This is a genomic window from Pseudomonas soli, assembly GCF_900110655.1.
Classification (GTDB): Bacteria; Pseudomonadota; Gammaproteobacteria; order Pseudomonadales; family Pseudomonadaceae; genus Aquipseudomonas; species Aquipseudomonas soli.
In genome coordinates, this window is the sequence record NZ_FOEQ01000005.1 from 1 (window position 1) to 54,254 (window position 54,254).

Consider the following 54,254-nt stretch of genomic DNA (forward strand, 5'->3'; position numbering starts at 1 on the left):
GACGTACTGGCAACCGAATTTCTTGACGACCATAGAGCATTGGAACCACCTGATCCCATCCCGAACTCAGCAGTGAAACGATGCATCGCCGATGGTAGTGTGGGGTTTCCCCATGTGAGAGTAGGTCATCGTCAAGATTCATTTCGCAAAACCCCTATCTGCGCGAGCAGGTAGGGGTTTTGTCTTTGCGCGTTTGGCAAGTCAACCTCCTCCGTTGTGGGAACGAGCTTGTTGGAACGCCGCTCCCACGAATATTCAGGCCGGGCTTCATCGCCTTGTCAGTGACGATCTCCAAGCAGCGCCACCAACTCATTGAAGGCAGGACGGGCCAATACGTCGGTCTGCTGGCAGCGTTCAGCCAGTCGCTTCAGTGTTGTGTCCTGCTCGTCGCAGCACGCCAGCAATTCCTCCACAAGAATGCCAAATGCCCTCGCTTCCAGTCGTTCGAGGGCCGATGCCGCAAGACTTTGCTCCTGAGGGTGGAACGAGGCGGCACCGAAGTCGCCCAGCAGGCACTGGCCATCTTCGTCGAACAGGATGTTGTGGGCGTACAGATCACCATGGCTCAAGCCACGCCCATGCAGGTGGGCACAGACCGAGGCAATACCTCTTATAAGGCGACTTAGGGCCGACTTGGTCAACTGCCGGTCCGCCGGGTAGCGGTCGCGGGTGCAACTGTCGAGGCTAGGCGGGCCGCCCAGGTTCGACCAATGCGCGTCGATCAGTTGCATCACCAAGGCGGGTAGCTGATCTGGATGATCGTCAATGCGCCCAGCCAGGCGCACCAGCTGTGGATGGTGGCCGGCAGCGATACAGGCGCTCATCTCCGCCAACGGCGAACCATCGCTGGTGATCGCACCCTTGTACAGCTTGACCGCAACCGGCGCTTCCTGACCACGCCAGTGGGCACGGTGAATCACCCCTGAGGCGCCACGGCCGAGTTCTTCTTCTAGGTGGATATCCTGCCAGTGAAGGGTAGGGCAATGGTCGTCCGTGGCAGGTGCGACAAAGCCATGGGGTAATGGATTGTCCGCATAGGCCAGCCAGGCTAGGCGTGGCATGAGCAGCAACCAATCAGGTAGGGCGCCCAGGCGGTTGCTGGCGATGCGCAGCAGTTCCAGGCGGTGGCAGCGCGCCAGGCTTGCGGGCAGGTCGGTGAGGCGATTGCCGGCAAGCATGAGCTTTTGCAGGTGTGCGCAGTCCCCCAGTGCCTCGGGCAGTTGCTCCAATACGTTGTCGGTGAGCACCAGTGAGCGTAGCGAAGGTGGCAGGGCCTGGGCATCGACCCGGCTGATGCGGTTGCTTCTGAAGCCTACGGTTTCCAGGGCCTGGCAGCTGCCGATGGCGTGGGGCAGGTGGGTGAACTGATTGTTGGAGCAGAACAGCACCTTGAGCCGGTTCAGGCGGTGCAGGTCCTCGGGCAGTTCGCTCAGCCTGTTGCCGCTCAGGTCCAGCACTTCGAGGCTGTCGCCAAGTGTGAAGATCTCCTGGGGAAAATGGGTCAGGTTCTGGCAGAGATTCAGTCGCGTGATGCCGTGCAGGCGACCGGTGCGCAGGTCTTCGAGGGTATGCATGGGATTGTTCGCTTAACGTGACCGGCCATTGTAGGTGCTTGGGTGCGGCAAATCTGCATATGGGTTGCGACTTAAGTCCGATGGCGGCTGGCCGGCCCCGGTCCATACTCAAGATTCGCCCTTCTATAACAACAAGTACCGGGTTGCGAACCAATGACCTATGAGCACAGCTACGCCCATTCCATTTCCGAACCCGTCAGCTTCTGGCAGGCCCAGGCCGAACAGCTCGCCTGGCAGCGCAAGCCGACCGTCACCTTGCAGCAGAATGCCGATGGTACCCACCGTTGGTTCGCCGATGGCCGTCTCAACAGTTGCTACCTGGCCCTTGACCATCAGATCGAGCAGGGGCGTGGTGAACAACTGGCGCTGATCTACGACTCGCCAGTGACTGGCGTGCAACAGACGTTCACCTATCACCAACTGCGAGATGAAGTGGCCCGTTTGGCGGGGCTGTTGCGTTCGTTGGGTGTGCGCAAGGGTGACGGCGTGATCATCTACATGCCGATGGTGCCCCAGGCCGCCATGGCCATGCTCGCCTGTGCCCGCATTGGTGCGGTGCATTCCGTAGTGTTCGGTGGCTTCGCCGCGAACGAGCTGGCCTTGCGCATCGACGATGCGCGGCCGACCTTGCTGCTGACGGCTTCCTGCGGCCTGGAGTTCGACCGCGTGATCGAGTACAAGCCGTTGGTCGATCGCGCCCTGCAACTGGCCCGCCACCAGCCGCGGCATGTGCTGGTGTTGCAGCGCCCGCTGGTTAGCGCCGAACTGCAGCCCGGGCGTGATCTGGACTGGCAGCAGGCCTTGCTCGGGGCGGCGCCGGTCGCCCCCGTTGAACTGGATGCGGGCGATCCGCTGTACATCATGTACACCTCCGGCACCACCGGCAAACCCAAGGGTATCGTCCGCGAAAACGGCGGCAACGCAGTGGCGTTGTGTTATGCCATGCGTCATGTCTATGGCATGCGGGCAGGGGATGTGTGGTGGGGGATCTCGGACGTCGGCTGGGTGGTGGGCCACTCGCTGATCGTGTACGGGCCACTGATGAACGGGTGCACCACGGTGTTCTACGAGGGCAAGCCGATCCGCACGCCGGACGCCTCGGCCTACTGGCGGGTGGTGGAACAATACCAGGTCAATGGCTTGTTCTGCGCGCCCACCGCCATGCGCGCCATCCGCAAGGAAGACCCGGAAGGCGCGCTGATCCGCCGTCACAATCTCGATTCGTTGCGCCAGCTGTTCCTGGCCGGGGAGAAACTCGACTCCAGTACCCATGAATGGCTTGAGCGGGTCAGCGGCAAGCCGGTGCACGACCATTGGTGGCAGACCGAAACCGGCTGGCCGGTGACTGCGCCCTGTGTCGGGCTCGAAGGCAGCGCGGCGCGGCCGGGCTCGAGCAACCGGGCGGTGCCGGGGTACCACGTGCAGGTGCTGGATGACGAAGGCAAGCCGTTGGGGCCCAATCAGCAGGGTGCCATCGTGATCGCCCTGCCATTGCCACCGGGTTGCAGCCAGACGCTCTGGGGCGATCACCAACGTTACCTGCAGGCCTACCTGCAGAGCTACCCCGGTTACTACCACACCGGCGACGGCGGCTACCTGGATGAAGACGGCTTCGTCTACATCATGGGGCGCACCGATGACGTGATCAATGTCTCCGGGCATCGCTTGTCGACCGGTGAAATGGAGGACCTGGTGGCGCGTCATCCGGCGGTGGCCGAGTGCGCGGTGATCGGTGTGCACGACGAGATCAAGGGTCAGGTGCCATTGGCGCTGGTGGTGCTCAAGGACGGGCAGGGCATTGGCGAGGCGCAACTGCAGGGCGAATTGGTGGCGGATGTGCGCGAACGAATCGGCGCACTGGCCTGCTTCAACCGCGTGCGCCTGGTCAAGCGCCTGCCCAAGACCCGCTCTGGCAAGATCCTGCGGGCGGTGCTGCGCAAGATCGCCGATGGCCAGGACTACACGGCGCCATCGACGCTGGATGATCCGGCGGTGCTAGGGGAGATCGAAGGGGTGTTGGCCGATTTGCCCAGAGCGGGCTGACGTCATCGCGAGCAGCATTGCCTGTGGGAATCGGCTTGTCGTGCCGACGAGCCGAGGCAAAAGGGCCGCCTGGCGGCCCTAGGCTGGATGCCTTACGACTTGAAGCGTCCCACCAACCCGTTCAGCTCATCCGACAGCTGTGCCAGCCTGCCAGAGTCGGCCTGTGCAGAGCTGGCCAGCCCCTCCACCAGTCTTGCCTCGTCGTAGATCTGCTGGATATGCCGATTGATCTCCTCGGCCACGCTGTGCTGCTCCTCGGCGGCCGCTGAAATCTGCAGGTTCTGGTCGCGGATCTCGTTCACCGAGAGCTGGATGCCTTCGAAGCTGTCGCGGGCATTCTCGATCGACGACACGCTGGCCCGCGACAGGTCCAGGCAGCTTTCCATCTTCTGCGAAACTTCATGGGTCTTGCCACCAAGGGTATTGAGCAACTGGTCGATCTCGCCGGTGGAGTCGGCGGTGCGTTTGGCCAGCGCCCGTACCTCGTCGGCCACCACGGCAAAACCACGGCCCTGGTCGCCGGCCCGGGCGGCCTCGATGGCGGCGTTGAGCGCCAGCAGGTTGGTCTGCTCGGCGATGGCGCGGATGGTGCCGAGGATCTGGTTGATGCTGCGGCTGCCTTCCTCCAGTTCGACCATGGCCTGGGATGACTCGCTCAGGCGTCGGCCCAGGCGATTGACGTTGTCGGTGGTCGCTTCGATCTGCTGCTTGCCCTCGGCCACGCGACGGTGGCCCTGTTCGGCGGCGTCGGCGGCGCTGCTGCACGAACGCGCCACTTCGTTGGCGGTGGCGACCATCTCGTTGAAGGCGGTGGACACCAGCTCCACCGCCTCGCGCTGGCGCCCGGCGGCCTCGTTCATGTTGCCGGCCATCTCGCTGTTGCTACGCGAGGCTTCGTGCAGGTTGGTCGAGGCCGCGCCGATGCGCTGGATCAGTTGGCGGATGGCGGCGAGGAACTTGTTGAACCAGCCGGCCAGCTCGGCGGTCTCGTCCTTGCCCTGGACCTGCAGGTCGCGGCGCAGGTCGCCTTCACCCTCGGCGATCGACTGCAGGCCGGTGCTCACCTGGCCGATGGGTTTGACGATCACCCGCGAGAACGCTGCCGCCATCCCGGCGAAGATCAGCGCCAGCAGCACCACGATCACTGCCGTGACATAGGTCATGCGCGTGGCTGCGGCCATGACCTCGTCGTACTCGATAAGCCCGACGAAGCGCCAGCCCAGGCCTGGAGAGGTCCATACATTGGCCATGTAGCGCACGCCATCGATCACCACCTCGGTGGCGCCTTGCTCGGTGGCGGCCAACGCCGCGTACGGCGCGCCGAGGTCCTTGAGCTGCTTGAAGCTGTGCCCGGCGTTGCGCGGGTCGACCAGCACGGTGCCGTCCTCGATCAGCATCACGTAGCCGCTGTCGCCCAACCTGATGCTCTTGACCAGCTCGGTGAGGTTCTTCAGCGACACGCTGACCACGAACACGCCCTTGGCCTTGCCGGCCGCGTCGAGCAGCGCGCGGGCGGTGCCGACCAGGGCCACGTCGTCCTTGTCGTAGTAGTACGCGGCGGTGCGCACCGTCTTGTCCGGGCTGGCCATGGCGGCCTTGTACCAGGGGCGGGTGCGCGGGTCGTACTTGGCCAGCTGTGGGTCATCCGGCCATTTCGCGTAGCTGCCGTCTTCCAGGCCGATTGAAAGGATCGCCGCTGCCGGGTGCGTGGTGCCGTAGCGTGCGAAGGCGTCGATGACCCGCTGCGCAGCCTCGGGCATCGGCTGGCTGGCGGCATCGGCGCCGGTGTAGTCCTTGAGCGAGGTGACCGAGGTGTATACAGGATCCTTGGCCATCTGATCGACGTTCTGCAGCGTGCCATCAAAGAACTGGCGCATGTTGCCGTCGATCTGGCGAATTTCCCGGGTGCTGCCGTCGAGGAACTGATCGACCGCCTCGCTGCGGATGTTCAGCACCGAGATGCCGCCAACCAGGGCGACCGGGATAAAGGCCACCAGTACAAAGGCCAGGATCAGTTTGTTTTTTATTTTCATCGTGACGCCCATCCGTGAGTGTGAAGGGTGTACATGGCCGCTTCGCTAGGGTGGTGGCCACTTGCTACCTTTTCTGTTTCGGCGGGCGGAATATAAACCTTTAGTGGATATTTCGTGTACAGGAAATTCAGAAATTGTCCTGACTTGCGGGCAAAGTGCAACTGAGGCGTGGGAGCGGGCTTGCCCCGCGATGAGGTGAGAACTGTTGTTTCAAGCGGATTACTAAGACTTTCTCTATTTCATGTAGGACGTTTCCCAATCATGCTTTCACGGCCTTTCAGCTGTTGTTCTGGCCAGCCGCATTCCTTAGTCTGGACCTGTCGTTGCCAATTCAACGACCGGGTGTGCAAGCCCGAGGATGTGGTCCAGGTCGCTCAATGGCGGCTATACGTGGGAGGCCTTCGGGCCAGCCGGGTTCCTACTCCACGGTCTTGCACACCCGCGTATAGCTGCCTCCCTCGCGCTGAGCGAAAGCGGATATCGAAAGCTCCCATGGCTAGCTTCAGCGATCGAGCACCTTGTGATAGGTCACGAATTCCTGCTCGGCCTCATACCCCAGCGATTCATACAGCGCCTGGGCGGCAAGGTTGCTCCTGGCGGTGTCCAGGCTCAACCGCTGCGCGCCCTCGGCCTGGAAGATCCCGATCAGTTGCTGCATCAGGTAACGGGCATGACCGCCCCTGCGGGCGTGGGGGACGACGAACAGGTCATACAGCCAGTAGAAGCGCTTCATTGCCAGCGAGCAGGTGGCCGGGTACAGCTGGGCAAAGGCGATGGCCTGACCCTCGTCGTCCAGCAGCAGGTAGATCCGCGAGTTGCCGGTTTCGAGGTTGGCCTTGAGGAATGCACGGGAAGCGGGGAGGTCATCCGCCTCCTGGTAGAACATTCGGTACTGGTTGAAGAGGTCCGCGGCGGCGTCCAGGTAGTGCAGGTCACAGGCGATGACGTTCATGTCGTGGGCTCGCTATCAGGCTGTCCAGCGCCCTTGCTATGGGGGCAGTCCTGCAGGATTTCATGAAACACATCCGCTCGTACAGATGCCATATGCAGCGGCGTACGTGCGGCTTCCGAAGGTGTGCGGCGGCCTTGTTTCCTGTGTGCCGCAAAGCCGGAAAATCAGGCCTTTGTCACGAGTGTTTGCCGACCAATGGGGCTGCGGCTTGCTGGCGTCTATTCAGGGCATTAGCATCCGCTTTCCTCACTCACGGCCATGCGCAACCTTTGGCCGACTCCAGGATCAAGGACGAATGTTGCCGCTGCTTTCCCGCTTCCTGCTGCACGCACTGGTGTGTGTGGCTTTTCCCTTTATCTTGAGCCTTGGCTTCGATCTCTACCGGCAGCATGTCGGCCAGCCGATGGCGCGAGGTGTCAGCGTCGGCTTGGCGACGATGCTGGTGTTCTACGCCTTCGTGCTCTTCAACCTGTTGATGGTGGCCATTCCAAGGGCGGCAGTTCGCTACTGGCTGGCGCTGGTGCTGGTGCTGCTGGTACTGGCGTTCTTCAATACCTTGCACCCGTTGCGGGCGCTGGGCTTTGCGCTGTTGTGCGGTGGCTTGTGCGCGGTGGCCATCGCGATGACGCCACTGGTAACGTCGCTGTTGCACCAGTGCCGTCGGTGAAGGAGTTCAGCAGGCCAGCACCCGTCGTTTTTCGAGCCACCTCTCGAAGCAGGTGAAGGTGTCGACAGCGGCTTCTACCGTCCGGGCCTGGGCGGCAGGCTCCGGAGCGGCGGCAGCCAGCCGTTCGAGGAAACTGCGCCAGCGTGCGCCGGTCAGCGGGCCGTAGACGTCGAGGAACGCGCCACCGTTGTCGGCGTCGATACCCAGACGTTCGGCCATGGCCCGCTTGAGCACCTGGCCACCGAGCGTGGAGCCTTCCAGTACATACATCACCCCAAGCGCGCTGGCTTCGTCATCGATGCGAGGCAGGGCGTGGCACCGGGGCAGCGCTTCGATGTCGATGGCCAGGGCGCCCAGGTCGCGTGACAGGGTGGGTGTCTTGTGGCGTTCGGCGCTCTGGTAGGCGCCCAGCAGTAAATCCAGCGGGGCATGAAAGCCATGGTAGGCCCCGAGCAGATCGGCGTAGGCCGCGCGGTCGAAGCCCTCGCTGAAGAAAGGCAGCCGCGCTTCCAGCCTCTGGTGGCAGGCGCGGGTACCTTCGCGCAGGGCAAGCAGCAACGGGCTGACGGTAGCGGACATGATGGCGGCTCTGGCGTTAGGGCATTCGATACTGCCAGATCAGGCGGCGCAATCACCACTGCCGATTTTGCGCACCTGGCCCGTGAACTGTGGAATCATTGCGCCGCCTCTGGAACGAGGCTTTCACAGCCAAGACAGGAATGCAGCACGATGCGCGCAACAACATGGAACTGGCTGGCCCTGGGGCTGGCGTTGCTGCCGGGCCTGGCCACCGCGGCGGAACCAGAGCCGGTACCGGTATACCGGGAGATCAAGGACTGGATTGTAGGCTGCGACAACACGCGTTTCTGCACCGCGGTCCTGGCCGATCACCCGGAGCGGATGCGAGTGGGCATGCTGGTGCAGCGTGAGGCGGGCGCCTGGGGCAACCTGCACCTGACCCTGGTGGGGAGCACCGACTGGTCGGGCGAGCCCATGCTCGACGGCCAACTGCTGGTCGCCCCCTGGCGCATGACCCGCGGTGTCGAGACCACCCTGGAACTGGAGGGCGCCGATGCCTATGCCGTGTTGCGGCAATTGCGCAATGGCCAGCGCCTGGTGGACGACACCCGGCCAGGGGAGCGGGTGAGTTCGCTGCAGGGGCTGAGCGCCGCCTTGCTGCTGATGGATGCGGTGCAGGGCCGGGTCGGCCACTACAGTGCTCTGGTGCGCCCTGGCGACAGCGTTGCCGATGCGCAGTTGCCGACTCCGGCCAAGCCACAGGTGCCGGCCTTTGTGGCAGCTACGGCCCTTGGCGCGCAGGAGCAAGCGGGCATCACCCAGGTGGTGATGGCCAAGGCGGCCGCCGAGAACCAGTTGATCAACGAATACGATGTCGCTCCCAAGCTAGAGCTGCATGCCCTGGACGACCAGCATGCGCTGGCATTGCTCAGCTACAACTGCAACGACTTCCATTGCCTCTACGCACTGTACAAGGTGTCGCGTGAAGCGCCTTACACCCTTGGGCCCCTGGAGTTCGAGGCGCCATCGAGCCCGGTGGTGATCAGCCGGATGCGCGACGCCATCGAGTTCTACCCTGGCAAAGGCGAGCTCCACAGCTATGCCAAGGACGACTATCCCGGCAGTTGCGGGGTGGAGGAAAGCTGGCGCTACGATGGCATGCGCATGCGCTTGCTCAAGCTGTCACGGATGGACCGCTGTGCCGAAGTGGGCACCGACAGTTGGCCGGTACTCTGGCGCAGTCAAGGCTGAACGCATGAAACGGACTTCAGGGATAACGCCATGCAATGGATGAAACACCCGCGTGCGGCATTGCTGCTGGCGCTCATGACGCCATCTGTCGTGCAGGCCGAGAACGCCCAGGCACCGCTCGAAGCAGTGCCGATGTACCGGCAGATCAAGGACTGGGCGGTTGGCTGCGACAACACCCGTGCCTGCACGGCGGTAATGGCGATCGACGACGACCTGATGGCCGGGCTACAGACCATCATCAGGCGCGAGGCGGGGCCACAGGGCGCGCTTGAGCTGACCCTGCGCGTGGGCCCGGCGTTTGCGGAACAGGTGCTGCTCGATGGGCAGGTACTGTCGGCCAACTGGCAGCGCATCCAGCTTGAATACGACTTCGACCTGCTGTTGGAAGACGATGAGGCGCTGGCGCTCATACGTCGGTTGCGCAACGGTGCACGCCTGAGTTCATTGACCGAGGATGGCGAGCTGGTCGCGTCCTTGCAGGGGCTCAGTGGCGCGCTGTTGGCCATCGATGCCGTGCAGGGCCGGGTCGGGCATGCCGATGCCCTGGTCAGAGTGGGAGATGCGCCCGCTGCCGATGTGCCTGGCGCTCCCGATACCGTGGTGCTGCCACAGTTCGTCGCCGCGTCGCGCATGAACGACGAGCAGGCCCATGAAATCGGCAGGATGGTAAAACGCCAGGCGAATGTCGAAGGCGATGTGCCGGGGATGAGCAACAGCCATTACGAGGTGCACCCGCTGGACGCTGCCAATGTCCTGGTCATTCTCAACGTGGGGTGCAGTGGCGAGTTCTGCGCCAATTTCCTGTATCGGGTGTCCCGCGCCGCGCCCTACCAGATCAGCGAAATGGCCTTCGAGGCGCCGACGCCGCTGCTGGCGCCGCGTCTGAGTGGCTATGTAGCGTTCGATGCGCAGAGCGGTCAATTGTTTGCCGCTGACAAAAGCCAGGTAGAGCGTGGTTGCGGGGTGATCCAGCAGTGGCGTTACGACGGTGAGCGCATGCGCCTTGAGCGCGTGGCGCGGCTTGATCGCTGCGGGTATGTGAAACCGCAGTTCTGGCCGGTGCTATGGCGTGTGCGGGAGTAGGTCGAGGCGAGCCGAGTGCCCATAGGCGCCGCTGACGCGCCGCATCGCCGGCTTGCCGGCGATGGGCGCGTAGCGCCCTCTGTCAGTGAGGTGTGGCTCAGAACGCCAGCTTGTAGCCGATCAATAGCAGCATGGTCGCCAGGCAAGGCCGCAGCACGCGGTCGGAGATGCGCCCGGTCAGGTGGCTGCCCAGGTAGATCCCCGGCAGTGAGCCCAGCAGCAGGTAGCCCAGCAGCGACCAGTCCATGTTGCCCATGCCGGCATGACCCAGGCCGGCCACCAGGGTCAGCGGCACGGCGTGGGCGATCTCGGTACCGACCAGGCGGCGGGTGACCAGGAACGGGTAGAGCAGGAACAGCGCCACGGTGCCCAGCGCACCAGCGCCGATAGAGGTGAGGGTGACCATCACGCCCAGCACCACGCCGGTGATCACGGTTAGGATGTTCAGGGTACGGTCGCTGAGGTGGTAGTGATCGCCCGCATGCTTGCTGGCGAAGGCCTGCAGGCGCGACTTGAACAGGATCGCCAGGGCGGTGAGGATCAGCACCACCGCCAGGCCCTGCTTGATGATGGCGTTGAGCGCCGAGGTGTCGGTGTGCAGTGTGCTGAGGAACCACAGGGTCAGCGCGGCGGCCGGGACGCTGCCCAGGCTCAGCCAGCCGGTGATCTTCCAGTCGATGTTCTTGTTGCGGCCATGCACCCAGACGCCGCTGGCTTTGGTGATGGCGGCGTAGAGCAGGTCGGTGCCCACGGCAGTGGCCGGGTTGATGCCGAACCACAGCAGGATCGGGGTCATCAGCGAACCGCCGCCGACGCCGGTCATGCCGACGATGAAGCCCACAACCAGGCCCGCAATGGTAAAACCGAAAGAACCTACATCCATACGCTACTCGACGCCCAGCTTGCCCGTGATCGGATGAGTGCCAGCATATAGATTTTTTTATAGCCAAATAGACTTGTTCGTTATTAGGTTATAACCACCCAGTGGCGGCACGCTCCTGTAAACCCACGGTCAACCAGAGTGGGTTTACCGGGAGCTAGCCCGCTCGACTGTCCCGGGCACGATTCGGCCAACCATGAAAGGAGCGTTCCATGAGCAATGACATCCAGCGTTTTCCCAGCAGCCTGCCGTTTCCATTTTCTCGTGCAGTGAAGGCCGGGGGCTTCCTGTTCCTGTCCGGCCAGGTGCCGATGAGCGCCAGTGGCGAAGTGGTACGCGGTGATATCCAGACACAGACACGAGCGGCCTGCGAACGTATCGCCGAGAGCCTGGCAGTGTGTGGGGCGCGTTTCGACCAGGTGGTGAAATGCACGGTCTGGCTGTCGGACATGAGCCATTTCGCCGGCTTTAACGAGGTCTACAAAGAGTTCTTTGGCGCAGCGCTACCGGTGCGATCGACGGTGGCATCGGCGCTGGCGCTGGGGGTCGATGTGGAGATCGAGGTGCAGGCGTTCGTCGGCGAGTGAGGAGTAGCTGAAGAATGCTTGCGTAATCGCCGATGTGATCGAAGGCGTGATCGCGCAGGGAGCCCGCTCCTGCAACACGTACAGGAGCGGGCGGCAGGTCAGATGCGGAAGCTGCCCACCAGTTGCTTCAGGCGCCCGGCCTGCTGGCTCAGGGCGTCGCAGTGGCGCAGGGTGTCGTTGAGGTTCTCCACCCCTTGCTGGTTCAGCGCGTTGATCTGGGTGATGTCCAGGTTCAAGCTCTCGACCACGGCGGTCTGCTCTTCGGTGGCGGTGGCCACCGACTGGTTCATGCCGTCGATCTCGCCGATACGCTGGGTGACACTGGCCAGGCGCTCACCGGCCTCGTTGGCCACCTGCACGGTCTCTTCGCTGGAGACCTGGCTGGTGTTCATGGTGTGTACCGCCTCACGCGAGCCGACCTGCAGGCTGGTGATCATGCGGTGGATTTCTTCGGCCGATTCCTGGGTGCGGTGGGCCAGGTTGCGCACTTCGTCGGCAACCACGGCGAAACCACGCCCGGCTTCACCGGCACGGGCGGCCTCGATGGCGGCATTGAGCGCCAGCAGGTTGGTCTGCTGGGAGATGCCCTTGATCACGTCGAGGATCTTGCCGATTTCGTCGGTGCTGGCGTTGAGGGTCTCGATCTGCTCGCAGGACTCGCTGATGCGCTGGGACAGGGCGGTCATGGCGCTGATCGCCTCTTCCACCACCTGGCGGCCACCGTTGGCCTGTTCGCTGGCGCCGCTGGCGTGCTGCGAGGCGTCGGCGGCGTTGCGGGCGATTTCCTGAGTGGCGGCGCCCAGCTCGTTGATCGCCGCGGCGACGCTGTTGGTGCGCATGCTCTGCTCTTCGGAGCCGGTGAGCGAGGCATTGGAGGCGACCACGACCTTTTCCGACAGGTCATGCACCAGGCGGGTGGCCGAGGACACTTCGCTGATCGAGGCGTGGATACGCTCGACGAAACGGTTGAACGAGGTGGCCAGCTCGCCGAACTCGTCCTTCTGCTCGACGGTCAGGCGGCGGGTCAGGTCGCCTTCGCCTTCGGCGATGTCCTGCATGGCGCGGCCCATGGTGGTCAGCGGGCGCATCAGTACCGGGATCAGCAGGCCGAGCAGTCCGGCGATGACGGCCACCGCGATGAGCATGGCGATGATGGCCGAGGTACGGAACTGGCTCAGCGGGGCGTAGGCTTTTTCTTTATCGATCGACAGGCCGATGTACCACTGCGCCGACGGCAGGCCGTCCACCGGGGCGAAGGAGATGATGCGGTCCTTGCCGTCGAGGCTGACTTCCTGGATGCCGGATTCGACACGCAGCGGGGAGCCTGGGTAGATGTCCTTGAGGTTCTTCATCACCCGGTCCTTGTCCGGGCTGACGATCACCTGGCCATTGCGGTCGACCAGGAAGGCGTGGCCAAGGCCGCCGAAGTCCACGGCATTGATGATGTCCACCAGGGTGTTCAGGCTCAGGTCGCCGCCGACCACGCCGATCAGCTCGCCGCTGGATTTGGCCTTGACCGGCATGGCGATGGTCACCACCAGGCCACCCACTGCAGCCATGTAGGGCGGGGTCAGCATCGTCTGGTTGGCGGCCACGGCCTGGGTGTACCACGGGCGCTGACGCGGGTCGTAGCCGTCAGGCATCTTGGCATCGGGGCGTTGGGTGAACAGGCCGGTGTTCTGGCCGAAATAGGTGAATTGGAAGTTGCTGGTGTACGACGGCTGGTCGACCAGGCCCGGCACGTTGCTGCCGGCGCCTTGCTGGGCGATGTCCTGGGCCAGGTTTTCCAGGACCAGGATGCGTCCGCTCATCCAGTTCTGCACGCTGCTGGCGGTCTGTGCGCCGGCCTGGCGCACCGAAGACTCGATGTTCTGGCGGATGGTGTTGCGTTGCAGGTAGTCGTTGTACAGGGTGAACAGGGCGAAGGCCAGTACGACGACGGCGCAGGCACTGAGCAGGATCTTGTGGCGGAATTTCAGGTTCATGTTTCGAGACCTTGAGCCAGTGAAAGGAGGGCGCCGCGTGCTTGTGGCACGAGTGGCGGAGCCTGTTGCAACGGTATCGGCCGATTCTGAAAAATGTTGAAAGACTAAATGTCGCAATAGTTGGCCGAATCGACCTCACAGGGTGACAAATCATTTCGAAGCCAACAGGCCCACCAATGTTCTGGCCGCTTGGCCGAGGGGTTGCTGTTTAAGCCAGAAGGCGTTCACCGGCAGTTGCAGTTCATTGCGGGTGTTCTGGAATCGCAGTCGCACCAGGCGTCCGTCCGCAAGCAGCGGCGCCACCCGCGCCAGCGGCAAGTCGCCCCAGCCCAGGCCGGCCTCGACCATCTGCAGGGCCAGGTCCAGGCTATCGGTACGCCAGTGCGAGGTGCCGATCAGCGAGCGGGGATCGCTCAGCGGCAGGTCGCGGCTGCACACCAGGATCTGCCGCAGGTTGACCAGGTCTTCGAGGTTGCGGATGCGCCCTTCGCGTAGTGCGGGGTGATGCGGCGACAGGGTGGCCACCAGCGATTCCAGGGCGATGTGCTGGAAGCTGCGTCGCGGGTCCACCTGCAGCCCGGCGAAGGCCAGACACAGGCGCACCCGACCACTGTCGAGCAGTTGCAGGGCCTCTTCCTGCGGGGCGGCGAGCAGTTCGATGTCCAGCAGCGGGTAGCGCTCGCCCAGGCGGGTGATGGCCCCGAGCAACGGGCGCTGGTCGATATCCGGCACCACGGCGATGGCCAGGCTGCTTTCCAGCCCTCGCGACAGCTCCAGCGCATGCACCTCCAACAGCCCCAGCTGTTCGGCGATCAACCGGGCATGGGGCTCCAGGGCCTGGGCCTGGGCGGTCGGGCGTGCCTCCCGCGACCCACGCTCGAACAGCGTGTAGCCAAGCTCCGCCTCGAGGTTGCCGATGGCCATGCTCACCGCCGAGGGCACGCGCCCGAGCGCCCGCGCGGCAGCTGAGAACGAGCCGCGGTCGAGCACGGCGAGAAACAGCAGGATGGTATCGCTGGAAAAGTTCATGGCAGTCTCCTTTCAGTAAATCTGAAAGCTGCCGACTTTTTCTGTCAAGCATGTTGATGCATTCTGCGCGCCTTCGTCATATCCGCAACAAGGTAATCCCGTGCAAGGACTCAAACGCAAACTGGTCTACGTGACCTTCTATGAACTGATCGGCCTGTGCATGTCGACCCTGGGCCTGGCCTACCTGTCCGACACCCAGGCTTCGCACACCGGCCCCCTGGCAGTGATGATCACCACCATCGCCATGGCCTGGAACCTCATCTACAACAGCCTGTTCGAGTATTGGGAGAGCCGCCAGGCCACCCGCGGGCGCAGCCTCGGGCGGCGGGTGGCGCATGCCATCGGCTTCCAGCTGACCCTGGTGGTGTACCTGATCCCGCTGATCGCCTGGTGGCTGGACATGACCCTTGTGGAGGCGTTGATGGTGGATCTGGCGTTCATCGTCCTGGTGCCGTGCTACACCTTCGTCTACAACTGGGCGTTCGACCGCATCTTTGGGCTGCCGACTTCGGCGCTGGCGACCGCCTGAACGTGCTGCGTGCGCGGGGTCATGGCGGCAGGCGAATCAGCAACGGTTCCTGTGAGCGGCTTCCGAGCAAGCTGTCCTCCACCTGCCCCGACAGGTAATACACCCCGGCCATGGCGCCGCTCTGGCGATTCTCCATCAGCTCCTGCCATTCCTGGTTCAGCGCCACATTGAGGATCACCCGCAGCTGCTCGACCATCTGCGGCTGTTCACGGTCGTGGGTGATGATGCCGTAGCCGGTTGCCGCCACCGAGATCAACGCCCCTGCCGCCTTGCCCACCGCCGCCGCGATGGCACTGGCGGCACCGCGTGGCGCCAGTGTGGCGCCGAGTTTCTCGCTGGCCTGGGTGGCCACTGACGACAATCCGGCCTCGGTCTGCCCGGGGGCCTTGGCGGCCTGTTGGTGCAGGTGCTGGCGCAGGGACTGCCAGGCCAGCTGTTGGTCAAGCGACTTGGCCCGCAGCAGTTGGTAAAGCGAGGCATTGCGTGCATCCGGCGGGCCCAGGGCGATGATCGGGATGCGGTTGAGGCGCTGGCTGAACTGCTCGGGCGGGGCGTTGTAGCGCTGGATGATGGTCGCCAGTTGCTGGCCGAGCAGTTGCAGGTACAGCTCGCTGGCGCGGTCGCGGATACCCTCGGGGTTGATCTGTTCGGCCACCGGGTCGATGACCCGTTCGCGATACTGTTCCTGCAGGTACAGGCCCAGGCGCTTCTCCGCGGGTTCCTGGCCATTGCCATTGTGCATCTTGTACCAGGCTACCTTGAGCGTGAGCCACTGCTGAGTCCAGTAACCGGTGAACCAGGGGATGAAGTCGTTCTCGGTGCGTTGCTGCACTTGCTCCTTCCACACGCGCATGGAGCGGCGGGCGTAGTCGTTGGCCGATCCCGCAGCGGCGACCGAGGCCTCGATGATGTCCTGGTCGATGCGCTGCCAGACGGTCGGTGGCAGGTTCTGCGGCGGGGGCGGGGCGGGTGGGCGTTTGCCGGCGCAGCCGGCGAGGGCCAGCAGCAGGCAGAGCGGAACCATCGCGAGGATCGATTTCACGCGGATTGCCCCCTTGGCCAGAGGCTGGGTGATTTACCGAAGTATAGGTTTGTCTTGAGGGCATCATCGCGGGGCAAGCCCGCGGCAGCGCGTCAGCCCACCCGTTTCAGGTGCAGCAACGGGAATGGATCGCCTTGTCCATCCACCTCGCTGCGCCCGACCTGGACGAAGCCGTGTCTGAGGTAGAACCCCACGGCCTGTGGGTTCTGTTCGTTGACATCGACTTCTCGTACGCCCAGCTCATCGATCACATGGGCCAGCAAGGATTTGCCGATGCCCTGGCCACGGCAGGCCGGGTCGACGAAGAGCATTTCCAGCTTGCCCTCATGCACCCCGGCAAACCCTTGTATGTACCCTGCGATGTCCGACCAGGCACGCAGCTGGACAAAACCCAGGTACTGCTCGCGCACCAGCGGGCGCAGGTGCTCGATGTATCCCGCCGGCAGGAAGTCGTGGGTCGCCCGCACCGAGGCTTCCCACAGATCGGCCAGCCGATCGTAGTGTTGCGCGCCGACTGGCGCGATAGTGAAGTTCATAGGCCCTCCAAGGCATTTTGGTAATCGGCGACAGGGTACGGCATTGCGCTATGCTCGGCATTGCGTCCGCGAACAGGAGAGCTGCTGATGAAGGGTGCCAAGGCCGATGCCTTGCTGCTGGTGGATGTGCAGTGCGCTTTCATGGAGGGCGCCGATGCGGTGCCTGGCCACCTGGCCCTGCAGCAGAGCATCGCCCGCTTGCTCGGCCGCGCCCGCCAGGCCGGGGTGGCGGTGATCTTCCTGGAGAACGACGGTGCGCCGGGCAGCCCGGATGCCCCGCACAGTGCCGGCTGGCAGTTGTATTTTCCGCCTGCGCGGGGCGAGCACGTGCTGTTCAAGACCGAGGACGATGGCTTTCTCGAAACCGCTTTGCAAACCCTGCTCAACGACCTCGGGGCCCGGCGCCTGGTCCTGTGTGGCGTGCTCTCGGAAATGTGCCTGGCTGCCACTGCCCGTGCCGCGCTGCACAGGGGCTTCGATGTGTTGCTGCCCCACGATGCCCACGCCACCTACGACGTGCCCCCCGGCCCTGGCGGCTCGCCGGGTGTGCCCGCCGCCCTGGCAGCCCGGGCGGCGGAGTGGTCGCTGGGGGACGAAGTGCAGATCCTGCCCGGCGTCGAGGCCGTGGCGTTCGCTTGATTCAGCCGGCCTGATCCAGATCGAGTTTGGCCTCGAGGCGGTCCAGATGTTCATGCATCAGGCCCAGCGCTGCCTGGCCGTCGCCGTTTTCCACCGCGTCGATGATCGCCGCATGTTCCTGCCAGGCGCAGTGCTCGCAGCAGGGCGCTTCGTAGCGGGCGATGATCAGCGAAGTCATGGGTACCAGGCCATTGAGGAAACGCGCCAGCGGCGCGTTGGCGGCCATCTGCGCCAGCTTCATGTGGAACTCGCCGCCCAGGCGAATGGCCGTGCAGCGTTCGCCGCGTTCATGGTGCTGGCGTTCGCGTTCGACCAGTTGGCGTAGTTGGCGGATCTGTGCCGGGCGCGCGCGCTGGGTGGCCAGGCCGATCAGCGTGGTCTCTGCCAGGCGCCGGGCGCTGAGCACCTGGCGCGCCTGCTCAGGGTCGGGAGCGGCCAGGTGCGCGGTATGGCTGGGGCGCTGCACCACCACCTGCTGGTCGGACAGGCGCCCGAGCACCCGGCGGATAACGGTGCGGCTGACGCCGAAGGCATTGCCCAGCGCCTGCTCGGGCAGGGCGCTGCCCGGTGGCAGGCGCTGTTCGAGGATGGCATCGAACAGGCGGGGGTAGATCTGTTCCGCCGACAGGCGGGTCTCGCCGGCACCGAGCAGGGCAGGCAGGCGGGGGGCGGCTTGGGCGCAGGCGGTCATGGTCGCTCTCCTTCTTTGTTCAGTTGCCTGGTTGGTCGTCCGGGATATTCAGGGCGATGCCCATGCGCTGGCCCTCGGCGAGGATGTGCTGGCGCATCTGCTGGCTGGCCTTGGCGCTGTTGCGCTCACGGATGGCACGCACCACCGCCTCGTTTTCGCTGAGGCGCGCGGCCAGATGCTCGGGCGAATTGCGCAGCATGTCGGCACTCTGCTTGAGGGCATTGCCGGTCTGCTGCACGACACTCTGGAAGATCGGATTGGTGGTCAGCGCGAACAGCGCCTCGTGGAAGGCGATATAGGCATTGATGCCGGCCTCGCTGTCGCCGGCGTCGAGGGCTTCGCGCATGTCCATCAGGGTCAGGCGCAACTGGCCGATGTCCTGGCTGCCGGCCGATTGCGCCACCAAGCCGGCAATGAAGGGCTCGAGGGTGTAGCGCAGCTCGAGCACGTCGGCCAGGCTGGCCTCGGCGATGGTGTCCGGTTCTTGCGCCTGGCTGGCGTCGGCATCGAGCACCAGTACGCCCTTGCCCGGCATCGAGCGCACCAGGCCCAGGGTTTCCAGCACGATCACCGCCTCGCGCAGGCTGGGCCGGCTGATGCCCAGCTGTTCGGCCAGCTCGCGCTGGCCGGGCAGCATGTCACCGCTGCGCCACTGGCCACGGGCCAGGGCCTGGCGGAGTTTCTCCACCACTGAATTGACTACGGTCGAAGAGCTGATCACGGTTCGCTCCTTGGTTGACGCTGCATCTTGGCCCTTGGCGGGCCGGCGCGGGGCGCCGGCGGCCTTGGGCTTAGAATTCCTGTTGATGGGGTTGGCCCTGCTTGCGGGTGGCCGGGGCGAAGCCGGGTTTATTGGCCAGCACATTGTTGGCGCGTTCGAGGTCGATGTCCTTCTCCCAGCGGGCGATGGCCACGGTGGCGACGCAGTTGCCGATCAGGTTGGTCAGCGCCCGGCCGATACCCATGAACCAGTCGACTGCCAGCACCAGCACCAGGCCGACCACCGGGATCGCCGGGACCGCGGTCAGGGTGGCGGCGAGGATCACCAGGGCCGAACCTGGGATGCCGTGGGCGCCTTTGGAAGTCACCAGCGACACCAGAAGAATGGTCAGCAGGTCGGTCATGGCCAGCGGCGTGCCGGTGGCGTTGGCGATGAACACGATGGCCAGGGTCAGGTAGATCGAGAAACCATCGAGGTTGAACGAGTAGCCCGTGGGGATCACCAGGCCGACGGTGGAGCTGCCGATGCCGAGGTGCTCGAGCTTGCGCATCACCTGGGGCAGCACGGCGTCAGAGGACGCAGTGCCGAGGACGATGGACAGTTCTTCGCGCAGGTATTTGATGAACGGCAGCAGCTTGAGCCCGGACAGACGCATTACCGTGCCGAGGATGATCAGCACGAAGCCGGCGCAGGTCAGGTAGAACAGTGCCACCAGGCCGCCCAGGTGCTGCAGCGAGCTCAGGCCGTATTTGCTGGTGGTGAAGGCGATGGCGCCGAACACGCCGATGGGGGCCAGGCGCACGATCATGCCCATGATGCGGAAGATTACATGGCTGAGCTCATTGATCAGCCGCGAAATGCCCGAGGCCGACTCACCGACCAGGTTCAGCGCGCTGCCGAACAATACCGAGAACAGCAACACCTGGAGGATGTTGTTGTCGGCGAAGGCGCCCACCACCGAAGTGGGGATCAGGTCCATGAGGAAAGTGGTGGTGCTGTGGATATGCGCGCCACGGTCGGCCAGGGCGCCGGCGTCCGCGCTGGACAGCTGGTCGAGGTGGATGTTGGCGCCGCTGCCGATGCCGGTGGAGAAGGCGAACACCAGGCCGATGACCAAGGCCAGGGTGGTCAGCACCTCGAAGTAGATCACCGACTTCAGGCCGATGCGCCCGACCTTCTTCAGGTCGCCGGCGCCGGAAATGCCGCTGACCACCACGCAGAACACGATCAGGCCGATGAGCATCTTGATCAGCTTGATGAAGCCGTCACCCAGGGGTTTGAGTTGCAGGGACAGGTCGGGGAAGCTCAGGCCGCAGATCACGCCGAGAGCGAGGCCGAGCACAACCTGGAGGAAAATCGAACGCGAACACCATTTGAGCATGGGAGGAGTCTCTGGTCGGTGTCCTTGCCCCCCAAGCCACACGGAGCGAAAGAGTGCAGGACTTAATTATTGTGGTCTTACCGGTTTGTTCACTGCGTGGGCTATAAAACGCCGATTTTCCGCATAATGCAAGGTTTTTTGGCCTTACCGGTCTGACCAGTTATGGTGCAGTGATAGGCAATCTGCTCTAGGGTGGTGCGCGGGGGATTTCACAGCTTGGCGAGCACCTGATCGACGGCTGCGATCAGCTTGCCGAGGTCCTTGGGGGGGGCACTGTGGATGACGCCGAAAAGATAGGCGCGTTGTTCATCTTCGTCATCGGGGTCGCTGAAGAACACTTTCGGCTTGACCCCCAACGCCTCGGCAAAACTTATCAGTGACTCGATGCTGGGGGTATAAGTGCCGGTTTCGAAACGGCTGATGGTCTTGGGGTCGAAGCCGGTTCGCTCGCCCAGTTGTGCCTGAGTGAAGCCTGCCAGTTTGCGGTAGCGGCGCAGGGCAGGACCTAGACCTGTTCTCGTCATCGCTTAATTCCCATTTAGAATCAAGCACTTAACGATATATGTCGATATAGCGCAACGCCATGATTCATCACCTTTATTTGCAAAATGTGATGGAATTCGTAGAATTCGCCACTTTGATTGATCAGTCATTCAAGTAGTCATCCAGGGTGATCCGGTCATCCACCGGCCCGCGTGCAAGCGGTGTCGGAAATTGGAACTGATCCAGGATGAACGGTTCCGGCGCCGCTGGCCTTCTGTCAGGCCGCGTGTCGGGCGGTGTATGAAGGGAGTCTTGTCGTGCGTCAAAACCTGCCGGTGAATCCGGTCGAGCAAAGTTTTCCCGAGCACCAGCGGCTCATTTCGGCCACCGACACGGCCAGCCTGATTACCTATTGCAACGCCGAGTTCGCCGCCATCAGCGGCTTTAGCCAGGAAGAGCTGATCGGCAGCCCGCACAACCTGGTGCGCCATCCGGACATGCCAGAGGCGGTGTTCGAACGGATGTGGCAGTACCTCAAGGCGGGCCACAGCTGGATGGGCATCGTCAAGAACCGTTGCCGCAACGGCAACTTCTATTGGGTCAACGCCTACGTCACGCCGATGCTCGAGAATGGCCAGGTGATCGGCTACGAGTCGGTGCGTGTGCGCCCGACCCGGGAGCAGGTGGCCCGTGCCGAGGCGTTGTATGCCCGGCTGCGCGACGGCAAGGCAGCGCTGTCGCCGGCCCGGCGTGTGGCATTGCTCGGCCGGGCCATGGTGCTGCCAGTGTTGGCTGGGACCCTGGCCATTGCCGGCCACCAGCTGCTCCCAGATCTACCTGCACAGGGCTTGACCTTGGCGTTGTTCGCCGGCGTCGGGCTGTGGGCGCATGGCCGCATGGGGCTGCACTTGCAGCGCATCGTCCGGGTGGCCGACAACGCCTTCAGCGACCCGGTTGCGGCCTTGACCTACAGTGACCTGCCGGGCGCCGCCGGGCAGTTGGAGTTGATCCTGGTCAGCGAGGAGGCGCGCCTGAAGACCGCGCTGACTCGTTTGAGCGACCTTGCCGCGCAGATGGCCGGCGCCGCCCAGGATGCCGGGCGGCTTTCACGCAGCACCGAATCGGCGTTGCTGGAACAGCGTGCCGAGACTGACCTGACCGCCACCGCCATGACTGAGATGGCGGCCTCGATCGGCGAGGTTGCTGGCCACGTTCAACTCACCGCCGAGCAGGCGCAGACCGCGCACCTGCTGGCCGGGCAGGGCAGCCAGGTGGCCGACGCCACGGGGGCTGCGATCCAGAGCCTGGCCGGTACGGTCGGGCAGATCAACCAGGCGGTCAACGATCTGGCCGGTCAGACCGGCGCCATCGCCGAGGCGGCCGGGATGATCCGCGCCATTGCTGAGCAGACCAACCTGTTGGCGCTCAACGCCGCCATTGAAGCTGCCCGCGCCGGGGAGCAGGGCCGTGGCTTTGCGGTGGTCGCCGACGAAGTGCGGGCCCTGGCTGACAAAACCCGCCAATCCACGCTGCATATCCAGTCGATCATCGACAGTTTGCGCGGTGGCGCCGAGCAGGCGGTGAGCATCGCCAGCCAGGGTATCGAGGGCGCGCAACAGGGCGTGACCCAGGTCGCCCTGACTCAGGAAGCGTTGCAGGGCATCCGCCACGCCGTGCAGCGCATCAGTGACATGAGTCAGCAGATGGCCGCTGCTTCGCATGAGCAATCCAGCGTTGCCGAGGATGTCTCGCGGCAAATCAATGGGGTGGCGGGCACGGTCCAGCAGAGCGCGCACCGCGCCAATGCCGCCGCCGTGCGCGGCGCGGAGCTCGAGCAGGTGTGCGCCGGGCTGCGCGCCCTGGTGGAACGCTTCAACCGCTAGGTTGCGAGGCTTATGGACGACAATTACCGCGCGGCTGTCGATGCGGCCGCGATCTTTTCCGAAACCGATTTGCGCGGTTGCATTACCTACGTCAACCAGCAGTTCTGCAGCATCTCAGGCTATAGCCGCGAGGAGCTGCTGGGTGCCAACCATCGCATCCTCAATTCCGGGCTGCACGAGCCGACCTTCTTCCTCGAGATGTGGCGCGCCTTGGCAGCTGGCCGGGTATGGAAGGGCGAAATCTGCAACCGGGCCAAGGACGGCTCGCTGTACTGGGTGGACAGCACCATGGTACCGCTGATCGACCCGCAGACCGGCAAGGTGCGCAAGTATGTGTCGATCCGCTTCGACGTCACCGAGAAGCGTCAGTTGTTGCACACCCTGCAGTGGCGCGTGGGGCACGACGTGCTGACCGGGCTACCCAACCGCGCCTATTTGTCCGACCTGCTCAACCAAGCCCTGGCGTTCTCTCGCCGCGAAAGCATTCCCCTGGCGGTATGCATGCTCGACCTCGATGGTTTCAAGGCGGTCAACGATGGCTATGGCCATGCCACTGGCGACCTGCTGCTGGTGGAGGTCGCCCAACGCCTGCAGCACATCCTGCGTGGCGGTGATGCCGTGGCGCGCCTGTCAGGGGACGAGTTCGTGCTGATCCTGCGGCATATCGAAGGTCCGCAGCAGCTGGATGCCGCGTTACGGCGCATTCTCCAGGCGCTGGCCGCGCCCTACACGGTACGCGAGCAGCCGTTGAGCCTGAGCGCGAGCATTGGTGTCACCCTGTTCCCGCAGGACGACGAGGATGCCGACACCCTCGTGCGCCACGCCGACCAGGCCATGTATGTGGCCAAGCAGCGCGGACGCAATCGCTACCACCTGTTCGACGTGTCCCAGGAACTTGAGCTCAAGGCCACCCACCAGACCGTGGCGCGGGTGCGCCAGGCCCTTCGCCAGGGCGAGCTGTGCCTGCACTACCAGCCGAAGGTGAACATGCGCAGCGGACAAGTGATCGGTTTCGAAGCCTTGCTGCGCTGGATGCACCCCTCCAAGGGGCCGGTACCGCCGGGGGAGTTCCTGCCCTTTGTGGAGCAGACCGACCTGATCGTCGAGCTGGGCGAATGGGTCATCGACCAGGCTTTGACCCAGTTGCAGCAGTGGCAGCTGTCCGGACGCGATTGGTCACTGAGCGTCAACATCGCCGCCCGCCAGTTGCAGCGCGGTGACTTCGCCCAGCGCCTGGAGCGCTTGCTGGCGCGCCATCCCGGGGTGTCGCCAGCGCGCCTGGACCTGGAGATCGTCGAGTCGGTGGCGATCGACAACCTGCCGCGGGTCGGCCGCTGCCTGGATGCCTGCCGTGCATTGGGCGTGCGATTTTCCCTGGATGACTTCGGCACCGGCTACTCCTCGCTGAGCTACCTCAAGCGCCTGCCGGCGCAGACCATCAAGATCGACAAGTCCTTCGTGCGCGACATCCTGCATGACCATGACGACCTGGCCCTGACCGGCGCGGTGATCGGGCTTGCGCGGGCGTTCGGGCGTGAGGTGATCGCCGAAGGGGTGGAGAGTGTCGAGCATGGCCGGATACTGATGGAACTGGGGTGCGAGCTGGCTCAGGGGTATGGCATTTCCCGCCCCATGCCGGCGGATGAGTTGGCAAGGTGGGTGACCGATTACCGCCCACCTGTACAGTGGCAAGAGTTCTCCTGAGCGAAGGCGCCGGTCTGTCTATCGGCGGCGGAAGGCGGTTTGATGATTCTCGTGAAATTGGTCATTGGCGAACCCGTGCTTTCAGCAGAGCGCCGTCAACCCGTTCGAGCGCGACCGGTACGCGGTGGTTGAAGCGTCCGGCGCTCAGGTCGAACCTTTACGCAATGCCACCCAGGCGAGGCGGGGGAAGCAGTTAGCGAGGGATCGCTGCTGCTTCATGCATGAAAAGAATAGCGAGCCTGGTGGTGCGCGCCTGGCCGGGGCTACATGGATAGCACCCGTTCAGGTCATGGGCGCCGTGCTCTTCACCGCCGCCAGCTCCGGATGCGCCACCAGTTTGTCGATATGCAGCTCGTCGTTGTTCATCCAGGTCTCGGTCAGCACCCGGTAGTGCTCCATGTCGCGGCAGCGCATGCGCAGGCTGTAGTCGAAGTGCCCGCTGATCAGCTGGCACTCGTAGACCTGCGGGCAGGTGCGCACGGTGGCTTCGAAGGCCCGCTGCGCCGAGCGCCCGCTCTGGTTGGACAAGGCCACCAGCACCAGCAGCGACAACCCCGGGGAGACCTGCTGCAGGTCGATGATTGCCCCATATCCGCGGATCACTCCGCGCCGCTCCAGCTTGCGCACACGCTCCAGGCAGGGCCTGGGGGTCAGGTGCACGAGGGTGGAGAGCTTTTCATAGGTGATCCTTCCGTGGTGGCGCAGCACGTCGATGATCGCTTCATCGATGCGATCCAGCGGTGTGGCGGCAGGGGTGATGGCCTTGGTATCCATATGCGGCGTGACTTCACTTGAGGCGGTTGGAGAGGAACTGCCGCAGGCGCTCGCTCTGTGGCCGGTCGAGGATCTCGGCGCTGCCGCTTTCCTCGACCAGGCCCTGGTGCAGGAACAGCACCTGGCTCGATACCTGGCGGGCAAACCCCATTTCATGGGTGACCATGAGCATGGTACGTCCTTCCTCGGCGAGCGTCTGTATCACCTTGAGCACTTCGCCGACCAGCTCCGGGTCGAGTGCCGAGGTGGGCTCGTCGAACAGGATGATTTCCGGCTCCATGGCCAGCGCCCGGGCGATGGCCACGCGCTGTTGCTGGCCGCCGGAGAGAAACGCCGGATACTGCTCGGCGGCGCGGGCCGGCAGGCCGACCTTGTCCAGGTACTTGCGCGCCCGCGCCTCGGCTTCGCTGGCGCTGATCCCCAGCACCTTGCGTGGCGCCAGGCAAATGTTTTCCAGCACGGTCAGGTGGCTCCACAGGTTGAAGTGCTGGAACACCATGGCCAGACGCGTGCGCAGGTTCTGCAACTGGGCCGGTGGCGGGGTGCGGGTGCCGGGGTGGATCTCCAGGGTCTGGCCGTCGAGGGTGATGCTGCCGGCATTGGGCTGCTCGAGGAAGTTGATGCAGCGCAGGAAGGTGCTCTTGCCCGAGCCGCTGGCGCCGATCAGGCTGATCACGTCGCCCTTGCGCGCCTGCAGCGAGACGCCCTTGAGCACCTGGTGCTCGCCGTAGTGCTTGTGCAGGCCCTCGACGCTGAGCTTGATCGCGCCAGTATGGGCGTGCGCCCTTGGAGCCTGGGCGAAGGTGGAAAGTGGTAGTGCGGTAGCAGTCATGTTTTCAGCCTCGTACAGGGTCAAGGAAGCGCATCCAGCGCCGTTCGGCCACGCGGAACAGGCCGACCAGGGCGAAGGACAGCAGCATGTACAGCAGGGCGGCCACGCCGAAGGCCTGGAAGGTCAGGAAGGTCGCGGCGTTGGCGTCACGGGCCACCTTGAGGATGTCGGCGACGGTGGCGGTGAAGGCCAGCGAAGTGGCATGCAGCATCAGGATCAGCTCGTTGCTGTAGGTCGGCAGCGAGCGGCGCAGGGCGGCGGGCAGCACCAGGAACAGGTTGAGCCTCCAGCCGCGCAAGCCATAGGCCTGGGCCGCCTCCAGCTCGCCGGCGGGCAGGTTGCGGATGGCCCCGGCGAAGATTTCCACGGTGTAGGCACAGGTGTTGAGCACGAACGCCAATAAGGTGCAGTTGAGTGCGTTGCGGAAAAACTGGTCGAGCAGGGCATGGTCGCGCACCACCTGCAGGCTGTAGAGCCCGGTGTAGCAGATCAGCAGCTGGATATAGAGCGGCGTGCCGCGGAACACGAAGGTGTACAGTTGTACCGGCAGGCGCAGCCAGGCATGACGCGAGGTGCGCGCCAAGGCCAGGGGTAGCGACAAGGCGAAGCCCAGCACCATGCTGGCCAGGAACAGCCAGAGGGTCATGGCCAGGCCCGAGAGGCCGGTGCCATCGCTGTAGAGATAGGCCAGGCCGTATTCCTGAAGGAGTTCGATCATCGCGCCAGCTCCTTGATGCCGGTGTTGTAGCGCCGCTCGAGGTGCTTGAGCAGGCGGTTGGACAAGGTGGTGATGACCAGGTAGACCAGGCCCGCCAGGCACAGGAAGAACAGCATGTCATTGGTGGTCTTGCCGGCGTTCTGCGCGGCCTTGACCAGGTCGGCCAGGCCGATGATCGACACCAGCGCGGTGGACTTGAGCAACACCAGCCAGTTGTTGCCCAGTCCCGGCAGGGCGAAGCGCATCAGCTGCGGGAACAGCACCAGTCGAAACCGCTGTGCCCGGCTCAGGCCATAGGCGGTGGCGGCCTCCAGTTGCCCGGCGGGTACGCTGAGGATGGCGCCGCGCAAGTTCTCGGTGAAGTAGGCGCCGTAGATGAAGCCCAGGGTGACCACGCCGGCGCTGAACGGGTCGATTTCGACATAGTTCCAGCCCAGCATCTCGGTCAGGTCGTTGAGCCAGATCTGCATGCTGTAGAAGATCAGCAGGATCAACACCAGGTCGGGAACGCTGCGGATCAGCGTGGTGTAGAGGGTGGCCGGAAGACGCAGCAGCCTTGATCGCGACAGCTTGGCGCTGGCGCCGATCAGACCCAGTGCGAGGCTGAGCGCCAGTGACAGCAGGGCCAGCTTGAGGGTCATCCAGGTGCCCTGGGCCAGCAGCGGGCCGAAGCCTTGCAGGCCGTGAGAGAGGAGGTCGTTCATGACAGGATCTCGCGGGGAGGCCGTCGCGGGGCAAGTCGGGTCGCCGCATCGCCGCTCCCACGCAGTCGTCAACCCGTGGGAGCGGGTTTGCCCCGCGATCGGCGCATTAGGTCACTCGTTGTAGATATCCACGTCGCCGACATACTTCTTCTGGATCTCGGCGTAGGTGCCGTCGGCATGGATCATGGCGATGCCCTTGTCGAGCAGGGCCTTGAGTTCGGGATCGTTCTTGCGCAGGCCCATGGCGATGTCCAGCGGCAAGGTTGGGTCCTTGATCGCCGGGCCGCTCTTGAAGTCGGCACCTTCGGGCTTGGAGAGGAAGTTGAGCTGGGCTTCGAGCTTGTCGGTGACGGTGGCGTCGAGGCGGCCATTGATCAGGTCGGCGTAGTTCTGGTCCTGGCTCTGGTAGGCCTTGACCTGCGCGCCCTGCGGCGCCAGCACGGCGCGGGCGTAGGCTTCCTGCAAAGAGCCCTGGAGCACACCGACCTGCTTGCCCTTGAGCGATTCGGTGGTGTCGCCGAAGTCGGCCGACTTGCGCACGATCACCGAGGTGGGGCTGAGGAACAGGCGGCTGGTGAAGTCGATCTGCTTCAGGCGTGCCGGGGTGACGGCCATGGACGACATGATGGCGTCGAACTTGCGGGCGCGCAGGGCCGGGATCATGCCGTCGAACTCGTTGTGCACCCAGGTGCACTTGACCTGCAGCTTGGCGCAGATGGCATTGCCCAGGTCGATGTCGAAGCCTTGCAGGCTGCCATCGGCGGCGACGGATTCGAAAGGTGGGTATTCGGGGAAGACGCCGAAGCGGATCTCGGTCCACTCCTTGGCCTGGGCAACGCTGGTGGCACACAACGAGAACAGCAGCACGCCGAGGCGTTTTCGCATGGAGAACATGGTCTTGGGTCCCTGGGTGTTGTTATTGGTAGTAGGGCGGTTGATGCGTGTAGGTCCGTCAGTGACTCATGGGTCGCGCTCAGAATGCGCGAGATAGACAGGTTTTTTGTGTCGTTTGCCAGCGCGTGGGAGGCCGGATTCGGCTGTTAGTGGGCCACTTGCAGCCGAAACGGCTGTTCCGACAAAGATTTATGGATGTGCGACAGCCGTTTCGGTCATTGGGGCCGCCAAGCGGCCCCGCGTGTAAGGTCAGGCAGCACTGGCCTTGCGCTCACGCCCTTTTGGCTGCAGCAAGGCAAACAGGTCCTTCGGGTTCTCGAGTTCAGGCACCAGCGCAATGTCGTGCCCGATGTCCAGGGCGCGGGCCACGTCGAGTACATAGCGCAGCGCCGAGTAGTCCTCCAGGGCGAAGCCGACCGAGTCGAACAACGTGACTTGCCCGACGTTCTCGCGGCCTGCGGCGCTGCCCTCGACCACCTGCCAGAACTCGGTGGTCGGTGAGTTGGCGGGCATCTGCTGGATCTCGCCTTCGATCCGGCTCTGCGGTTCGTACTCGACGATCACCCGGGCACGCTCGACGATGTCGCGGTGCAGTTCGGTCTTGCCCGGGCAGTCGCCGCCCACGGCATTGAGGTGCATGCCCGGTTCGATCAGTTCCGGGGTGAGGATGGTGGCGTAGGCCTTGTCGGCGGTAACCGTGGTGACGATGTCGGCCCCGCGCACTGCCTCGGCCACGTTGCCGGCGATGGTCAGCTTCAGTTGCGGGTAGCCGGCCAGGTTGGCTGCCAGTTTCTCCGAAGCCTTGCGGTCGATGTCGAACAGGTGGATCTCCTCGATGCCCAGCAGGGTATGGAAGGCGATGGCCTGGAACTCGCTTTGCGAGCCGTTGCCGATCAGCGCCATGCGCTTGCTGTCCGGGCGCGCCAGGTAGCGGGCGGCCAGGGCCGAAGTGGCGGCGGTACGGATGGCGGTGGTCAGGGTCATCTCGCTGAGCAGCACCGGCGCGCCGGTATCGACATCGCCCAGGGCGCCGAAGGCCATCACGGTGAGCAGGCCGTTGTGGGTGTTCTTCGGGTGGCCGTTGACGTATTTGAAGGCGTACAGGCTGGCGTCGGACACCGGCATCAGTTCGATCACACCGTCCGGCGAGTGGTTGGCCAGGCGCGCGCATTTCTCGAAGTCGTGCCAGCGCAGGTAGTCCTGGCGGATGTATTCGGCCATCTCGGCCAGACAGGTGGGCAGGCCCTTGCGGTTGACCAGGCGGGCGAGGTCATTTACGTCGATGTAGCGGGTCATGATGGTTCTCCTTGACGGGTCAGTGGCGCGAGGGCAGGTGGATTTCGGCGAGCATGCAGCGGGCGCTGCCGCCGCCGATGCGTTCGATATGGTCGATGTTCACCACCAGCGGATGGCTGTGGCGTTCGACCTGGCGGCGCTGCTGCGCATCGAGCGAGCGCCAGGCGCTGCGCGACATCACCAGCAGCGAGCGGCCGTCACGGTCGTGGACCTCGAGCATGTTGCCGGCGAAGTTCTCCAGCTGATCGAAGTTCAGCGCCAGCACTTGCTTGTCGGTGTCGCGCAGCGAGTGCTCCAGTGCACGGCGTTCGTCTGGGTGGGGCAGGGCATCGAGGCAGGCCACGGCGAGCTGGCGGCCGACATTCATCATCACGTTGCTGTGGTAGATCGGCGCCTGCTGGCGGTCCACGGCGTGGAACAGGCACAGGCGGTAGTCCAGGTGCTCGGCGAACTGGCGCAGGGCGCGTTCGTGGGTGCGCCCGGAGTGACAGGCGTAGCTGATGCGGTGCTCACGGTCCAGGACCATGCTGCCGGTGCCTTCGAGGAACAGATTCTGCTGTTCCAGCGGGCTCAGGTCGACGGTGCGCTGGATGGCGAAGCGCTCGCTCAGCACGCCCAGTACGCCCTTGCTGCGTTCCAGGCGGCGGTTCTTGCCCTCCATCGGGTAGAGCACCAGGCTGCCGTCGGCATGGCTGCTCCAGCAGTTGTTGGGGAAGATCGAGTCAGGGGTATGAGGTTCGGGGGTGTCCTGTACCACCAGTACGTCGACGCCGTGCTGGCGCAGGCAGTCGACGTAGCCGTCGAACTCTTCCAGGGCCTTTGCGCTGGCGGTCTCTGGGTCCAGCGGCGCTTGCTGGAAGCGGTTGTTGGCGGCGGTGTCGGGGTTGAAGGCGAACCGCGCCGGGCGAATCATGAGGACGGTATTTGTTGTTTGCATTGGGCACGCATCCACGGGTGGGCTGTGTGACCATTGTCGGGGGGATCGGGAAGAAATCCCGGCTGAAGCGTGAGTGGGGAGCAGCCAGAAACAGCTGAAGTGGATGGGATGGCAGCCGAATCGGCTGTATGCAGCTATGGTGGGGGAGTCAAAGAGAAACGGCGCCTCGAAGGGCGCCGTTTTCTTTATTGCCGGAACACAGTATTACTTGTGCAGCTCTTCAGCCGCATACAGGGTGTTCTCCAGCAGGCATGCCCGGGTCATCGGGCCCACGCCGCCCGGCACCGGGGTGATCCAGCCGGCCCGGGGCAGGGCGGTCTCGTAGACCACGTCGCCAACCAGCTTGCCGTCTTCCTGGCGGTTGATGCCGACGTCGATGACGATGGCGCCTTCCTTGACCCACTCACCCTTGACCAGCCCCGGCTTGCCGGCAGCGACCACCACCAGGTCGGCACGGCCGACATGGCCGGGCAGGTCCTTGGTGAAACGGTGGCAGACGGTGACGGTGCAGCCGGCCAGCAGCAGCTCCATGGCCATTGGCCGGCCGACGATGTTGGATGCGCCGACGATCACCGCGTTCATGCCGTACAGGTCCTGGCCGGTGCTGTGCAGCAGGGTCATGATGCCTTTCGGGGTGCAGGGGCGCAGCAGCGGGATGCGCTGGGCCAGGCGGCCGATGTTGTAGGGGTGGAAACCGTCCACGTCCTTGTCCGGGCGGATGCGCTCGAGCAGCAGCGAGGCGTCCAGGTGCTCCGGCAGCGGCAGTTGCAGGAGAATACCGTCGACTGCCGGGTCGTCGTTGAGCCGGTCGATCAGATCGGCCAGGGCTTGCTGCGTGGTATCGCTGGGCAGGTCGAACGCCTGGGAAATGAAGCCGACCTCTTCACAGTCCTTGCGCTTGTGCGAGACATAGACTTGGGAGGCCGGGTCGCTGCCGACCAGGATCACCGCCAGGCCTGGCGTGCGCAGGCCCTGCTGGCGGCGCTCGGCGACACGTTGGGCGATCTGCTGGCGCAGGTTGGCGGCGATCGCCTTGCCATCGATAAGGTGTGCAGTCATAGACGCGTGATTAACCATCGAGAAGGGAACATATATAAGAAGCCCACATTCTCGCACGACATGGCCCAAGGGCAAAGGCGGGTGGTCGGGCAAATCCCCTAACCCCTTCAATAATTTAAATTTTTTTGCGAAAGGTGTTGACGCCTCTCAGGGTCGCCTATAAGATTCGCCGCACTTGTCGGGCACTGCCTGGCACGGGTTGGCAAAGCCGGGCAGAATAAGTGATTCGCTTGTTCGGTTTGGCTGGAAGCTTAAGCGCCCGTAGCTCAGCTGGATAGAGCATCCGCCTTCTAAGCGGATGGTCGCAGGTTCGAGTCCTGCCGGGTGCGCCATTAGGCTCGGGCAAGTAAGCAGTAACGCGTTATGGTGGGCGTAGCTCAGTTGGTAGAGCGCCGGATTGTGATTCCGGTTGTCGTGGGTTCGATTCCCATCGTCCACCCCAGATTTTTCAGGGGCGCCTCGATTGAATGATCCGGCGCCCTTGTTCTAAGCGTTTTATGCGGACGTGGTGAAATTGGTAGACACACTGGATTTAGGTTCCAGCGGCGCAAGCTGTAAGAGTTCGAGTCTCTTCGTCCGCACCATGTTTCTGTAAGGCTGTACCGCAACACTGCATTATGGTGGGCGTAGCTCAGTTGGTAGAGCGCCGGATTGTGATTCCGGTTGTCGTGGGTTCGATTCCCATCGTCCACCCCATATTTTCAGAAGGCGCCCGGATCGAATGATCGGGCGCCTTTTTTGTTTCTGTCATCCGGTGCCTGTGGCTACTGGTGGTCAGGCGATAAAAGCTGTTAGATTTCAGCCGGTTGAATGCCTGGCCGAACAGGCTGCCAGAGGAGTAGCGCAAATGATTGCAAAAGAGGCGCGCCAGGCCCTGGCGCTGCAGCGTTTTGCCGAGGCCAATCCGCAGTTGCTCGAAGAAATCCGTGAGCTGGATGCCCGCGAGCAGGCCCAGCAGATCGAGTGGGCGTTCGAGGATGCAGCCCAGGAGCAGGGTGTCCAGCCCTGGGAGTACGCGTTGCAGTTGATCGCCGAGTCGCCGGAGCAGTTGCAGGCCATGCGCCTGGAAGTGCACCGCGAGGTGGCCGAGGCGTTGGGCCTGGCTTGGGAAGAATACTGCCAGTTCAACGATATCGAGCCGCAATAAAACTGGCGATCGCCCAGGCTGTTGTTTGTTTGACAAGGTTTTACAACTGCGCGGCATTCGAGGTGGCGCGCGGTCGTTATATGAATAGGCTCGACGCCCCGTCGTGCGGGCCTTCCAGGGAAATCGACCGGCGTGTTTCGCCGACAATCCGGGTGGGGTGACTTCTGGTGCGCGAGTCACTAGAATGTTCGCCCTTGATTCTGGAGTCGGGTTATCGCCGGCTAACGTCTGTGCAACGAGGAATATCCATGCAAGTTTCTGTTGAAAACACTTCCGCTCTCGAGCGCCGCATGACCATCGCCGTTCCGGCCGAGCGCGTCGAGAACGAAGTCAACAAGCGTCTGCAGCAGACTGCCAAGCGCGCCAAGATCGCGGGCTTCCGCCCGGGCAAGGTGCCGATGAGCGTGATTCGCCAGCGTTTCGAGGCCGATGCCCGTCAGGAAGCCTTCGGTGACCTGGTCCAGGCGTCCTTCTACGAAGCCATCGTCGAGCAGAAGCTGAACCCGGCCGGCGCGCCTGCCGTCGAGCCAAAGTCGTTCGAAAAAGGCAAGGACCTCGAGTTCGTCGCCATCTTCGAAGTCTTCCCTGAGTTCACCGTTGCCGGTTTCGACTCGATCGCCGTCGAGCGCCTGAGCGCCGAAGTGGCTGACGCCGACCTGGACAACATGCTGGAAGTCCTGCGCAAGCAGAACACCCGCTTCGAGGCCGTCGAGCGCGCCGCGCAGAACGACGACCAGGTCAACATCGACTTCGTCGGCAAGATCGACGGTGAAGCCTTCGCCGGTGGTTCGGCCAAGGGCACCCAGCTGGTGCTGGGCTCCGGCCGCATGATCCCAGGCTTCGAAGAAGGTCTGGTTGGCGCCAAGGCTGGCGAAGAGCGCGTGGTCAACGTGACCTTCCCAGAGGACTACCAGAACCTGGATCTGGCCGGTAAGGCTGCTGAGTTCACCATTACTGTCAACAGCGTTTCTGCCCCTGTGCTGCCAGAGCTGAACGAAGCCTTCTTCGCCCAGTTCGGCATCAAGGAGTCGACCCTGGAAGGCTTCCGCGCCGAAGTTCGCAAGAACATGGAGCGTGAACTGCGCCAGGCCATCAAGACCAAGGTCAAGAACCAGGTCATGGACGGTCTGCTCGCCGCCAACCCGGTCGACGTGCCGAAGGCCCTGGTGGAAAACGAAGTCAACCGTCTGCGCGTGCAGGCCGTTCAGCAGTTCGGTGGCAACATCAAGCCTGAGCAACTGCCAGCCGAGATGTTCGAAGAGCAGGCCAAGCGCCGCGTGGTCCTGGGCCTGATCGTTGCCGAAGTGGTCAAGCAGTTCGACCTGAAGCCGGACGAAGCCAAGGTTCGCGAAGTCATCGAAGAGATGGCCTCGGCCTACCAGGAGCCTGAGCAGGTCATCGCCTGGTACTACAAGAACGACCAGCAGCTGAACGAAGTGCGTTCGGTTGTACTGGAAGAACAAGTTGTAGATACTGTCCTGCAGAAAGCGACTGTGACCGACAAATCGGTCTCGTACGAAGAAGCCGTGAAACCAGCCCAGGCAGCTGCCGACGCTGAGTAACAGGCTACTCTCGTAGGAAACCCCCACAAGCCAGCCTTCGCGCTGGCTTGTGCGTATTCAAGCCATGACTATTTGGGAGTGAGCGCAGGACATGTCCCGCAATTCTTATATTCAGCAGAGCTCTGACATCCAGGCCGCGGGCGGCCTGGTCCCGATGGTTATCGAGCAGTCCGCCCGTGGCGAACGCGCCTACGACATCTATTCGCGCCTCCTGAAGGAGCGCGTGATCTTCCTGGTCGGCCCTGTAGAGGACTACATGGCCAACCTGGTAGTGGCGCAACTGCTGTTCCTTGAGGCGGAAAACCCGGACAAGGATATCCATCTTTACATCAACTCCCCAGGCGGCTCGGTGACCGCTGGCATGTCGATCTACGACACCATGCAGTTCATCAAGCCGGACGTCTCGACCATCTGCATTGGCCAGGCCTGCAGCATGGGCGCCTTCCTGCTCGCGGCAGGTGCCGCCGGCAAGCGCCACTGCCTGCCCAACTCGCGGGTGATGATTCACCAGCCGCTGGGCGGCTTCCAGGGCCAGGCGACCGATATCGAGATCCACGCCCAGGAAATCCTCAACATCAAGGCGCGCCTGAACGAGCTGCTGGCCCATCACACCGGCCAGCCGCTGGAAACCATCAAGCGCGACACCGAGCGTGACAACTTCATGAGCGCTGCGCGCGCGGCCGAGTACGGCCTGATCGACTCGGTCTACGACAAGCGGCAACTGGCATCCTGAAGCAATGCGCCAGGGCGGGTGGGTGCAGAATGCGCCTACCCGCGGACTTGAAAAAGCCAGCGATTGCCTTCATCTTGTGTTTCAAGCCTACCGGATTGGATCGATCGAATGACTGACACCCGTAACGGCGAGGACAACGGCAAATTGCTCTATTGCTCCTTCTGCGGCAAAAGCCAGCACGAAGTGCGCAAGTTGATTGCCGGCCCCTCGGTATTTATCTGCGACGAGTGCGTCGACCTGTGCAACGACATCATCCGTGAGGAGGTGCAGGAAGCCCAGGCCGAGAGCAACGCGCACAAGCTACCCTCGCCGAAAGAAATCAGCGGTATCCTGGACCAGTACGTCATTGGTCAGGAACGCGCGAAAAAGGTGCTGGCAGTAGCGGTGTACAACCACTACAAGCGCCTGAACCAGCGTGACAAGAAGGGCGACGAAGTCGAACTGGGCAAGAGCAACATCCTGCTGATCGGGCCGACCGGCTCGGGCAAGACGCTGCTGGCCGAGACACTCGCGCGCCTGCTGAACGTACCGTTCACCATTGCCGATGCCACCACCTTGACCGAAGCCGGTTATGTTGGTGAGGACGTCGAGAACATCATTCAGAAACTGCTGCAGAAGTGCGACTACGATGTGGAAAAGGCCCAGATGGGCATTGTCTACATCGACGAGATCGACAAGATCTCGCGCAAGTCGGACAACCCGTCCATCACCCGTGACGTCTCGGGCGAGGGCGTGCAGCAGGCGCTGTTGAAGCTGATCGAGGGCACCGTTGCCTCGGTACCGCCGCAAGGCGGTCGCAAGCACCCGCAACAGGAGTTCCTGCAGGTCGATACCCGCAACATCCTGTTCATCTGCGGTGGCGCGTTCTCTGGCCTGGAAAAGGTCATCCAGAACCGCTCCACCAAGGGCGGCATCGGTTTCAGTGCCGAAGTGCGCAGCAAGGAAGAGGGCAAGAAGGTCGGCGAGTCGCTGCGTGAGGTCGAGCCGGACGATCTGGTCAAGTTCGGCCTGATTCCGGAGTTCGTGGGCCGTCTGCCGGTTCTGGCGACGCTGGACGAGCTGGACGAGGCTGCGCTGATGCAGATCCTCACCGAGCCGAAGAACGCGCTGACCAAGCAATACGCCAAGCTGTTCGAGATGGAAAGCGTCGACCTCGAGTTCCGCAGTGATGCGCTCAAGGCCGTCGCGCGCAAGGCCCTGGAGCGCAAGACCGGCGCCCGTGGCCTGCGTTCGATCCTCGAGGGCGTGCTGCTCGACACCATGTACGAGATCCCTTCGCAGAAGGATGTCAGCAAGGTGGTGATCGACGAGAGCGTCATCGAAGGCTCTTCGCAGCCGCTGCTGATCTACGAGAACAGCGAGCCGCAAGCCAAGGCCGCTCCCGACGCCTGATCGGGAACGGGGTAGCAACAGGAAGGGGCCTTTTGGGCCCCTTTTTGCATTTCATGGCCTGGGCGCTTGTAATTTCCCAGGGCTGCCCCCACATTAGCCCCAAGCACCATTTCCAACGGTTTCCGGCCACATGGCCGCTGTAGAGGCGAAATCATGAAGACCACCCTCGACTTGCCTCTTTTGCCATTGCGTGACGTTGTCGTCTATCCGCACATGGTCATCCCACTGTTCGTGGGGCGTGAGAAGTCCATCGAGGCCCTCGAGGCCGCGATGACGGGCGAGAAGCAGATCCTCCTGCTGGCCCAGAAGAATCCTGCCGACGACGATCCAGGCGAAGACGCCCTGTATCGCGTGGGCACCGTCGCCACCGTCTTGCAACTGCTCAAGCTGCCCGATGGCACCGTCAAGGTGCTGGTCGAGGGTGAGCAGCGTGGCGCTGTCGAGCGCTTCAACGAAGTCGATGGCCATATCCGTGCCGAAGTCAGCCTGATCGACGAAGTCGAGACCGCCGAGCGCGAGTCCGAGGTCTTCGTGCGCACCTTGCTGTCGCAGTTCGAGCAATACGTGCAACTGGGCAAGAAAGTCCCGGCCGAAGTGTTGTCGTCGCTCAACAGCATCGAAGAGCCTGGCCGCCTGGTCGATACCATGGCCGCGCACATGGCGTTGAAGATCGAGCAGAAGCAGGAGATCCTCGAGATCGTCGAGCTGCAGGCGCGTGTCGAGCACGTGCTGGCGCTGCTCGATGCGGAGATCGACCTGCTGCAGGTCGAGAAGCGCATCCGTGGTCGCGTGAAGAAGCAGATGGAGCGCAGCCAGCGCGAGTACTACCTGAATGAGCAGATGAAGGCCATTCAGAAGGAGCTCGGCGATGGCGACGAAGGTCACAACGAAGTCGAGGAGCTGAAAAAGCGCATCGACGCCGCAGGCCTGCCCAAGGATGCCCTGGCCAAGGCCCAGGCCGAGCTGAACAAGCTCAAGCAGATGTCGCCGATGTCGGCCGAAGCCACCGTGGTGCGCTCGTACCTCGACTGGCTGGTGCAGGTGCCGTGGAAGGCCCAGAGCAAGGTGCGCCTGGACCTGACCAAGGCCGAGGAGATCCTCGACGCGGACCACTACGGCCTGGAAGAGGTCAAGGAACGCATCCTCGAGTATCTCGCCGTGCAGAAGCGGGTGAAGAAGATCCGTGGCCCGGTGCTGTGCCTGGTCGGTCCACCTGGCGTGGGCAAGACCTCGCTGGCCGAGTCGATCGCCGCCGCCACCAACCGCAAGTTCGTGCGCATGGCCCTGGGGGGCGTGCGTGACGAAGCCGAGATCCGTGGTCACCGTCGTACCTACATCGGTTCGATGCCCGGTCGTCTGATTCAGAAAATGACCAAGGTCGGTGTACGCAATCCGCTGTTCCTGCTCGACGAGATCGACAAGATGGGCAGCGACATGCGCGGCGACCCGGCCTCGGCGTTGCTTGAGGTGCTCGACCCCGAGCAGAACCACAACTTCAACGACCACTATCTGGAGGTCGACTACGACCTCTCGGACGTGATGTTCCTGTGCACCTCGAACTCGATGAACATCCCGCCGGCGCTGCTTGACCGCATGGAAGTCATCCGGCTGCCGGGCTACACCGAGGATGAGAAGATCAACATCGCGGTCAAGTACCTGGTGCCCAAGCAGGTCAAGGCCAATGGTTTGAAGAAGGATGAGCTGGAGGTCGACGTTTCGGCCATCCGCGACATCATCCGTTACTACACCCGCGAGGCCGGCGTGCGTGGTCTGGAGCGCCAGATCGCCAAGGTCTGCCGCAAGGTGGTCAAGGAGCACACCGGCGCCAAACAGGTGAAGGTCAAGGTGACCGGCGAGCAGCTGGAGCAGTTGCTGGGCGTGCGCAAGTTCCGCTATGGCCTGGCCGAGCAGCAGGACCAGATCGGCCAGGTCACCGGCCTTGCCTGGACCCAGGTCGGTGGCGAACTGCTGACCATCGAGGCCGTAGTCATTCCCGGCAAGGGGCAATTGATCAAGACCGGTTCGCTCGGCGACGTCATGGTCGAGTCGATCACTGCCGCGCAGACGGTGGTGCGCAGCCGCGCTCAAAGCCTGGGGATCGCTGCAGACTTCCACGAGAAGCGCGACGTTCACATACACATGCCCGAAGGTGCCACGCCCAAGGATGGCCCTAGCGCCGGTATTGGCATGTGCACCGCGCTGGTGTCGGCCCTGACCCAGATCCCGGTTCGCGCCGATGTGGCGATGACCGGTGAGATCACCCTGCGTGGCCAGGTTCTGGCCATTGGCGGGCTCAAGGAAAAACTCCTGGCGGCACACCGTGGCGGCATCAAGACGGTGATCATTCCGGAAGAGAATGTTCGGGACTTGAAGGAGATTCCGGAAAACATCAAACAGGATCTTCAGATCAAACCGGTCAAATGGATTGACGAAGTCCTCCAAATTGCGCTGCAATACGCCCCGGAGCCCTTGCCAGATGTGGCTCCGGAGATTGTCGCGAAAGATGAGAAGCGCGACGGCGATGCTAAGGAAAGAATCAGCACGCACTAGTACGTATTTCGCTGGGGGGCTTTGGTTGACAGCATTTTCGGCCCCTTGCTATAAAGCGGCACGCCAGTGTCAACAGGCCACCCAGCGCTCGTTTCATAAGCTTTTCATTACATACTTAGAAACAAACTCAATAGAGAAATAAGGGGACTTAGAGTGAACAAGTCGGAACTGATTGACGCTATCGCCGCATCCGCTGACATCCCGAAAGCTGTAGCCGGCCGTGCGCTGGACGCAGTCATCGAATCCGTCACCGGCGCCCTTAAGCAAGGTGACGATGTAGTACTGGTAGGTTTCGGTACTTTCTCGGTCAAGGAGCGCGCTGAGCGCACCGGCCGCAACCCGCAAAGCGGCGCAGCCATCAAGATCGCTGCCGCCAAGGTTCCTGGCTTCAAAGCTGGCAAGGGCCTGAAAGACGCCGTCAACTAAGTCGTCTTTCAGCCGGCCCAGGCGTCGCCAGGGCCGACCGCGTGACGGCGGGTCGCAAACGTTCCCGCTGGCACGCTCGCTTCGAAAAGGCGCATCCACTGGATGCGCCTTTCTTCTATCAGGATTCTACCCACGCTCCGCGGTTGTCGACGCAGTGGTACAGCCGTTTCTGGGGGACGCATGCTGCAGAATATCAGGGACAATTCACAAGGTTGGATTGCCAAGACCATCATCGGCCTCATCGTCGTACTGATGGCGTTGACCGGTTTCGAGGCCATTTTCCAGGCCGCCAGCCATAGCCAGGACGCCGCCAAGGTGAACGGCCAGACCATCAGCCAGAACGAGCTGAGCCAGGCCGTGGACATGCAGCGCCGCCAGCTGATGCAACAGTTGGGCAAGGATTTCGACCCTGCGCTGTTGGACGAGAAGATGCTGCGCGAGGCCGCGCTCAAGGGGCTGATCGATCGCAAGCTGCTGTTGCAGGGTGCCGAAGACGCCAAGTTCGCTTTTTCCGAGGCAGCGCTGGATCAGCTGATCCTGCAGACGCCTGAATTCCAGGTCGATGGCAAGTTCAGCGCCGAGCGCTTCGATTCGGTTATCCGCCAGATGGGCTACGGCCGCATGCAGTTCCGCGAGATGCTCGCCCAGGAAATGCTCATCGGCCAGCTGCGCACCGGCCTTGCCGGCAGCAGCTTCGTCACCGACAAGCAGGTCGAGGCCTTCGCCCGCCTCGAGAAGCAGACCCGTGATTTCGCCTCGCAGACCTTCAAGGCCGATCCGGCCGCGGTCAAGGTGAGCGATGACGAGGTCAAGGCGCACTACGACCAGCACGCCAAGGAATTCATGACCCCGGATCAAGTGGTCATCGATTACCTCGAGCTGAAGAAGTCGGCCTTCTTCGACCAGGTCAAGGTCGACGACGGCGAGCTCAAGGCCCTGTACGAGAAGGAAATCGCCAATCTGGGCGAGCAGCGCCATGCCGCGCACATCCTGATCGAGGTCAACGACAAGACTGACGATGCCAAGGCCAAGGCCCGCATCGAAGAGATCCAGCAGCGCCTGGACAAGGGTGAGGACTTCGCCAAACTGGCCAAGGAATTCTCCCAGGACCCGGGTTCGGCCAACACCGGTGGTGACCTCGGCTTCGCCGGCCCTGGCGTGTACGACCCGGCCTTCGAGGACGCGCTGTACAAGCTGAACAAGGACCAGGTATCGGCACCGGTGCGCACCGAGTTCGGCTACCACCTGATCAAGCTGCTGGGCGTGCAGGCGCCGGATGTACCGAGCTTCGCCAGCCTGAAGGACAAACTGACCCACGAGCTGAAGACCCAGCAGGTGGAGCAGCGCTTCGTCGAGGCCACCAAGCAGCTTGAAGACACCGCCTTCGAAGCTTCCGACCTGGCCCAGCCGGCCCAGGATCTGGGCCTGAAGGTACACACCTCCGCTGCCTTCGGTCGCGAGGGCGGCGAAGGCATCACTGCCAACCGTGCGGTGATCCAAGCCGCGTTCAGCGAGCAGGTGCTGGAAGAGGGCGCCAACAGCAACGCCATCGAACTCGACCCGGAAACCGTGGTGGTCGTGCGCGTCAAGGAGCACCGCAAGCCCGAGCAGCTGCCGTTGGAGGCCGTGGCCAAGAACATCAGCGAGCACCTGGCCAAGGAGAAGGCGATTGCCGAACTCAAGGCCAAGGCCGACAAACTGATCGCTGGCCTGCGCGATGGCTCGGTCAAGGCCGAAGGTCAGGGCTGGAAGCTCCATGAAGCGGTCACTCGTGGCCAGGACGGCATCGATCCGGCCGAGCTGCAGGCGGTGTTCCGCCTCGGCAAGCCAGCGGCCAAGGACAAGCCGGTCTACGGCAGCGTGGTGCTGGGCGATGGCAGCCTGGTGGTCCTGCAGTTGAAGGGCGTCAACGAAGGTGCCGCCGCCACCGATGAAGAGAAAGCGCAGATCCGTCGCTACCTCGCATCGCGTGCCGGTTCGCAGGACTTCGCGGCCTATCGCAAGCTGCTGGAAGGCAGTGCCGACATCACCCGCTACTGAGTCGTGTGCTGATCGCGAAACAGGCCGCTTAATGCGGCCTGTTTCGTTTGTGTGCTTGATGGCGCCATCGCGATGGCCTCAGGAGCGCCGAACCCCTTCATGATTGTCCAGCGTGTCCCGGGCAATCTCCCGCCCCAGGGCGATCAGCTCCGGCGCCTTGTAGAACTCGAAGAAGCGGCATACCCGCTTGGGAACGTTGATCAGCACATCCGGCGGATACCCGGCGATCTTGTACTGCGCCAACGACGTCTGCATCACTTCGAAACTCTGGTTGATCAGGTCCAGCAAGGACGCCGGGCCGACGTTGTCGACGATGAACGAGCCGGTGGCCGACTTGGGCGCGCCTTCGCTCTGCGGCGCCGCCGCCGGCTGCTGGCCTTGCGGTTCGGCGCTCTCGCCTAGCCAGGGGTTGGATGCGGCGAGCCCTTCGGCGACGATCTCCTGCTCCAGGCGGATCAGCTGTTCGGCCGGCTTGCGCCGGAACGGCAGGCGCGACCCTAGCGAGCTGATCAAGGCGTCGAAACGCATCTTGAACGCCGCCGGACGCTCGATCACCGGCAACTGATACTGCATCTGGTTGGTGGCGTTGAGGTTGACGGCGATGATCAGGTCGCAGTGGCTGGACACCACCGGGACGATCGGCAGCGGATTGAGAATGCCGCCATCGACCAGCATGCGATTGCCTTGCACCACCGGGGTGAACAGGCTGGGGATGGCCGCCGAGGCGCGCATGGCCTGGTGCAGGCAGCCCTCCTGGAACCATATTTCCTGCTGGTTGGTCAGGTCAGTGGCGACTGCCGTGTAGGGAATGCGCAACTGTTCGATGTTGATCTCGCCGACGATCTTGCGAATCTGCCCGAATACCTTGTCGCCACGAATGGCGCCCAGGCGAAAGCTGACATCGACCAGGCGCAGCACGTCGAGGTAGTCCAGGCTCTCGATCCAGCTGCGGTACTCGTCGAGCTTGCCGGCGGCGTAGATGCCGCCTATCACCGCGCCCATGGAGCAACCGGCGATGCAGGCGATCTCGTAGCCGCGCCGTTCGATTTCCTCGATCACGCCGATGTGCGCATACCCTCGGGCGCCACCGGAGCCCAGTACCAATGCCACGCGTTTGCCCATGACTATTCCCCCTGCAGCTGTGCAACCATGGTCCAACAATGCACCTAATGGCACCTGTGCTTCAATGTAGCCCGCGCTGAACTACGCTGAGCAGGGCACTTTTCGTTTGCTGTGCCGTCGAACGGCCACCTTAGTTTTTCACCCTCGAGGTATTACCGATGAAAGCCTGGATCACCCTTCCTCTGATTGCCCTGGCCCTGGCCGGCTGCGCGGGCAAGACGGCCTATCGCGACAGTTGCGCGACCCAGCTCGATGCCGCCTGGAAGGAACTGGATCTGGCCAAGGCCGAAGGCTTTGCCGGCACCGTGAGCTATTCCAAGGCGTTGTCGCTGCTGACCGGCGCCAAGACCCAGCAGCAGTTCGAAGGCTTTGAAGGTTGCACCCGCAAGGCCGAGAAGGCGCGTTTCTACATTCGTGAGTCCCGCGCCGGGCGTTGAGTGAGGAGCGTCACATGCCGAGCATGATCGACCATGTGGTTTCCAGGGTCCTGGCCCTCCAGGTGGGAATGCTGGCCTGCCGCGAGCGTCTCGCTGCCGATACCGACAGCGAGGCGCTGCACGACCTGCGCACCACCCTGCGCCGGCTGCGTAGCTTGTTGCGGCCCTTGCGTGGCTTGCCGGGTGTCGAGCAGTTGGAGGAAGCGGCGGGGGCACTGGGCACGCTCACCACACCGTTGCGTGACCGCGAAGTGCTGGCCGCGCAACTGGTCGGGCGCGGTCATGTGCGGGCCGGCGAGCGCCGCCAGGAGGGAAGGGCACGGACCTTTGCCGGCGTCGCGTCCAGTGCCCAGCTTACTCGGGTACTGGCGATCCTCGACGCCTTCCCGCTGTTCTTGCGTGCTGCCGACCGCGAAGGCTTGATGCAAGGCATGCGTAGGCGCATCGACAAGCGCCTGGAGAAGCAATGGCGCAAGCTGGCCAAGGCGCTGGATGATCCGGCCCATGATCGGCATCGTCTGCGCCTGCTGATCAAGCGCGTTCGCTATGGGGACGAGGCCTACCCGCAACTCGAGCATGCCGGCAAGAAGCTGCAGCGTCTGTTGAAGAAGGCGCAAGGCGATCTTGGCGACTGGCATGACCGCGTGCAGTGGTTGCTGCAGGTGCGTGAGCACAGCGACCTGGCGGGCTGCAAGGTGGCCTGGGAGCATGAGCTGCATGCTGCCGAGGGGCGCTCTGATCTGACTCTCGAGGCATTGCAAAAAGCCCTGGCGCGCCGTTAGTCCCGGTAAATGACCGAAATGCGGGCTGTGGCTGGCGTGATCGCTGGTTACTATCGGTTCTTTTCGCGCAGGAGCCCTGGCACATGAACTTCACAGAATTGCTGACAGCCGCGCGCGCTCACCCCGAGGCGGTCAGCGTGCCGGCTGGCTGGGCCCAGGGGCGGGCGGTGTTCGGCGGCCTGATGGCGGCGATGGTGCTCGAAGCGATGCGCCAGAAGCTCGACGACAACCGCCCGGTGCGTTCGCTGGCCATCACCTTCGTTGGCCCGGCGGCGCCGGATGTACCGATCAGCCTGGAGGTGGAAGTGCTGCGCGAGGGCAAGGCGGTCAGCACCTTGCTGGGACGCGCCGTACAGGATGGCCAGGTGGTGACCCTGGTGCAGGGTAGTTTCGGTGCCGGTCGTCCTTCCGTGGTGGCGGTCGACGCGCCAGCCGCGATGCCGATGAAGCCGCTGCACGAGGCGGCACCGGAGCTGCCCTTCATCAAGGGCATTACACCGGAGTTCATGCAGCACGTGGCGTTTCGCTGGGCGCTGGGCGGCCTGCCGTTCAGTGGCAATGACTCACGGCATATGGGCGGTTGGGTACGCCTGCGTGATGTCGCCGAGGAGCCGGTCGGGGTGGCGCACCTGCTGGCGCTGGTCGATGCCTGGCCGCCCAGCCTGCTGCCATATCTCAAGCAGCCCGCCGCCGGCAGCACGCTGACCTGGACGATCGAGTTCGTGCAGCCCACGCCGCAGCTGTCGACCCTCGACTGGTGCCGCTATGTGGTCGAGACCGAGTACGCCAGGGATGGCTATGGGCATGCGGCCGCTGCGTTGTGGACGGCGGAAGGGGAGTTGCTGGCGTTGAGCCGGCAGACGGTGACCGTGTTCGCCTGAGCCATCTTCATCAAGTCAATCGCGGGGCAAGCCCGCTCCCACGCCGTTCAATGGCGCTTGCGGGCTTGCCCCGCGATGTTTTCTGTCAGTGGCGATGCTTGTGCCGCTCGCGCCAGGCCCGCCACCAGGCGCCGCTCAGCACGAAGCGCGGGAAGGTGATGAACTGCTCGGTGAGTAGCCGCTGCACGGCATCCTGGCGATTGGTGAAAGGCTCGGGCTGCTCGGCTTCCAGGCGGTGCCCCTGGCGTTGCAGGCCGAGGCCGGCTACCAATGCGATGATACCCACGGCGATCTGCGACAGGTCCAGCCCGAACAGCCCCGACAACACCAGCAGCGCGCCCAGGATGAACAGCGGCACGGCGATCAGATGCAGCACCAGGTTGGTGGGGTGGCGATGATTGTGGTGGTAGCCGCGCCATTGCCAGGCGGGCAGGTTGGGCAGTCGTTTGCTCATGGACAGATCCTCGGGGGCCTGTGCAAAGCTTAGTGCGGCCCCCGCATGGGGGCCAATCGAGGCTGGCTATGGTGACCATAGCCAGTGAGGGTCAGAGCTTGAGCTGGCCGATGGCCTTGTTCAGTTCGCCGGCGAGGGTCGCCAATTCGCTGCTGGTGGTGGCCGAGCCCACGGTCTGCTGCACGGTCTCTTCGGTCACGTCGCGGATACTGACGACGGCGCGATTCATCTCCTCGGCCACCTGGCTCTGCTGCTCGGCGGCCACGGCGATCTGCGTGTTGCTTTCGCGCATCTGCGCCACGGCGCTGGTGATCTCGGCCAGGGCCTCGCCGGCCTCGCGCGCCTGCTTGACGCAATCGTCGGCCTTGTACGAGCTTTCCTGCATGAAATCCACTGCGTCGCGGGTGCCGGCCTGCAGGTCGGCGACCATGGTGGTGATCTCGTCGGTGGAGGTCTGCACACGCTTGGCCAGGTTGCGCACTTCGTCGGCGACCACGGCGAAGCCCCGGCCCAGGTCGCCGGCCCGGGCGGCCTCGATGGCGGCGTTGAGGGCAAGCAGGTTGGTCTGTTCGGCGATGCTGTGGATGACCCCCACCACGCCATTGATCTTCTGGCTGTCGTCAGCCAGCTGGCGGATCATCTCGGCAGTCTGCTGCACACCGCTGGACAGCCCGGCAATCGAGTCCTGCACGCGGCTGACCACCGCCTGGCCGCTGCCGGCCAGGGTGTCGGCGGTCTGCGACAGGTCGCGGGTGGCGCCGGCGTGCTGGGCGATATGGTGCACCGTGGCGGTCATCTCGTTGATCGCGGTGGCCGCCTGGTCAGTCTCGCTCTGTTGGCCGATCATGCCGTGGCGCACCTCGTCCATGCTGCCGGCAAGGCGCGCGGCGCCCGAGTCGAGCTGCGCGGCGGTGCGCGCGACGGTGCTGACCACGCGGTGGTAAGTGGTCTGCATGGCGTTGAAGGCACCGGCCATCTGGCCGACTTCGTCGCCGCAGGCCAGCGGTACCCGGGCCGACAGGTCGCCGGTTTTTTCCACGTGCAGCATCACGTCCTTGAGGGTGTTGAGCTGGCTGAGCAGGAAGCGGATCAGCAACTGCGAGGCGCACAGCATCGCCAGCATCAGGATCAGTACGCACACGGCATAGTTGCTGAAGCGATCGAAATAGACCTGGCGCAGGCTGGGGGACTGGGCAAGCACGGCGATGTGCTGCTCGTCCCGGCGCAGCACCTGGGCGCCGCGCAGCGGGTTGTCGCCGAGGATCCAGGCACTGGGCAGCTCGACCCAGCCCTGGGCATCGCGCAGAGCCTCGAGTGGTTCGCCGGCAAACTGCGGCGTCTGGCCGTTGCGCCAGGTGATCAGGTTGGCCTGCGTTGGCAGCGCCTGCCCGGCGGGCCAGGCCGCGAGCAGTTCGGCCTGGGCCTGCGCTTGCGCCTGGGCGCCGCCGGCGCGGGCCTGCTGCTCCAGGTGCACGGCATAGAGCACCAGCATCAGCGTGGTGACGAAGGCCACTGCGTTGACGGCCCAGAACTTGTATTTGAGGGAAACGTTGCTAAGCCAGGCACCCATGGTAGGTCTTCTCTGAGTTGGCGGAAACATTATTGGCAAGGTGCCATCATTGTGCCCGCCAAGGCCAGGGACCTCGTTGATATGCGTCAAGAAACCTCAGGCAGGCCAAAGAACGCGCGGGCGCAGGCGCTGGTGTGGGCAGCGGTGTGTTCCACCGTTTCGCCGCGGTGCAGCGCCACCTCGCGGAGCACTTCGGGCAGGAACGCGGGCTCGTTGCGGCCGTTCTTCGGCTTGGGCCTGAGGCTTCGTGGCAGCAGGTAGGGCGCGTCGCTTTCCAGCATCAGGCGGCCTTCCGGGATGTTGCCGACCAACGGGTGCAGGTGGGTGCCACGGCGCTCGTCGCAGATCCAGCCGGTGATGCCGATGTGCAGGTCCAGGTCGAGGTAGGCGAACAGTGCCTGGCGTTCACCGGTGAAGCAGTGCACCACCGCCGCGCTCAGGTGGTCGCGGTAGCTCCTGAGGATCGCCAGCAGGCGTTCGCTGGCCTCGCGCTCGTGAAGGAACACCGGCAGGCGCAACTCGACCGCCAGCGCCAGCTGCGCCTCCAGGGCCTTTTCCTGGGCGGGGCGTGGGGAGAAGTCGCGGTTGAAGTCCAGGCCGCATTCGCCCACGGCCACGACCCGCGGTTGGGCGAGCAGTTCGCGCAGCTGACGTTCGCTGTTAGCGCTCCAGTGGCTGGCATCGTGGGGATGCACGCCGGCAGTACTGAACAGACGCTGGCCAGGCTCGTCCAGGCGTTGGCAGAGTTCCAGCGCTTCGGCGCTGACATCCAGACTGGTGCCGGTGAGGACCATCTGTGCCACGCCGGCTTCCACGGCACGCTCGACGATAGCGGCCTGCTGGTCGCGGAAACTGCTGTTGGTCAGGTTGACGCCGATATCGATCAGTTGCATGGTGCTACCTCTTGCCGCGGGGCGGCCAGCATAGCAAAAACCGCGATATCGCGAAAAAACCAAGAACTTCAAACGTTTGCCGTGGTCTGTTGCGGTCATTTATCACGGATCGATCACAGCGCATGGTGCCTGCCAACCGCCCTCGGACCCTTACCGCCATGGTGCGAACCCTTTTCACCAGCCTGTTGCTGTTCGGGTTGCTGGCCTCCGGGCCGGTCGCTGCCGGCGAAGCGGGGCCGCAACAGCATGTGCCTGCCAGCCCGGCCCGTGACCTGGCGCAGATCCGCTCGAGCAAGGTGCTGCGGGTGCTGGTCAACCAGAGCCGCAACAGTTCCGGCGAGGTAAAGGGTGAACCGGTCGGGATCGAGTATTACCGCCTGCGTGCCCTGGAGCACGCCCTCAATGCCCGGGTCGCCGACGGCCAGGAAATCACCCTGAAGATCATCCCCCGCGCCAAGGAGCAGTTACTCGGTGCGCTGCAGCGCGGCGAGGGCGATCTTGCCGCGCCCGGTGAACTGCTCGACCCTGGCGTGGTGCGCGGCGTCGAGGCCAGCGCCCCGGTGCTCGACCAGGTTCCCCTGCAACTGGTCGGGCGCAAGGGCGAGCGCGGCTACAACCGTGCCGAACAGCTGTCCGGGCGCACCATCGCCCTGACCACCGCCAGTGCCGCGGGGCCGGCGATCGAGGCGATCAACCGGCAGTTGGCGCTGCGCAAGCGGGCACCGATCAAGGTGGAGTGGGTTGACCCGACGCTGGCGGTGGAGGATGTGCTGGAGATGGTCCAGGCGGGCATCTACCCGCTGACCGTGGTGGAGCGTCCCATCGCCCAGCGCTGGGCGCGGGTGATGCCGCGCCTGCGGGTCGACAGCAAGCTGCAGCTGGCTCCGCCCCAGGCCATGCGCTGGTATCTGCGCAAGGATGCGCCGATGTTGCGCACGGCGGTGGACCGCTTCCTGGCCACCTACCGCGCTCCCGACAACCAGGACGCGGCGTTCGAGCGTATCTACCGGCGCCAGTACCGGGTGCACAACCCATTGGCCCGTCAGGACCGCCAACGCCTGGCCGCGTTGCGCCCGGTGCTGCAGAAGCATGGCGGCGACCAGCAGTTCGACTGGCTCAACCTGGCTGCCCTGGCGTTCAAGGAGTCCACCCTCGATCCCAAGGCGCGAGGCACCGGCGGTGCCCACGGGCTGATGCAGATCACGCCGTCGGCGGCCCAGCGGGTAGGCGTGAGCAACACCGCCACGGTGGATGGCAACGTCCAGGCCAGCGCCCGCTACCTGGCGCTGATCCGCCGCAAGTTCTTCGCCAGCCCCCGGCTCAACGAGCGCGAGCGCATGGCGTTCATCCTGGCCGCCTACAACCTCGGGCCGGAGCGAGTCCAGGCCATGCGCGCCGAAGCCCGGCGCCGGGGGCTCAATGGCAACCAGTGGTTCTTCCAGACCGAGCGCATCGCCATGGAGCAGGTGGGCATGGGGCCGGTGAACTTCGTCAACAGCGTCAACAAGTACTACCTTGCGTTCAACCGCGAGCGTGCCTCCCTGGAGCGGGTGGCCAAGCGCTAGTTAATCTAATTATTCGATATGATTTACGCGATTATTGCGATTTTCTTATTCGATGGTTTGATTATGATGGCGCCCATCCAACACACACCTGCTCAAACAAGGAAGCACTCATGAACAACTCCCTGAAAGCCCTTTTCACCACTCGCGCCGGCTACGGCCTGAGCGTCGTGCGCATCCTGGTCGGTGTCATCTTCATGGCCCATGGCGCGCAGAAACTCTTCGGCCTGTTCGGTGGCTACGGCCTGGAAGGCACCGGCCAGTGGATGGAAAGCATCGGCCTGGCTCCGGGCTACCTCATGGCCCTGCTGTCCGGTAGCGCCGAATTATTTGGCGGCCTGGCGCTGGTGGTCGGCCTTTTGGCCCGCCCGGCTGCGCTGGCGCTGAGCGTGACCCTGGTAGTGGCGATATTTTCGGTGCATATCGGCAACGGGCTGTTCATGTCCAACAACGGTTATGAGTTCGCCCTGGCGCTGCTGGCCGGCACCGTGGCGGTGCTGATCGAAGGCGCGGGCCGCCTGTCGCTGGACCGTGTGATCGCACGCTGAAACAAAGCTGCAAGCTTCAAGCCTCAAGCTGCGAGTGGTCAAAGCGATCGACTTGCAGCTTGTAACTTGCGGCGTGTCCCTCTAGCATACCGATTGCGCCGATTTAAACAGCTACTTGCGGGGCGCAGGAAGGGCCCCGACGGGTCTTCCGAAATACCGCTAAAGCGCTGGTTCGGTGACGCCTCCCACCGCTGCCCAGCGGGATCAGCGAGGCGGAGAGAGACTCCATGAGTTGCCCACGTACCAGTGTCTGTTTGACCCCCCTGGCCAATAACCAGGCTTCCCGTACCCCGCGCATCCTGCTCGGCGGCCAGCATCAACCCACGCTTTTGCGCAATCTCGATGGTTTCTCCCGGCGCAAGGGCCAGGCCTGTGCCTTCCTCATCCAGTTCTCCGACAGCTGTGACCAGCTCGATCAGTACGGCAACGACCGCTTCGACCTGGCCGTGATCCAGGCTCCCGCGGCGCAGGATGCCGACGAGGTCATCGGCCAGCTCATCCGCATCGCCCGCCAGGGGTTGATCACCCGCCGTTGAGCGGCGTGTCGCGGCCAGGCGTTTTTCGTTAAGCTCGGTCTCTCGGTGGGCGCCTTGCGCCTGCCGTGGATGCGCTGAGGAGACAGTCGTTGAGCACCAACATCATTACCATCGAAGGTCACGCGGCTCTGAAAAAGGAGCTCGATCACCTGTGGCGGGTCTATCGTCCGGAAATCACCCAGAAGGTTACCTGGGCTGCCTCGCTGGGCGACCGCAGCGAGAACGCCGACTACCAGTACAACAAGAAGCTGTTGCGCGAGATCGACCGCCGCGTGCGTTACCTGCGCAAGCGCCTGGAAGACGTCAAGGTGGTCGAGTATTCACCCCAGCAGGAGGGCAAGGTGTTCTTCGGCGCCTGGGTGGACATCGAGAACGACGACGGTGAACAGTTGCGCTTTCGCATCGTCGGCTATGACGAGATCCACGGACGCAACGACTACATCTCCATCGATTCGCCCATGGCCCGGGCATTGCTCAAGAAAGCCGAGGGCGACGAGGTGGTGGTGCGTACGCCCACGGGCGAAGCGACCTGGTACGTCTGTTCGATTTGCTACAACCCTTGACACAACGAGCCGGGGCGCGCGCCTTTACCCCTCGCGCAGCACTGCCAACGGGCTAGCGTTGAGTGCGCGGCGGGTGCCGACCACGCCAGCTCCGCCCACCAGCACCGCCCCGGCCAGTGGCAGCGCCAACAGCCACGGGTGTGGTGCCCAATGCAGATCGAAGGCATAGCGGTACAGCGCCCAACTGATCAGTTCGCAGCCCAGCGCCGCGAGCAGGCCGCTGGCGGCGCCGAGCAGACCGAACTCGATGCGTCTTGCCTTGACCAGCAGCGGGCGTGCCGCCCCCAGCGCCCGCAGCAGGGCACCTTGGCGAATGCGTTCGTCGAGGGTTGCCTGCAGGCCAGCGAACAGTACCGCCAGCCCTGCGGCCAGCACGAACAACAGCACGTACTCCACTGCCAGGGTGACCTGGGCGAGGATGCTGCGCAGCTGGGCGAGCAGTGCATCGACCTGCAGCACGGTCACTGCCGGGAAGGCCCGGGATAGCGCGACGATTTCCTGGTCGTGGCCCGGCGCCAGGTAGAAGCTGGTGAGGTAGGTGGTGGGCAGGTCTTGCAGCGTGCCCGGCTGGAAGATCATGTAGAAGTTGGGCTGGAAACTGTCCCAGTGCACGCTGCGCAGGCTGCTGACTCGAGCCTGGCGTTGCTGGCCGCCGATGTCGAAGGTCAGCAGGTCGCCCAGTTGCAGGTGCAGGCTCTGCGCCAGCTCCGCCTCCACTGAAACCCCGGGGGCTTCATCGTTGGCGGGTGCCTGCTGCCACCATTGGCCGGCGCTCAGGGCGTTGCCCTGGGGCAGCTCGGCGGCCCAGGTCAGGCTGAGGTCGCGCTGGATGGCGCGTTCGCCGGTGGACTCCTTGCTGACCAGCTGGCGTACCGGCTGCTCGTTGATATGGGTCAGGCGGCCGGGAATTACCGGGTATAGCGGCGCGGCGGTGGCGTTGATCTGGGCCAGGCGCTCGGCGAACGGCTGGCGCTCGTCGGGCAGGATGTTCAGGGCGAAATGATTGGGTGCGTCCTTGGGCAACTGCGCCTGCCAGGTGTCGAGCAGTTCCGCCCGCAGCAGGGCGACCAGGCCCATTGCCAGGAGGATCAGGCCGAAGGCCAGGGCCTGGCCGGCGGCGGCCAGCGGGTGGCGCAGCAACTGCCCGAGCCCCAGCCGCCAGGCCAGCGGCGCGCCGGCCAGCAACCGGCGCAGGCTGCGCAGGCCGAGCAACAGTAATCCACCCAGCAGCAAGGCGGCGATCAGCCCCCCGCCGAGCAGGGCGAAGGTCAGCAGCAAGTCCAGGCTCAGGCGCCACATGATCAGGCCCAGGGCAAGCAGTGCGGCGCCGTAAACCAACCAGCTGCTCGGTGGCAGTGGCAGCAGGTCGCGGCGCAGCACGCGCAGCGGCGGCACGCGACCCAGGGCTGCCAGTGGCGGCAAGGCGAAGCCGGCCAGGGCAACCAATCCAGTGCCGATGCCGGCCAGCGCCGGGGTGAGGCCACCGGGTGGCACCTGGCTGGGCAGCAGGCCTTCCAGCAGGCGGAACAACCCCAACTGGGCGAGCCAGCCGAGCACCGCGCCGATGACCGCGGCGGCGACACCGAGCATTGCCAGTTGCAGGCTGTAAAGGCCGAGGGCTTGGTGCCGAGACAAGCCCAGGCAGCGCAGCAGGGCACTGGCATCCAGGCGCCGCGCGGCATAGCGGCTGGCCGACAAGGCCACGGCGATGCCGGCCAGTAGCACCGCCACCAGGCTCGCCATGTTCAGGTAACGCTCGGCCTTGCCCAGTGCGCCGCCGATCTGCCGGTTACCATCGCGGGTGTCGAGCAGGCGCTGGTTGGCGGCCAGGCTTTTCTCCGCCGTCTGCCGGTACTTTTGCAAGGCATCGATATCACCACGCCACAGATCGCGGTAGCTGACTCGGCTGCCAGGCTGGATCACGCCGGTGGCGTCCAGATCGGCGAGGTTCATCAGCACTCGCGGCGTAAGGCTGTAGAAGTTGCCGGCGCGGTCAGGCTCATAGGTCAGCACGCGGCTCATGCGCAGGGTCTTCATGCCCACGTCGATGCTGTCGCCGATGGCCAGGCCAAGCGCCGCGAGCAGGCGCGGTTCGACCCAGGCTTCACCCGGCGCCGGGCCACCGCCGGGCGCTTCCTCGGCGTAGGGAGCCGGGGCGCTGCGCAATTGGCCGCGCAGCGGGTAGGCGGGGTCGGCCGCCTTGATGCTGGAAAGCTGGATGCCGCTGTCGCCACCGACGACGCTGGTGAATTCCACCACTCGCGCATGGTCCAGGCCCAGCGCGGTGCCATCGGCAATCTGCTGGGCGCTGGGCGGGGCGCTGCCTTGCAAGACCAGGTCGGCGCCGAGGAACTCGCTGGCGCGCAACTGCATGGAGCCGTTGAGGCGGGCGCCGAAATAGCCGATGGCGGTACTGGCCGCTACCGCCACCAGCAATGCGAAGAACAGCACCCGAACTTCGCTGGCGCGAGTGTCGCGCAGCAACTGACGCAGTGCCAGGGCACACATTCGCGGGAATGATAGACCGGTCATCAGGGCTCCAGGGGCGCCACCAGGCGTCCGGCATCCAGGCGGATCAGGCGGCGGCAGCGCATGGCCAGGCGTTCGTCGTGGGTTACCAGCACCAGGGTGGTGCCGCGCTCCTGGTTCAGTTCGAACAACAGGTCGCTGATGCGCTCGCCGGTGTGACTGTCGAGGTTGCCGGTGGGCTCGTCGGCGAACAGCACTGCGGGCTGCGCGGCGAAGGCACGGGCGATGGCCACCCGCTGCTGTTCGCCACCGGAGAGCTGGCGCGGCGTGTGGCTCAGGCGTTTACCCAGGCCGACCCGCTCGAGCAGGTCGCGGGCATGCTCGCGGGCATCGCGCCGTCCGTCGAGCTCCAGCGGCAGCATGACGTTCTCAAGGGCGTTGAGGCTGTCGAGCAACTGGAACGACTGGAACACGAAGCCGACGTGCTCGGCGCGCACCCGGGCGCGTTGGTCCTCGTCGAGGGGGCCGAGGTCGTGGCCGGCGAGGATGACTTTGCCGGCGCTGGGGCGGTCGAGCCCGGCGAGCAGGCCCAGTAGCGTCGACTTGCCGGAACCGGAGGCGCCTACGATAGCTAGGCTGTCGCCCCGGGCGAGGTCAAGGGAGAGGGCGTGGAGGATGGTCAGGTCGCCTTCCGCGCTGGGGACCACTTTGCTAAGGTTCTGCGCAACGAGAATGCTGGGGCCCATGGAGAATCCGATGCGAATGTGGTGGTTGAGTGCCGGCCTCGCCCTGTGTTGCCTGGCCCAGGGCGCGGCGGCGGGAACATTGCTGGTCGTAGGGGATAGTATCAGCGCTGGTTTTGGCCTGGATACCCGCCAGGGGTGGGTCAGCCTGTTGCAACAACAATTGAAGAAGGAGGGTTTCGACGATCAGGTGGTCAATGCCTCGATTAGCGGCGACACCAGTGCAGGCGGCCAGGCGCGGCTGCCTGCGCTGCTTGCGACGCACAAGCCGGATCTTGTGGTTCTGGAACTTGGAGGCAACGACGGCCTGCGCGGACAGTCGCCGCAACAATTGCAACAGAATCTTGCCACGATGATCGACCAGTCCCGCCAGTCCGGTGCCAAGGTGGTGCTGCTGGGCATGCGCCTGCCGCCGAAC

The 54,254-nt window shown here is 64.1% G+C and carries 51 protein-coding genes, 4 tRNA genes and 1 rRNA gene (1 of these 56 running past the window's edge); 29 read left to right on the forward strand and 27 right to left on the reverse strand.

Annotated features, from left to right (window positions below; translation table 11 throughout):
* Nucleotides 1–21 precede the first annotated feature (21 nt).
* A 5S ribosomal RNA gene (gene rrf, locus BMY03_RS12735) occupies nucleotides 22–137 on the forward strand.
* 141 nt (nucleotides 138–278) lie between these two features.
* Here the strand turns inward: rrf and BMY03_RS12740 are convergent.
* Nucleotides 279–1,574: a leucine-rich repeat-containing protein kinase family protein gene (locus BMY03_RS12740; RefSeq protein WP_094011263.1), complete on the reverse strand. Its 1,296-nt coding sequence runs from the start codon at nucleotides 1,572–1,574 to the stop codon at nucleotides 279–281.
* 153 nt (nucleotides 1,575–1,727) lie between these two features.
* On the opposite strand from BMY03_RS12740, the gene BMY03_RS12745 reads away from it, so the two are divergent.
* Complete coding sequence (locus BMY03_RS12745) at nucleotides 1,728–3,617, forward strand: propionyl-CoA synthetase (protein WP_094011264.1); 1,890 nt, start codon at nucleotides 1,728–1,730, stop codon at nucleotides 3,615–3,617.
* Between the two features lie 92 nt (nucleotides 3,618–3,709).
* Here the strand turns inward: BMY03_RS12745 and BMY03_RS12750 are convergent, their stop codons facing one another.
* A complete protein-coding gene (locus tag BMY03_RS12750; protein ID WP_094011265.1) occupies nucleotides 3,710–5,650 on the reverse strand; it encodes a methyl-accepting chemotaxis protein in 1,941 nt (646 codons plus the stop codon).
* Between the two features lie 502 nt (nucleotides 5,651–6,152).
* Nucleotides 6,153–6,602, reverse strand: a complete 450-nt coding sequence (locus tag BMY03_RS12755) for a GNAT family N-acetyltransferase (RefSeq protein ID WP_094011266.1) — start codon at nucleotides 6,600–6,602, stop codon at nucleotides 6,153–6,155.
* Nucleotides 6,603–6,897: 295 nt separating this feature from the next.
* Between BMY03_RS12755 and BMY03_RS12760 the strand changes: the two genes are divergently transcribed.
* Nucleotides 6,898–7,269, forward strand: coding sequence for a hypothetical protein (locus BMY03_RS12760; RefSeq protein ID WP_094011267.1), 372 nt, complete (start codon nucleotides 6,898–6,900; stop codon nucleotides 7,267–7,269).
* 6 nt (nucleotides 7,270–7,275) lie between these two features.
* Here BMY03_RS12760 and BMY03_RS12765 read toward each other — a convergent pair whose 3' ends face one another.
* Nucleotides 7,276–7,848, reverse strand: coding sequence for a biliverdin-producing heme oxygenase (locus tag BMY03_RS12765; protein ID WP_094011268.1), 573 nt, complete (start codon nucleotides 7,846–7,848; stop codon nucleotides 7,276–7,278).
* 150 nt (nucleotides 7,849–7,998) lie between these two features.
* Between BMY03_RS12765 and BMY03_RS12770 the strand changes: the two genes are divergently transcribed.
* Entirely contained in the window at nucleotides 7,999–9,039 is a 1,041-nt protein-coding gene (locus BMY03_RS12770) for a DUF1176 domain-containing protein (RefSeq protein WP_094011269.1), read from the forward strand.
* Nucleotides 9,040–9,069: 30 nt separating this feature from the next.
* Nucleotides 9,070–10,122, forward strand: a complete 1,053-nt coding sequence (locus BMY03_RS12775; protein ID WP_094011270.1) for a DUF1176 domain-containing protein — start codon at nucleotides 9,070–9,072, stop codon at nucleotides 10,120–10,122.
* 97 nt (nucleotides 10,123–10,219) lie between these two features.
* On the opposite strand, the gene BMY03_RS12780 is transcribed toward BMY03_RS12775, so the two are convergent.
* The gene (locus tag BMY03_RS12780; protein WP_023630744.1) at nucleotides 10,220–11,005 is read right to left on the reverse strand and encodes a sulfite exporter TauE/SafE family protein; all 786 of its coding nucleotides are present in this window, start codon (nucleotides 11,003–11,005) and stop codon (nucleotides 10,220–10,222) included.
* A gap of 209 nt (nucleotides 11,006–11,214) precedes the next feature.
* Between BMY03_RS12780 and BMY03_RS12785 the strand changes: the two genes are divergently transcribed.
* Nucleotides 11,215–11,589: a RidA family protein gene (locus BMY03_RS12785; RefSeq protein WP_094011271.1), complete on the forward strand. Its 375-nt coding sequence runs from the start codon at nucleotides 11,215–11,217 to the stop codon at nucleotides 11,587–11,589.
* 98 nt (nucleotides 11,590–11,687) lie between these two features.
* Here the strand turns inward: BMY03_RS12785 and mcpA are convergent, their stop codons facing one another.
* Both mcpA and BMY03_RS12795 read right to left on the reverse strand, forming a co-directional pair.
* Nucleotides 11,688–13,574: a methyl-accepting chemotaxis protein McpA gene (mcpA, locus tag BMY03_RS12790; protein ID WP_038706459.1), complete on the reverse strand. Its 1,887-nt coding sequence runs from the start codon at nucleotides 13,572–13,574 to the stop codon at nucleotides 11,688–11,690.
* Nucleotides 13,575–13,724: 150 nt separating this feature from the next.
* On the reverse strand, nucleotides 13,725–14,603 hold the full coding sequence (locus BMY03_RS12795; RefSeq protein WP_094011272.1) for a LysR family transcriptional regulator: 879 nt from the start codon (nucleotides 14,601–14,603) through the stop codon (nucleotides 13,725–13,727).
* Nucleotides 14,604–14,703: 100 nt separating this feature from the next.
* Between BMY03_RS12795 and BMY03_RS12800 the strand changes: the two genes are divergently transcribed.
* Nucleotides 14,704–15,132, forward strand: coding sequence for a PACE efflux transporter (locus tag BMY03_RS12800; RefSeq protein WP_094011273.1), 429 nt, complete (start codon nucleotides 14,704–14,706; stop codon nucleotides 15,130–15,132).
* 19 nt (nucleotides 15,133–15,151) lie between these two features.
* On the opposite strand, the gene BMY03_RS12805 is transcribed toward BMY03_RS12800, so the two are convergent.
* On the reverse strand, nucleotides 15,152–16,156 hold the full coding sequence (locus BMY03_RS12805; protein ID WP_094011274.1) for a hypothetical protein: 1,005 nt from the start codon (nucleotides 16,154–16,156) through the stop codon (nucleotides 15,152–15,154).
* 110 nt (nucleotides 16,157–16,266) lie between these two features.
* Nucleotides 16,267–16,710 (reverse strand): GNAT family N-acetyltransferase, encoded by a 444-nt coding sequence (locus tag BMY03_RS12810; protein ID WP_094011275.1) that lies wholly within the window; start codon nucleotides 16,708–16,710, stop codon nucleotides 16,267–16,269.
* Nucleotides 16,711–16,797: 87 nt separating this feature from the next.
* Between BMY03_RS12810 and BMY03_RS12815 the strand changes: the two genes are divergently transcribed.
* Entirely contained in the window at nucleotides 16,798–17,349 is a 552-nt protein-coding gene (locus tag BMY03_RS12815) for an isochorismatase family protein (protein WP_094011276.1), read from the forward strand.
* Between the two features lies 1 nt (nucleotide 17,350).
* On the opposite strand, the gene BMY03_RS12820 is transcribed toward BMY03_RS12815, so the two are convergent.
* From BMY03_RS12820 to BMY03_RS12835, 4 genes are all read right to left on the reverse strand, one after another.
* Entirely contained in the window at nucleotides 17,351–18,040 is a 690-nt protein-coding gene (locus BMY03_RS12820) for a GntR family transcriptional regulator (protein WP_094011277.1), read from the reverse strand.
* 19 nt (nucleotides 18,041–18,059) lie between these two features.
* Nucleotides 18,060–18,761: a FadR/GntR family transcriptional regulator gene (locus BMY03_RS12825; protein WP_094011278.1), complete on the reverse strand. Its 702-nt coding sequence runs from the start codon at nucleotides 18,759–18,761 to the stop codon at nucleotides 18,060–18,062.
* 70 nt (nucleotides 18,762–18,831) lie between these two features.
* Nucleotides 18,832–20,142, reverse strand: a complete 1,311-nt coding sequence (locus BMY03_RS12830; RefSeq protein WP_023631150.1) for a C4-dicarboxylate transporter DctA — start codon at nucleotides 20,140–20,142, stop codon at nucleotides 18,832–18,834.
* Between the two features lie 209 nt (nucleotides 20,143–20,351).
* Nucleotides 20,352–20,666 carry a helix-turn-helix domain-containing protein gene (locus BMY03_RS12835; protein WP_023631149.1) on the reverse strand — a complete coding sequence of 105 codons (315 nt, stop codon included), beginning with the start codon at nucleotides 20,664–20,666 and terminating at the stop codon, nucleotides 20,352–20,354.
* 276 nt (nucleotides 20,667–20,942) lie between these two features.
* Between BMY03_RS12835 and BMY03_RS12840 the strand changes: the two genes are divergently transcribed.
* Both BMY03_RS12840 and BMY03_RS12845 read left to right on the forward strand, forming a co-directional pair.
* Complete coding sequence (locus BMY03_RS12840) at nucleotides 20,943–22,508, forward strand: methyl-accepting chemotaxis protein (protein ID WP_094011279.1); 1,566 nt, start codon at nucleotides 20,943–20,945, stop codon at nucleotides 22,506–22,508.
* A 12-nt stretch (nucleotides 22,509–22,520) separates the two neighbouring features.
* Nucleotides 22,521–24,212, forward strand: coding sequence for a putative bifunctional diguanylate cyclase/phosphodiesterase (locus BMY03_RS12845; protein WP_094011280.1), 1,692 nt, complete (start codon nucleotides 22,521–22,523; stop codon nucleotides 24,210–24,212).
* Nucleotides 24,213–24,494: 282 nt separating this feature from the next.
* Here BMY03_RS12845 and BMY03_RS12850 read toward each other — a convergent pair whose 3' ends face one another.
* From BMY03_RS12850 to folD, 8 genes are all read right to left on the reverse strand, one after another.
* The gene (locus BMY03_RS12850; RefSeq protein ID WP_094011281.1) at nucleotides 24,495–24,986 is read right to left on the reverse strand and encodes an Lrp/AsnC family transcriptional regulator; all 492 of its coding nucleotides are present in this window, start codon (nucleotides 24,984–24,986) and stop codon (nucleotides 24,495–24,497) included.
* Between the two features lie 13 nt (nucleotides 24,987–24,999).
* On the reverse strand, nucleotides 25,000–25,818 hold the full coding sequence (locus tag BMY03_RS12855) for an ABC transporter ATP-binding protein (RefSeq protein ID WP_244891319.1): 819 nt from the start codon (nucleotides 25,816–25,818) through the stop codon (nucleotides 25,000–25,002).
* Between the two features lie 4 nt (nucleotides 25,819–25,822).
* A complete protein-coding gene (locus tag BMY03_RS12860; RefSeq protein ID WP_023629748.1) occupies nucleotides 25,823–26,536 on the reverse strand; it encodes an ABC transporter permease in 714 nt (237 codons plus the stop codon).
* Nucleotides 26,533–27,240 carry an ABC transporter permease gene (locus tag BMY03_RS12865; protein ID WP_094011282.1) on the reverse strand — a complete coding sequence of 236 codons (708 nt, stop codon included), beginning with the start codon at nucleotides 27,238–27,240 and terminating at the stop codon, nucleotides 26,533–26,535. Before BMY03_RS12865 ends, BMY03_RS12860 begins: the two co-directional genes overlap by 4 nt.
* Before the next feature lie 111 nt (nucleotides 27,241–27,351).
* On the reverse strand, nucleotides 27,352–28,134 hold the full coding sequence (locus BMY03_RS12870; RefSeq protein WP_038706451.1) for an ABC transporter substrate-binding protein: 783 nt from the start codon (nucleotides 28,132–28,134) through the stop codon (nucleotides 27,352–27,354).
* Nucleotides 28,135–28,383: 249 nt separating this feature from the next.
* Nucleotides 28,384–29,430 carry an ornithine cyclodeaminase gene (locus BMY03_RS12875; RefSeq protein WP_094011283.1) on the reverse strand — a complete coding sequence of 349 codons (1,047 nt, stop codon included), beginning with the start codon at nucleotides 29,428–29,430 and terminating at the stop codon, nucleotides 28,384–28,386.
* A gap of 19 nt (nucleotides 29,431–29,449) precedes the next feature.
* Entirely contained in the window at nucleotides 29,450–30,367 is a 918-nt protein-coding gene (ctlX, locus tag BMY03_RS12880; RefSeq protein WP_031314792.1) for a citrulline utilization hydrolase CtlX, read from the reverse strand.
* Between the two features lie 204 nt (nucleotides 30,368–30,571).
* Nucleotides 30,572–31,426, reverse strand: coding sequence for a bifunctional methylenetetrahydrofolate dehydrogenase/methenyltetrahydrofolate cyclohydrolase FolD (folD, locus tag BMY03_RS12885; RefSeq protein WP_023629744.1), 855 nt, complete (start codon nucleotides 31,424–31,426; stop codon nucleotides 30,572–30,574).
* A gap of 255 nt (nucleotides 31,427–31,681) precedes the next feature.
* Between folD and BMY03_RS12890 the strand changes: the two genes are divergently transcribed.
* From BMY03_RS12890 to BMY03_RS12940, 11 genes are all read left to right on the forward strand, one after another.
* Nucleotides 31,682–31,758: transfer RNA gene (locus tag BMY03_RS12890), tRNA-Arg, on the forward strand.
* Between the two features lie 34 nt (nucleotides 31,759–31,792).
* Nucleotides 31,793–31,868 (forward strand) — tRNA-His (locus BMY03_RS12895).
* 57 nt (nucleotides 31,869–31,925) lie between these two features.
* A tRNA-Leu gene (locus BMY03_RS12900) sits at nucleotides 31,926–32,010 on the forward strand.
* Between the two features lie 36 nt (nucleotides 32,011–32,046).
* Nucleotides 32,047–32,122, forward strand: a tRNA-His gene (locus BMY03_RS12905).
* Nucleotides 32,123–32,273: 151 nt separating this feature from the next.
* Nucleotides 32,274–32,573 carry a DUF6388 family protein gene (locus BMY03_RS12910; protein WP_023629743.1) on the forward strand — a complete coding sequence of 100 codons (300 nt, stop codon included), beginning with the start codon at nucleotides 32,274–32,276 and terminating at the stop codon, nucleotides 32,571–32,573.
* 248 nt (nucleotides 32,574–32,821) lie between these two features.
* Complete coding sequence (gene tig, locus BMY03_RS12915; RefSeq protein WP_094011284.1) at nucleotides 32,822–34,135, forward strand: trigger factor; 1,314 nt, start codon at nucleotides 32,822–32,824, stop codon at nucleotides 34,133–34,135.
* A gap of 91 nt (nucleotides 34,136–34,226) precedes the next feature.
* Nucleotides 34,227–34,868, forward strand: a complete 642-nt coding sequence (gene clpP / locus BMY03_RS12920) for an ATP-dependent Clp endopeptidase proteolytic subunit ClpP (RefSeq protein WP_023629742.1) — start codon at nucleotides 34,227–34,229, stop codon at nucleotides 34,866–34,868.
* A gap of 108 nt (nucleotides 34,869–34,976) precedes the next feature.
* The gene (clpX, locus tag BMY03_RS12925; RefSeq protein WP_031314790.1) at nucleotides 34,977–36,260 is read left to right on the forward strand and encodes an ATP-dependent Clp protease ATP-binding subunit ClpX; all 1,284 of its coding nucleotides are present in this window, start codon (nucleotides 34,977–34,979) and stop codon (nucleotides 36,258–36,260) included.
* A 153-nt stretch (nucleotides 36,261–36,413) separates the two neighbouring features.
* Nucleotides 36,414–38,810 carry an endopeptidase La gene (lon, locus tag BMY03_RS12930; RefSeq protein WP_046854889.1) on the forward strand — a complete coding sequence of 799 codons (2,397 nt, stop codon included), beginning with the start codon at nucleotides 36,414–36,416 and terminating at the stop codon, nucleotides 38,808–38,810.
* Between the two features lie 153 nt (nucleotides 38,811–38,963).
* A complete protein-coding gene (locus tag BMY03_RS12935; RefSeq protein WP_094011285.1) occupies nucleotides 38,964–39,236 on the forward strand; it encodes an HU family DNA-binding protein in 273 nt (90 codons plus the stop codon).
* Nucleotides 39,237–39,416: 180 nt separating this feature from the next.
* The gene (locus BMY03_RS12940) at nucleotides 39,417–41,276 is read left to right on the forward strand and encodes a SurA N-terminal domain-containing protein (protein ID WP_094011286.1); all 1,860 of its coding nucleotides are present in this window, start codon (nucleotides 39,417–39,419) and stop codon (nucleotides 41,274–41,276) included.
* Nucleotides 41,277–41,354: 78 nt separating this feature from the next.
* On the opposite strand, the gene BMY03_RS12945 is transcribed toward BMY03_RS12940, so the two are convergent.
* Nucleotides 41,355–42,398, reverse strand: a complete 1,044-nt coding sequence (locus tag BMY03_RS12945) for a patatin-like phospholipase family protein (protein ID WP_046854891.1) — start codon at nucleotides 42,396–42,398, stop codon at nucleotides 41,355–41,357.
* A gap of 158 nt (nucleotides 42,399–42,556) precedes the next feature.
* Here BMY03_RS12945 and BMY03_RS12950 point away from each other — a divergent pair, with 158 nt between their 5' ends.
* The 3 genes from BMY03_RS12950 (at nucleotide 42,557) to BMY03_RS12960 (ending at nucleotide 44,498) form a co-directional block, all read left to right on the forward strand.
* Complete coding sequence (locus tag BMY03_RS12950; protein ID WP_046854892.1) at nucleotides 42,557–42,835, forward strand: hypothetical protein; 279 nt, start codon at nucleotides 42,557–42,559, stop codon at nucleotides 42,833–42,835.
* Between the two features lie 14 nt (nucleotides 42,836–42,849).
* Entirely contained in the window at nucleotides 42,850–43,617 is a 768-nt protein-coding gene (locus tag BMY03_RS12955; protein WP_094011287.1) for a CHAD domain-containing protein, read from the forward strand.
* Nucleotides 43,618–43,700: 83 nt separating this feature from the next.
* Nucleotides 43,701–44,498: an acyl-CoA thioesterase gene (locus tag BMY03_RS12960; protein WP_094011288.1), complete on the forward strand. Its 798-nt coding sequence runs from the start codon at nucleotides 43,701–43,703 to the stop codon at nucleotides 44,496–44,498.
* 85 nt (nucleotides 44,499–44,583) lie between these two features.
* Here the strand turns inward: BMY03_RS12960 and BMY03_RS12965 are convergent, their stop codons facing one another.
* The 3 genes from BMY03_RS12965 to BMY03_RS12975 form a co-directional block, all read right to left on the reverse strand.
* Nucleotides 44,584–44,952: an Mpo1-like protein gene (locus BMY03_RS12965; protein WP_023629735.1), complete on the reverse strand. Its 369-nt coding sequence runs from the start codon at nucleotides 44,950–44,952 to the stop codon at nucleotides 44,584–44,586.
* Nucleotides 44,953–45,043: 91 nt separating this feature from the next.
* The gene (locus BMY03_RS12970) at nucleotides 45,044–46,522 is read right to left on the reverse strand and encodes a methyl-accepting chemotaxis protein (protein WP_038706447.1); all 1,479 of its coding nucleotides are present in this window, start codon (nucleotides 46,520–46,522) and stop codon (nucleotides 45,044–45,046) included.
* An 86-nt stretch (nucleotides 46,523–46,608) separates the two neighbouring features.
* A complete protein-coding gene (locus tag BMY03_RS12975) occupies nucleotides 46,609–47,415 on the reverse strand; it encodes a TatD family hydrolase (protein WP_023632969.1) in 807 nt (268 codons plus the stop codon).
* A 158-nt stretch (nucleotides 47,416–47,573) separates the two neighbouring features.
* On the opposite strand from BMY03_RS12975, the gene BMY03_RS12980 reads away from it, so the two are divergent.
* The 4 genes from BMY03_RS12980 (at nucleotide 47,574) to greB (ending at nucleotide 50,624) form a co-directional block, all read left to right on the forward strand.
* Entirely contained in the window at nucleotides 47,574–48,980 is a 1,407-nt protein-coding gene (locus BMY03_RS12980; protein WP_038707578.1) for an MltF family protein, read from the forward strand.
* Between the two features lie 110 nt (nucleotides 48,981–49,090).
* Entirely contained in the window at nucleotides 49,091–49,525 is a 435-nt protein-coding gene (locus tag BMY03_RS12985) for a DoxX family protein (protein WP_094011289.1), read from the forward strand.
* 227 nt (nucleotides 49,526–49,752) lie between these two features.
* Nucleotides 49,753–50,061, forward strand: coding sequence for a hypothetical protein (locus BMY03_RS12990; RefSeq protein WP_023631682.1), 309 nt, complete (start codon nucleotides 49,753–49,755; stop codon nucleotides 50,059–50,061).
* 89 nt (nucleotides 50,062–50,150) lie between these two features.
* The gene (greB, locus tag BMY03_RS12995) at nucleotides 50,151–50,624 is read left to right on the forward strand and encodes a transcription elongation factor GreB (protein WP_023631683.1); all 474 of its coding nucleotides are present in this window, start codon (nucleotides 50,151–50,153) and stop codon (nucleotides 50,622–50,624) included.
* A gap of 24 nt (nucleotides 50,625–50,648) precedes the next feature.
* On the opposite strand, the gene BMY03_RS13000 is transcribed toward greB, so the two are convergent.
* Together BMY03_RS13000 and BMY03_RS13005 are read right to left on the reverse strand one after the other, a co-directional pair.
* Nucleotides 50,649–53,156, reverse strand: coding sequence for an ABC transporter permease (locus tag BMY03_RS13000; protein ID WP_094011290.1), 2,508 nt, complete (start codon nucleotides 53,154–53,156; stop codon nucleotides 50,649–50,651).
* Nucleotides 53,156–53,839 carry an ABC transporter ATP-binding protein gene (locus tag BMY03_RS13005; RefSeq protein ID WP_038706445.1) on the reverse strand — a complete coding sequence of 228 codons (684 nt, stop codon included), beginning with the start codon at nucleotides 53,837–53,839 and terminating at the stop codon, nucleotides 53,156–53,158. The genes BMY03_RS13000 and BMY03_RS13005 overlap by 1 nt, the downstream gene beginning before the upstream one ends.
* Nucleotides 53,840–53,849: 10 nt before the next feature.
* On the opposite strand from BMY03_RS13005, the gene BMY03_RS13010 reads away from it, so the two are divergent.
* Nucleotides 53,850–54,254: the 5' portion of an arylesterase gene (locus BMY03_RS13010; RefSeq protein WP_177182908.1), read on the forward strand. 201 nt of this gene lie beyond the right edge of the window; only the first 405 of its 606 coding nucleotides appear in the window; it begins with the start codon at nucleotides 53,850–53,852; the stop codon falls past the right edge of the window.

What these genes read in the sequence shown, in the direction of transcription:
- BMY03_RS12850 (WP_094011281.1), bottom strand. Translation starts at nt 24,986, where the DNA reads ATGGATACCAAGGCCATCACCCCTGCCGCCACACCGCTGGATCGCATC.
- clpX (WP_031314790.1), top strand. Translation starts at nt 34,977, where the DNA reads ATGACTGACACCCGTAACGGCGAGGACAACGGCAAATTGCTCTATTGC.
- BMY03_RS12780 (WP_023630744.1), bottom strand. Translation starts at nt 11,005, where the DNA reads ATGGATGTAGGTTCTTTCGGTTTTACCATTGCGGGCCTGGTTGTGGGC.
- folD (WP_023629744.1), bottom strand. Translation starts at nt 31,426, where the DNA reads ATGACTGCACACCTTATCGATGGCAAGGCGATCGCCGCCAACCTGCGC.
- BMY03_RS12785 (WP_094011271.1), top strand. Translation starts at nt 11,215, where the DNA reads ATGAGCAATGACATCCAGCGTTTTCCCAGCAGCCTGCCGTTTCCATTT.
- BMY03_RS13005 (WP_038706445.1), bottom strand. Translation starts at nt 53,839, where the DNA reads ATGGGCCCCAGCATTCTCGTTGCGCAGAACCTTAGCAAAGTGGTCCCC.
- BMY03_RS12765 (WP_094011268.1), bottom strand. Translation starts at nt 7,848, where the DNA reads ATGTCCGCTACCGTCAGCCCGTTGCTGCTTGCCCTGCGCGAAGGTACC.
- BMY03_RS12950 (WP_046854892.1), top strand. Translation starts at nt 42,557, where the DNA reads ATGAAAGCCTGGATCACCCTTCCTCTGATTGCCCTGGCCCTGGCCGGC.
- clpP (WP_023629742.1), top strand. Translation starts at nt 34,227, where the DNA reads ATGTCCCGCAATTCTTATATTCAGCAGAGCTCTGACATCCAGGCCGCG.
- BMY03_RS12970 (WP_038706447.1), bottom strand. Translation starts at nt 46,522, where the DNA reads ATGGGTGCCTGGCTTAGCAACGTTTCCCTCAAATACAAGTTCTGGGCC.
- BMY03_RS12975 (WP_023632969.1), bottom strand. Translation starts at nt 47,415, where the DNA reads ATGCAACTGATCGATATCGGCGTCAACCTGACCAACAGCAGTTTCCGC.
- BMY03_RS12795 (WP_094011272.1), bottom strand. Translation starts at nt 14,603, where the DNA reads ATGAACTTTTCCAGCGATACCATCCTGCTGTTTCTCGCCGTGCTCGAC.
- BMY03_RS12980 (WP_038707578.1), top strand. Translation starts at nt 47,574, where the DNA reads ATGGTGCGAACCCTTTTCACCAGCCTGTTGCTGTTCGGGTTGCTGGCC.
- BMY03_RS12745 (WP_094011264.1), top strand. Translation starts at nt 1,728, where the DNA reads ATGACCTATGAGCACAGCTACGCCCATTCCATTTCCGAACCCGTCAGC.
- BMY03_RS12820 (WP_094011277.1), bottom strand. Translation starts at nt 18,040, where the DNA reads ATGACCGCCTGCGCCCAAGCCGCCCCCCGCCTGCCTGCCCTGCTCGGT.
- BMY03_RS12875 (WP_094011283.1), bottom strand. Translation starts at nt 29,430, where the DNA reads ATGACCCGCTACATCGACGTAAATGACCTCGCCCGCCTGGTCAACCGC.
- tig (WP_094011284.1), top strand. Translation starts at nt 32,822, where the DNA reads ATGCAAGTTTCTGTTGAAAACACTTCCGCTCTCGAGCGCCGCATGACC.
- ctlX (WP_031314792.1), bottom strand. Translation starts at nt 30,367, where the DNA reads ATGCAAACAACAAATACCGTCCTCATGATTCGCCCGGCGCGGTTCGCC.
- BMY03_RS12750 (WP_094011265.1), bottom strand. Translation starts at nt 5,650, where the DNA reads ATGAAAATAAAAAACAAACTGATCCTGGCCTTTGTACTGGTGGCCTTT.
- BMY03_RS12755 (WP_094011266.1), bottom strand. Translation starts at nt 6,602, where the DNA reads ATGAACGTCATCGCCTGTGACCTGCACTACCTGGACGCCGCCGCGGAC.
- BMY03_RS12910 (WP_023629743.1), top strand. Translation starts at nt 32,274, where the DNA reads ATGATTGCAAAAGAGGCGCGCCAGGCCCTGGCGCTGCAGCGTTTTGCC.
- BMY03_RS12810 (WP_094011275.1), bottom strand. Translation starts at nt 16,710, where the DNA reads ATGAACTTCACTATCGCGCCAGTCGGCGCGCAACACTACGATCGGCTG.
- BMY03_RS12960 (WP_094011288.1), top strand. Translation starts at nt 43,701, where the DNA reads ATGAACTTCACAGAATTGCTGACAGCCGCGCGCGCTCACCCCGAGGCG.
- BMY03_RS12845 (WP_094011280.1), top strand. Translation starts at nt 22,521, where the DNA reads ATGGACGACAATTACCGCGCGGCTGTCGATGCGGCCGCGATCTTTTCC.
- BMY03_RS12945 (WP_046854891.1), bottom strand. Translation starts at nt 42,398, where the DNA reads ATGGGCAAACGCGTGGCATTGGTACTGGGCTCCGGTGGCGCCCGAGGG.
- BMY03_RS12985 (WP_094011289.1), top strand. Translation starts at nt 49,091, where the DNA reads ATGAACAACTCCCTGAAAGCCCTTTTCACCACTCGCGCCGGCTACGGC.
- BMY03_RS12830 (WP_023631150.1), bottom strand. Translation starts at nt 20,142, where the DNA reads ATGCTCAAATGGTGTTCGCGTTCGATTTTCCTCCAGGTTGTGCTCGGC.
- BMY03_RS12955 (WP_094011287.1), top strand. Translation starts at nt 42,850, where the DNA reads ATGCCGAGCATGATCGACCATGTGGTTTCCAGGGTCCTGGCCCTCCAG.
- BMY03_RS12760 (WP_094011267.1), top strand. Translation starts at nt 6,898, where the DNA reads ATGTTGCCGCTGCTTTCCCGCTTCCTGCTGCACGCACTGGTGTGTGTG.
- BMY03_RS12835 (WP_023631149.1), bottom strand. Translation starts at nt 20,666, where the DNA reads ATGACGAGAACAGGTCTAGGTCCTGCCCTGCGCCGCTACCGCAAACTG.
- lon (WP_046854889.1), top strand. Translation starts at nt 36,414, where the DNA reads ATGAAGACCACCCTCGACTTGCCTCTTTTGCCATTGCGTGACGTTGTC.
- BMY03_RS12965 (WP_023629735.1), bottom strand. Translation starts at nt 44,952, where the DNA reads ATGAGCAAACGACTGCCCAACCTGCCCGCCTGGCAATGGCGCGGCTAC.
- BMY03_RS12740 (WP_094011263.1), bottom strand. Translation starts at nt 1,574, where the DNA reads ATGCATACCCTCGAAGACCTGCGCACCGGTCGCCTGCACGGCATCACG.
- BMY03_RS12855 (WP_244891319.1), bottom strand. Translation starts at nt 25,818, where the DNA reads ATGACTGCTACCGCACTACCACTTTCCACCTTCGCCCAGGCTCCAAGG.
- BMY03_RS12860 (WP_023629748.1), bottom strand. Translation starts at nt 26,536, where the DNA reads ATGATCGAACTCCTTCAGGAATACGGCCTGGCCTATCTCTACAGCGAT.
- BMY03_RS12990 (WP_023631682.1), top strand. Translation starts at nt 49,753, where the DNA reads ATGAGTTGCCCACGTACCAGTGTCTGTTTGACCCCCCTGGCCAATAAC.
- BMY03_RS12805 (WP_094011274.1), bottom strand. Translation starts at nt 16,156, where the DNA reads ATGGTTCCGCTCTGCCTGCTGCTGGCCCTCGCCGGCTGCGCCGGCAAA.
- BMY03_RS12770 (WP_094011269.1), top strand. Translation starts at nt 7,999, where the DNA reads ATGCGCGCAACAACATGGAACTGGCTGGCCCTGGGGCTGGCGTTGCTG.
- BMY03_RS12815 (WP_094011276.1), top strand. Translation starts at nt 16,798, where the DNA reads ATGAAGGGTGCCAAGGCCGATGCCTTGCTGCTGGTGGATGTGCAGTGC.
- BMY03_RS12775 (WP_094011270.1), top strand. Translation starts at nt 9,070, where the DNA reads ATGCAATGGATGAAACACCCGCGTGCGGCATTGCTGCTGGCGCTCATG.
- BMY03_RS13000 (WP_094011290.1), bottom strand. Translation starts at nt 53,156, where the DNA reads ATGACCGGTCTATCATTCCCGCGAATGTGTGCCCTGGCACTGCGTCAG.
- BMY03_RS12870 (WP_038706451.1), bottom strand. Translation starts at nt 28,134, where the DNA reads ATGTTCTCCATGCGAAAACGCCTCGGCGTGCTGCTGTTCTCGTTGTGT.
- mcpA (WP_038706459.1), bottom strand. Translation starts at nt 13,574, where the DNA reads ATGAACCTGAAATTCCGCCACAAGATCCTGCTCAGTGCCTGCGCCGTC.
- BMY03_RS12940 (WP_094011286.1), top strand. Translation starts at nt 39,417, where the DNA reads ATGCTGCAGAATATCAGGGACAATTCACAAGGTTGGATTGCCAAGACC.
- BMY03_RS12865 (WP_094011282.1), bottom strand. Translation starts at nt 27,240, where the DNA reads ATGAACGACCTCCTCTCTCACGGCCTGCAAGGCTTCGGCCCGCTGCTG.